Origin of the sequence: Pseudomonas sp. YQ_6 (assembly GCF_043103245.1) — a bacterium.
Lineage (GTDB): Bacteria > Pseudomonadota > Gammaproteobacteria > Pseudomonadales > Pseudomonadaceae > Aquipseudomonas > Aquipseudomonas alloputida.
In genome coordinates this window covers 54,686-111,570 of sequence record NZ_JBICJR010000068.1, presented here as the reverse complement: position 1 = coordinate 111,570, position 56,885 = coordinate 54,686, and the positions used below count along the sequence as shown (strand labels likewise).

The following is a 56,885-nucleotide window of genomic DNA, read 5'->3' as shown; positions in this document are numbered from 1 at the left end:
CGCAACTGGCCAACGTGCGCATCGACTACCAGTGGGGTGGCATGATCGGCATTACCGCCAACCGTTTCCCCCAGGTCGGGCGCCTGAACCAGCATCCTAACGTGTATTACGCCCAGGGCTATTCCGGGCACGGGCTGAACGTGACGCACTGGACGGCGAAACTGCTGGCCGAAAGCATCGCCCTCGGCCATAGCCACGGCCTGGATGTGTTCAGCGCCGTGCCGCACCTGACCTTCCCCGGCGGCAAGGCGCTGCGCTCCCCCCTGCTGGCACTGGGCATGTTGTGGTACCGCTTGCGTGAGGCCCTGGGTTGAGTGGGCCGCAACGTTTGCAGCGCCACTCAGGGCGAGCACGTCCCGGCCAGGCACTGTGTGTTCTTTTCAAAGAGGATTGCCCCGTCCACTGGCCAACTGCCTCGCACCTGCTAGCGTTGTTGTGGCCGACCTCTCATGGATGCCTTTTCATCATGAAATCATTGCCTCGCATTACCCTGTTGTGCGCCGCGCTGCTTGCCGTGGCCGCCTGCTCCAGCAACCGCGTGGACCCCAAGGATTACTCCGGCTTCCTCAAAGACTACAGCCGGCTGCAAGAGGCCAAGAGCCCGTCGGGTGACCCGGTGATGCGCTGGATCGACCCCAAGGTCAATATCAACCAGTACAGCCAGGTGTTCGTCGAGCCAAGCCAGTTCTACCCCAAGCCGCAGCCCACCGCCGTTATCTCGCAGCAGACGCTTCAGGAAATCACCCGCTACTTCAACGACGCCCTGCGCCGCGAAATGGGCAGCGTGATGCCGTTGGCCAAGGGGCCTGGCCCCGGCGTGATCGTCGTACGCCCGGCGATCACGGCAGTGTCCACCAGTAACGAGGGCCTCAGGCCTTACGAGGTGATCCCTATCGCGCTTATCGCGGCGGGAGTGAATACCGCCATGGGTGGCCGTGACCAGGATGTGGATGTCGGTGTGGAGGCAGCGTTCCTGGACGGCGCCAGCCAGAAGGTACTGGCCCAGGTGGTCCGCAAGGGCGCGGGCCAGGAACTGGAGAACGATACCCAGAAGCTGACTTTGAATGACGTCAAGCCGGTGCTCGATGGCTGGGCCAAGGACATGCGTGCGAGCTTCCTGGCAGCGAAGCAGAAAGGCCGCTGAGTCAGCGCTGACCCAACAGGTCAACGCGACCTGGTGAAGGAGCGGCCCATCGAGACACAAGGCCGCTCCAGTTGACCGCGTTAAACATCAGCACTCGACAAAAGCGACCGCCAAACCGCCGCGCGAGGTCTCCTTGTAATTGGCATGCATGTCTGCACCCGTATCTCGCATGGTGCGGATCACCCGGTCGAGCGAGATGAAGTGCTCGCCATCCCCCCGCAGCGCCATCTGCACAGCATTGATCGCTTTGACCGCAGCAATCGCATTGCGCTCGATGCACGGCACCTGCACCAGGCCACCCACCGGGTCGCAGGTCAGCCCAAGATTGTGCTCCAAGGCAATTTCGGCGGCGTTTTCAAGCTGGGGCGGCGTAGCACCCAGTACCTGCGCCAAGCCGGCAGCAGCCATCGAACAGGCTGAGCCCACCTCCCCCTGACAACCCACCTCGGCACCGGAAATCGAGGCGTTCTTTTTGCACAGGATGCCAACCGCCGCTGCGCCAAGCAGGAAGTCCACCACATCAGCATCGCAGGCACCGGGGTTGAACTTCATGTAGTAGTGCAACACCGCCGGGATAATGCCGGCTGCACCGTTGGTGGGCGCGGTAACCATACGCCCTCCGGCGGCATTTTCTTCATTGACCGCCAAGGCGAACAGGTTGACCCACTCCATGGCGCCAAGGGTCGAGCCGATCACGTTGGGCTTGCCCAGTTCCTGCAGGCTGCGATGCAACCGCGCGGCGCGGCGCTTGACGTGCAAGCCGCCCGGCAGGACGCCCTCGTTACGCAGGCCGTTCGCCACGCACTCACGCATGGCCGCCCAGATGCGCAGCAAACCTTCGCGCACCTCGGCCTCCGGGCGCCAGGCGCATTCGTTGGCCATCATCAGTTGCGCCACGCTCAGGTTGTGGGCTTTGCACAAAGCCAGCAGTTGGGTACCACTGTCGAATTCATAAGGCAGCCTCACGGCATTCGTTTCGCTTGCCGGCGCATCGATTTCGGCTTGCTCGACGATGAAGCCGCCGCCCACCGAAAAATAGGTCTGGCTCAACAGGCTGTGCTGCCCGTCCATGGCTTCCAGGCTCATGGCATTGGGGTGATAAGGCAGGCTCTCGTCGAGCAGCAGCATGTCACGGCCGTAGTCGAAGGCCAGCGGATGGCTACCGTCGAGCATCAGGCAGTGCTCTTGCAGGACCTGGCCGATGCGCGACTCGATCGTGGACGGGTCGATACGGTCCGGCCACTGGCCCATCAAGCCTAGCAGGCACGCGCGGTCGGTGGCATGGCCAACCCCGGTAGCCGACAGCGAGCCATACAGCCGCACCTCCACGCGCGTTACCTGGGCCAGCAGCCCCTGCTCACGCAAGGCCTGGGCAAAGGTGGCCGCCGCGCGCATCGGGCCGACGGTATGGGAACTGGACGGCCCGATGCCAATTTTGAAAAGGTCGAAAACACTGATAGCCATGCTAATGCCTGCCCCTACCCTGACATGCATCCAGGGTAGGGTTGTCTGAAGAAATTGAGCGTTATTGCGAATTTGCGCGATACTGCCGCGCTGGCTCACGGATGACCAACGAAACTTCCTAAGCAAGCCTTTAGCGGTACTAAACGATGCGACGACAACTCAATGGTCAGATGTTCGTCTGGCTGCATGTATTTGCCTGCGCAGCCCGGCACTTGTCCTTCACCCGTTGTGCCGAAGAGCTGCACATCACCCCGGGCGCGGTCAGCCAGCAGATGCGCCAGCTGGAAGAGCGCCTGGGCTACCGGCTGTTCCTGCGCCGGGCGCGCGGCGTGGAGCTGAGCGCCGAGGGGCAACGCCTGGCCCAGACGGTGGCGGAGGCCTACGGCAGTATCGAAGCCGAGCTGCTGCGGCTGGACGCGGGGGAAATCCGCGGCACATTGCGTGTGCGTTCTATCCCCTCGTTCCTGGCCAAATGGCTCACGCCGCGCTTGCCGCGTTTTCAACAGCGCTACCCGGATATCGAACTGCGCCTGGTCGCCGAAGACAGTGCCCAGGCGCTGACCCCGGGTGATTTCGATTTGGCCATTGACCTGAACGATGGTAGCTACCCAGGCATGCTCTCGACGCCGCTGCTGGACGAGCAGATCTTCCCGGTGTGCTCACCTGCACTGCTACGCGGGCGCCCACCGCTGCACGGCCCCGCTGACCTGGCGCACTACCCGCTGCTGCATGACATCACCGCCTGGCGTGGCAGTTCGGAATATGCCGAGTGGGAGTTCTACCTGGAAGGCATCGGCGCCGCCGGCCTGGATGTGCGGCGCGGGCACACCTTCAACCGCAACCACCTGACCATCGAGGCGGCGATTGCCGGTATCGGCGTGGCGATTGCCCGCCGCACGCTGCTCAATGATGAACTGGAACGCGGGGCACTGATCGTGCCGTTTGGTGTACCGATTGCCAACCACAAGCGTTATGTGGTGCATTACCCGCCAGGCGGCCTGAACCAGCCAGGTGCGCGGGCGGTGCATGACTGGCTGGTGGAAGAAGCGAGGGGGTTCAGGGCTTTGCATCCGTTGAACAAGGAATAGCCACCTGGGCGCGCTTGAGCAGGAGCGCTTCGCTTAATAAGCCTGCTTACCCGTGAAGGCATTAAGCGTGCGCACCAGAATCACGAAGTCCAGCCACAACGACCAGTTGTTGATGTACTCGATGTCCGAGTCGACCCGCTGGATCATTTGCTCGATATCCTTGGTCTCCCCCCTGAAGCCGCGCACCTGCGCCAAACCTGTCATGCCTGGCTTGATATTGTGGCGGGCAAAGTAGTCAACGATATCCTGCGAATACAAGGTGTCATGTTGCAAGGCATGCGGCCGGGGCCCTACCAGGGACATTTCCCCGGTCAGCACATTGAACAATTGTGGCAGTTCGTCAAGGCTTGTCCGCCGGATAAAGGCGCCAACCCGGGTCAACCGTGGGTCGTTCTTCTGCGCCTGCTTGACCACACCTGCTTCCGGTTGGTGAACATGCATGCTGCGAAACTTCCAGATGCGGAACGATTCTCCTGTCCAGCCGGTACGTTCCTGGCGGAAGAACACCGGGCCGCGGCTATCGATCTTGATGGCCAGCGCAACAGCCAGCAATACGGGTGATGCAAACAGCAAAATCAACGCGGCCAGCACCCGGTCTTCAAGGTTTTTCAAGAACAGGCTCATGCCCGTCAAGGGTGTCTCCGACAAGGTCAGCACCGGAATGCCGGCAATTTCCCGCACGCTGTGGTTGATCAGGCGCAACGAGAAGATATCCGGCACCCAGTTCACTGCAATGCACTTGTCGAGCAACTTGAAATACACGTCGTTGATGACCTCGGAGCCACCCAGTGGCGTCACCAGGTACACCGTACGTATGCCGTGCCGGGCCACCAGCTCGTCGAGGTCACCAATATGCCCCAACACCGGCAGGCGCTGCTTGCCCTCGGCACTCTCCAGCCCCTGCCCATCGCCCTTGTCGAGTAGCACGCACCCCAGCACCCGCTCGCCAAACCACGGGTTGTTGCTGATTTTCTGGTACAGGAAGTTGGCCAGGTCACCGTTGCCGATGATGAGGGCATTGTCCAGGCGCGCGTGGGCGGTAAAGCGTTTTTGCAGTTCACGCACGGCAAAGTGCAAGAACAACTGCGCGAAATAACCAATGACGAACAACTGCCCCATCAGCAACCGGGAATAGGTTTCGCTCTGTTTGGTCAGGAAGGCCATGACCACCAGGAAGCAAAACGTTGCCGACCAGGCCTTGAACAGGCGGAACGCCTTGATCGAAAGCCCGACGTTGGTGCGGTAGATCGCGTAATGATCATAAATGACTGCCAGTGCGCCAATCAGCAACAGCAGCATGATCACGTAATCGGATGTGATGTAGCCGAACTGGTCGTAGATCAGGTACCAGGCAATACCGGTGACGGCAATACCATCGAGGCCGGCCTGAATGGCGTTACTGACACTGCTTCTTCTCTGAAGTAAGGAACGACTGCTTCTGGGTTCGAAAACCATTTCAGACCTCATCAAAATGAGCGTAGCAAGTGCCTTCCATCAAACAGCAAGTCTTGAAAACAGCTTATGCAAAGCCCGTGAAGCAGGATCGTGGAGTTCTCAAGCCATTGATATCACTGTAGCAGCCACCTGCCGCTGGTGTGCCCGGAATCACCGCTTGTGCGAATTTTGGCCGATTCCTAGGGCCCGCCTGGCCGAAACCGCCGCCCGCCGGTACAACAGGGTGCGCAACAGGAATAGCGGATTGCCCACCACATAACGCATAAACAGGCGCTTGGGCTCGCGCAGCAGGCGGTACAGCCACTCGCCACCCAAACGCCGCAGCCATTCGGGGGCACGGCTGACCTTGCCGCCGAGAAAGTCCAGGATCGCCCCACCGCACACGATCAGGCATGGCCCGCCAGTGACTGCCAACTCCGCTGCGACCGCTTCTTGCTTGGGCATGCCCATGCCCAGCACGATCAGCTCGGGTTGCTGCTCGCGGGCCAATTGCAAATAGGTTTCAAGGCTGGCGAAGCCATCGTGAACCGACACCGGCACGATGCCAAACTCGGCTTTACAGCGCCGCACGGCCTGGTCCAGGTAGGGTTGCCGGGTGCCCCAGAAGGCGACCTTGCGCCCTCGGTAAGCAGCCATGAGCCTGGGAATGAAGTCAGTGCCGTTCATGTTCAGCCCGGGTTCCAGGCCCAGGCGGCGATACAGGATCGCCATGCCGGCGCCATCGCGCAGCAGTACATCTGCGGCCGACAGCGCCTGGCTGTAGCCACCATCGCGCACCACCAGGTTCATCGCATGGGCGTTGACGAAGCCCAGCACGGTGCCCGTATCCGGCGTAGCCAGGCGGTCGAGAAGGCGCTGCACAGCGGCGTCATCAGCGATCACTTCCAGCTGGTCGATCACACGCTTCCAGCGATTCTGCCACTGATCCATCAGTCGTCATCCCGTTTTGAACGCACCCATTCAACCTGGCGCTTGATCAGGAAACTCAGGTACAAGGGAATTTTCCTGGCCGCGTAAAACGGCGCGTACAACAACACCGAGAACGGTATCACTTCACGGCAGAAGCGCGCCCAGGCCAACGTCACAGCGAAGGCCAGCAAGGCCAAACCGGCAAAGGCGAGCCACGCAGGCGCCGCCAGGCCGAACAGCAGGTACGCCAGCCAGGTCACCAGGTTAAGCCCGAGCAAGGTCAGTACCAGCAACGCCAGGGGCGGTACCAGCAGGTCCAGGGTCAAGGCCGCCAGGCTAGCGTTGCGCTGGGTGATTGCAGCCATCGCCCGTTTGGGTGCGTCGGCAAGCATCAAGCCCAGATGGCCATGCTCCCAGCGGGTGCGTTGGCTGTTGAGGCCTTGCTGGCTGAGCGGGAACTGGCTAGTGACCAGTGCCTCGGGGCAGAAAGCAGGCGGTTTACCCTGCTGGCAAAGGTCCAGGCCCAGCTTCACATCCTCGACCAGATGACCATTGGCCAGGTTGATCAGGCTCAGATCGTGCCAGCCGAACGCCATGCCCGCGCCCATCAGCTGGCATGGCAGGCCCAGGCGCGCCCAGCCGCGTGGCCGCACCAGGTTCTTGACCCGCCAGGCAAACTCGGCAACTTGCACCCGCAACCCGGCACCTGCCGGTGCACGCATCAGGTACAGCGACTGTACCGGGCGGGCAAGTTCGTGGCAGCGGCGCGCCAGGCAGTCGATCGCCCCCTCGCCCACCTGGCAGTCGGCATCCACCACAATGACCACCTCGGGCGGCCGCTGAGCCAGGTGGCGCACGCCGAAATCCAGTGCGTAACCTTTGCCGCGCAAGCGCGTATCGTGGCGCTCGACCACTTCGGCGCCAGCCTCACGTGCCAACCGGGCCGTGTCATCGGAACAGTTGTCTGCCACGACCAGCAGGCGGTCGCCGTCCAACAGTTGCGGCGTAACGCTGGCCAGCATCGCACGAATGACCAACGCCTCATCGTGGGCGGGCACCAACACCGCCACTCGCGGGCGCTCGCCAATGCCCTTGGGCCTCGACCGCGCCGGCAGACAAGCCAGCAACACTTGCAGCACCAGCACCGACACCGGTACCAGGACGATGATCGCCAACAGGCCCAGTAACCAACCCAATACACTTATCATGCGTATGCCTTGAAATAGTCGGCCAGCCTGGCCGCCTCGGTATCGATGTCATGCCGTTGCACGACACGCTGGTAGGCCATCTCGCCCATGCGCTGCAGTGCCTCGGCCGGTTGCGCCAGGCAGTCGGCCATGGCTGTTGCCAGCTCGTCCACGGCGCCGGCAGGGAACAGCCAGCCGTTCTCGCCAGGCCGCACCAGCTCGGGGATACCCGCTACATAGGTGGTGAGCACGGGCCGGCGCAAGGCCATGGCCTCCATGATGACCACGGGCAAACCCTCGGCGAAACTGGGCAGCACCAGCGCACGGGCGCCCAGGATTTCCTCACGTACCTGCGCACTGCTGATCCAGCCAGTGATACGCACTTGCTGCTGCAAGCCGTGCCGGGCAATCAAGGCCTCGATCTGCTCGCGCATTTCACCGTCACCCGCCAGCACCAGCTCGAAGGTGATCGACCGGGCAGCGAGACAGCGCGCCGCTTCCAGCAACAGCAGCTGGCCCTTCTGTTCGCACAGGCGCCCGACACACACCAGCCGTGGCGCCGACGGCACATCGACCGGCGCCACCTCATGAAAACCACGCTCCAGACCGCAATGCACCACCTTCACCTTACCCCAGTGCTCGTGCGCCACCCAACGGTACAGCTGGCTGCGCCCGTACGAGCTCACCGCCGCGACAAAGGCGGCGCGGCGCACCTTCTCCCCCATGTGCAAGAACTGTGGTTTGTCGAATTCTTCCGGCCCGTGCACGGTAAAGCTGTATGCCGGCCCGCCCAGGACGTTGGCCAGCATGACCACTTCCGTAGAGTTGGTGCCGAAATGCGCGTGCACATGTGTCGCCTCCCCTGCCTGCAACCACTGCAGTACCTGGCAGGCCTCGGCCAGGTAGACCAGGTGGTAGGGCCAGGCACGGTCGGCCCGCAGGCCAAGGCGCATGGCCAGCCACAGCGCCTGGAAAAAACGCCGCGGCTGCGTACGCAGCACCTGCCAGGTCGGTGCCAGTAACCCCTTGAGCCCACCTTGCAATACGTAGCGGGTCTTGCCCCGCTCGGTTGCGTCCTCGGCATCCTGCACTTCGGCGTCCCACCCACGCAGGGCTATACGTTGCACCTCAACCCCCTGGCGTTCCAGCGCCAGAATTTCGCGACGGATGAAACTGTGGCTGACTTTCGGGTACTGATTGATGAAGTAAGCAATGCGCATACGAATCCAGATCCAAACCCGCTTGATGACCAACCTTCCCTGGCAACCTTCACTTCAGGCTGTCGACTACGGGCGGTCTGTCTACTGCCGATGCACTCACAGCAAATGCATCCCCCTGTTTTCCTTGTAGTCCAAGGTTGTGATTGCTGCTTGGCAATGCTGCCTGCAAACGGGTGAAAACATCTTCAAGCAACGCCTGGCGGCGGCGGTACATCGCCCGTTTCTTGGTCGGGATGTCAGCTTCCGCCCGTTGCGCCGGCGCTAAAGGCAGGGAAAAAAAGTCCTCACGATCAGACGCTGTGGCGCCGTGTTCTTGCCAGATCACGTCGTAGTTGGCCGCCAGGTCCTGGCCCTTGTCGCTGCCAAAGTAGGGATGGCGATGGTGCCGGCAGGCGTCGCTGACGGCATATAGCTGCGTCACACCCAGGGTTCTGCCCAGGCATTTCAACGCTTCGAGCAACAGGCTGCGTGGCCGCAGCCCTTCGAAGTCCTTGGTCAGGTCACGGTAGATGGCCAGCGAGGTTTCGCCGTCGATACCTTTGTGAATGCCCTGCACCGCACCGATGAACAGGCAGGTCTCCCCCTGGCTGCGGCCCAGGGTGAAGGCCAGGGATGCCACACGCAGGTCGGCCTGGAACAGGTTAAGCACCAGCTCGCCTTCGCGCTTGAACCAGATTGGCCGGTCCAGTACCAGGCAACAGCCCGGCGAGTGGCTGGACAGATCACACAGCCTCAGGTTTTCGTCGCGCCCCAGCAACAGCAACGCCGGGAACTGCCCAGCCACCAGCTCAAAGTGCGAAGCCACCACCTCCAGACGCTGCGGGGCCTCCCAGCATTGGCTGATGTAAGGCCATTGCACGACACCGATACAATCCACACCCAGCCGCTGCAAACCATGCGGGCCCAGCGCCGCCATCATGCGTTGCATGAACCCGTTCAGCTCAGGCCACTGCCTGGCAATCTGCCGCGTCAACTTGTACTTGTTGTGCATCGCCCGCAACGAGTAACCCGGTTGCAAGGTAAACACGCTTTTCACGAGGGTGCCGAGCATCATGGGTTTCTCTCACTTGTACTCGATCAAAGCCGATTTGCCAGCCGCAAGACGGTGGCGCAGGAACTTCAGCTGGCCGAGCATTTCCGGGAACTTGCCCAACACCAGGAACACGGCCTGCAGCCAGTTCTCGCGCGTCCACTTGCCGCCACGGCTAGCCAGGCGCATGGCCTGCAGTGGGTAGATCAACAGCAAGAGCAGGCCCCAGCCGCCCAGCAGCAGGCAGGCCAGCGCGATCACCAAAGGTATGCCCAGGCCCCACAACCACGCCCGACGTGACTCACGCAGCCAATGCCGCTCGGGTGGCTGGCCATGCAGGTAGGCGCCCTCGGCATAGGCATGCCCAGCGCGCAAGCTACGCCGCCACCATTGGCTGAAACGCGTCATGCCGGCATCGTGCAGGGTCATCTCGGCAGCCAGTCGCCAGACTTTCCAGCCGCGGGCCCGCAAACGCACGCACAGTTCCGGCTCTTCTCCGGCGATCAGGTCAGGACGGAAGCCACCCACGCCAGCAAAGGCGTCTGCCCGCATCAGCGCATCGCCGCCACAGGCCTTGGCCTCACCGACCGGGGTATCCCACTCCAGGTCGCACAGCAAGTTGTACACCGAACGCTGGGGGAAGCGCTCACGCCGGCGACCACACACCACTGCCACGGCGGGGTGCTGCTCAAGAAAAGCCTGCGCCGTGGCCAGCCAGGTGGTATTGACCTCGCAGTCGCCATCGACGAACTGTACCAGTTGCATCGATGGCAACAGGCGCTGCAAGGCGGCAAAGCCTTCATTGCGGGCGCGTGCGGCGGTGAACGGGATACTCATGTCCAGCGCCAGCACTGCCACGCCAAGGTTGGCGGCCAGCTGCAGCGAACCATCGGTGGAACCCGAGTCGACGTACATGACCTTGTCCGGCCCCTGCGCCAGCGAAACAAGGCAGCGCTCGAGACGCTGGCCTTCATTGCGGCCGATCACCACCACGCCGATCACCGTTGCCATAGGCCTCACTCGACCGATGCCGTGGCGGCCGGTTGCCGGGCCTTGATGATGGCCGGCACCCCCACTGCCAGTGAATTGTCCGGCACATCTACCAGCACGACGGCATTGGCGCCGATGATCACGTTGTTGCCGATGCGAATACTGCCCAGCACCTTGGCCCCGGTGCCGATGTCGACGTTATTGCCGAACACCGGGGCAATCGGCTCGTCGACATTCTTCAGGCCCACCACCACGCCGTTGCGGATACGGCAGTCATCGCCGAAGCGGGCATAACCGCTGACAACGATGCCGCCAAAATGATCGATGACGAAGTTGCGCCCGATCACCACCTCGCAAGGCAGTTCGATACCGGTGATGATCTGGACGAATTTGAACAGCACCCTGTAGATGAGCGAGCACAGTTTGCGCAGCAGTGCCGGGCGCAGCGTATAACGCCAGCGGCCAAAGCGGTACACCAACAATACCCAGAAGCCCTGGGCGCCCCAGTCCCCGCCATGGGCACGCAGGTCGGCGCGAATATTATCGAACATGGCTCCACCTACCTTGTCGGTTGGCTGGCGTACCGGGTCTTGAACAGCAAAGACCAGGTTGCCCGGCAATGACGCCAGCAGGCCTGAATGGCGCCCCAGCCGCGTCGTTTCAACAGCGCCTTGAGTGCCAGCACCAGGTCGCCCAGCGTGACCAGCAGCATGTGCAGGGCAAGCCCCGCCACCCCATGATGCTTGCGGAAGTACAGCAACTCGCTTTCGATCTGATAGGACGAGATCTGCCGGCTGGCGGCCTCCAGTTCCGCCACCGACTTGGAGCTTTCGCCACCGATATGCACCACCGTGGTATGCGGGTAGAACACCACTTTCCAGCCCGCTTCCTTCACCCGCTTGCAGTGGTCCACCTCTTCGTAATAAAGGAAGTAGCGCGGGTCGAACAAACCCACCTTGTCGAGTACTTCGCGGCGCACCAGGTAGAAGCAGCCGGGCAACCAGTCACACTCGCGCACCGAGGCGTGATCCCAGTTCATGTCGTCGACCATCTTCACCCCTGGGAAGAACCGCCCCAACCCGGTACGCCCGACGAACACATTGAGCGGCGTGGGGAAGTAGCGACAACTGGGCTGCAGGTCGCCATCGCGACCCTCCAGGCGCACCCCCAGTACGCCGCACTCCGGGTGGGCGTCCATGTAGTCGAGCGTTTTTTGCAGCGAGTCGGCGGCAACGAAGGCATCGGTATTGAGCAGCAAGGCGTACTTGCCCTTGAGGTGCGCCAACAACTGGTTGTTGGCCCGGCCGAAACCCACGTTCTGCTTGTTGCTCAGCAGCAGTGCCTCGGGGCACACCTGGGCCATGCGCTGCACCGAGTCATCGCGCGAGGCATTGTCGACCACCAGGTAACTGGCCAGGCGCTCGCTGTCGGCCCGGCGCAGCGCATCGAACATCGGCTGCAACAGTCCAGCGGTATTGAAGTTGACCACCATGACATCCACAGGTTTGCTAGCCATTTCAGCTGTCCCCGAAGAAATACTGACGTCTTTGCGCCATCAGTAACGGTTCCACTTCCGGGTCGTAGGCACCGTTGCGCTGCTTCACCAGATCGATCCATGGGTAGGCTTCGCAACGTGCCTCGACCCGCTTGATCAACTGTTCGGTGGTACAAATGAACTCGGCAGGGTTGCCACCATAGACGGTGCCTGGCGGCACGTCCTTGGTCACCACCGCCCCTGCCGCCACGATGGATTCGGGCCCGATGGTCACGCGAGGCATCACGATCGCACCATGGCCGATGAAGCAGTTGTCCTTGATGTCGATGAAACCGATCGAATCCAGGTGCTTGCCAAAGCGATGCTCGATCAGCAATACCACCCCGTCATGACCGATCAACGTGCAGTCGGACAAGCCCACGCTGTTACCGATACGTACCAGCGACGGGTCGAGAAACTTGCAGCCTGTATTGACGTAGAAATTGCTGCCGACCGAATGAAAGTTGCCCCATCGGGCCAGATAGGCCCCCCATTCAAGACCAGATGGGTTGCAGAACCTCCTGTAGAATTTGCCACCTCGCCCGGTTGCATGGGCGTAGTGCGCCACTGCCTTGCGTATCCATCCCTTCATACTGCCTGGCCTCGCGATCTGAACAATCTTGAGTGTCCTGAGGCGTTCCGGTCTCGTTCTTCCAGGTGCTGACCGCAGCGCACTCACCCGTGTACAACCCGTATCACGCAGCGGCGCCGCTGGCCGCTTTCATCTTTTTATCGAGGTGGTCGGCCAGCCGCACGGCAAATTGCAACAGCGGCATGGTCGGGTTGGAGGCGCCGCCCTTGGCAAAAATGCTGCTACCGGCGACATACAGGTTTTCGGTGCCGAACACCTTGCAATTGGCATCGACCACGCCGTACTGCGGCGAGGCGGCCATACGCGTGGTGCCCATGTGGTGGGCATGGGGTGACATTTTCAGCGGAATCGAGGTGTCATAAACAAAATCGTTGAGCTTGACGAAACCCAGGTCCATGTCGGCGAACTGCTTGGCCAGTTCGCTGCCAATGCACTTGATGGTGTGCCGGTCAGCGGCGCTGAGCGCCCAGTTGACATTGACCTTGGCCACGCCCAGCGCATCCTTCTCGTCCAGTAGCGAAATGCGGCTGTGCAGGTTGGGAAACTGCTCGATCATGGTGCTGATCACGCCGTCGCCGGGGCAGCTGAACTTGGCGATGAAAGCGACCTTGCTGGCAACACCCATGTCGCAGGCCAGGGTCTCCAGAAAGTACTTGACCTCGGCAGTGCGGCCATAGGTCTTTACATCGTCCAGCAAAACGGCGGTGACATTGCCTTTACCGGCCTTGTAATCGTCGACAAAGGCATCGGTGGTGTAGTACTGACGCGGCTCCGGGCCCTGTCCTGACTTGAGGATGAAAGTGCCCATGTCGATGTTCAGGTGTTCCATGAAACACCCGCCGACCAGCCCGTCCTTGCTCACCACGCCTGCCGCCACCAGGGTCTCGCTGTTCAGCAACTGCCGGGCATTCTCGATGCCACCTGTGGCGAGAATGAAGTTTCTTGCCACCAGACGCTGACGATTGCGTTCATAGTCGGACAGAACCACCGCCTCCAGGTGGCCGGAAGCCTTGTCGAACTTCAGATCAACGCAATTACAGTTGATGAACACGTCAAGGCCGTTGGTCTGCTCCAGTGCTGTAGCGTACTTTTGCGCAAAGCGTGTCGGCGTGCTGAGCAGAAAGCGGTCTGCCTCGAATTCACTGCCATTGAGGCCGTTGTTCATCGCGCGAAAATCCGAGCCAGGAGGCAGATCGACAATTTCCATCGCTGCCGGCAGAAAGCCTTCGATCTCCGAATAGGGAATAGGCCAGCCCGGCAACTCGCCTGGCGGGGCGATGGCAAAGTCCGATGGGGTGAATGGCCGGCAACGGCCAGCCCAGTGATTGGAGGTGCCCCCCAGGTAACGCAGGCGGCTTTCCTCGGCATACAACTCCAGGCCCGTGGATGAGCAAGCGTACAAGTCTTGCGAGTGCGGCGCATATTCGCGCCCCCCGCCTTCGGCGATCATTACGTTCCAGCCAGCGGAGGCCAGGCGCAAGCCCAGGGTAATACCCGCCGGGCCGGCCCCGATGATGCAGAAATCGTAGTTGTCGCGCAGCGCCTTCTGCTGCTGATAGTCCTTGATCATGCTGACGCGTTCCGGAAGTAACGGGACGGTAAGACCCAACCGTTGATCACCACGAACCTGGGCTTTTCGACCGTCTTGCCGGCAACCGCCGCCGAGGTGCCGAACACCGCGCCCCCCACGCCGAGCAAGACACAGCTCTGGAGAAAGCCTCTACGACCCGACTGCGCAGTACAAAAAGTGAGCTTCCCCATGATCCCGTGACCTGTAGCCATGAAAGTTACACCCGGCAAACTGCGCTACAGCCAGTTGAAAAAGGCTGTCAGCAGTGCCCCGCACAGCGCCCCGACCAGTAACATCGGCAGTACCACCAGCTCACGTTTGAGGCTGAAGATACCCAGTTTGCAGTTCACATACACAACCAGCACCAGCGTTGGCACAGCATGCAGGGCAACACCCCAGATAGCCCACTCCACCCCACCAATCGCCAGTAACAGCGGCAATAGCGCCCATAACGAGACCAGGCGGATGATGTTGTCCATGGCCTGGTACTTGGTCAGGCCCAAGGCAATCCACACCTGATGAGCCAAGGTATAGCGCAATACGATGAACGATAGCGAGAGAATCGCCAGCATCGGCCCGGCTTCGCGGTAGCGATCGTCGTACATCCAGCCGATCAGCAGCGGGCTGGCGGTCAGGAAACCGCCACAAATGAACAGCACCAGCAGGTCGACCAGCAGCCGAAAGCGGAAATACAGCGCTTTGAGGCGCGGCTTGTCGTCGGCCCGGGCCGCTTCGCTGAAAGCAGGCAGCGCCACCGCGCCGACAATTTTCATGAGCGCGGTCTGCACCGCACCCAGGATCAGCACGGCGATCGAATACACACCCAGTTGCGCCGCCGACATGCTGGCGCCAAACCATATGCGGTCGCCGTACATCGCCAGCACGCCGACCATCGACGACAACAGAATCCAACGGCCAAACACGATCAGCTCGGTCAGCGCGGAACGGTCCCAGCGCAGGTGGTTGTTGGGCCCCTCCAGGGCGGTATGCCCCAGCACGGTCCAGACGACCGCCGAAACCAGGCCTGATAACACCAGCGCCCAGATCGAATGGGTCAGCAAGCCCAGCACCAGCATCAACACCAGGCCGGCCACCTGCGAGGCAAGGTCGACCAGCACCACGCGCTTTTGTTGGAAAGTTCGTACCGCCACATCTATCTTGGTGGACTGGAAACCCCAGATGGCCGCCGACAGGCCGGTGACCGCCAGCACCATCGGCAGGACGGGCGCGGCATAGGTCGAGTCGGCCGGCCACAGCTCAGCCAGTTGGGCCAACCAAGCTCCCAGGGCCAGCAGCAGGGTAAGGGCAAACAGCAGGAAACCGCGGATGATCTGCACGGTCCAGGCGGTGTTGAGAAAGTCCGGGTCGTCTCCGCGGTGGCTCTGGATGATGTTCTGGCGCAGGCCGACATCGGAAAGCAAATGCAGCAGTATCGAAACAGTGGTGGCGATGACCATCACCCCGAACATTTCCGGCAGCAGCAAGCGGGCCATGATCAGATTGCCGCCCAAGCGCATCACCTGTGAAGCCACCTGCGAGACCAGGTTCCAAGACCCGGCCCTCAGGGCCCGCTTGCGCAGGCTCGCGGCGGCTGACACATCAATCGACGGCATGACTTCAATCTCTGACTGATTGGCTAAAAGTCACTATAGTTTCAATTAGCCATGATGCTAGCCGTTGCCCACCGAGGGAAAGGTGTACATAGCCGATGCCTGAACATTTTCGTGCGTTGATCGTCATCCTGTTTCTGGCGAGCGTGGTCTTCCTGATGGCCCGGCGGCCTGCCACCGACCTGATTCCGCTCAGCGACTACAAGCGCCGGCGCAATCTGTGGTTCCTGCTGACCCTGCTGGCTTTTTTCTCCCACAGCTTCTGGCTGTACCTGGGGGTGGGCGCGGTCGTCCTGTTGCTGGCCGGGCGCCGCGAGCACAACCCCATGGCGCTGTTCTACATGCTGCTGTTCCTGATCCCGCCAGCGTCGGTGCAGGTGCCCGGGTTTGGCGTGGTCAATTACCTGGTCGACCTTAACCATATTCGCCTGCTGACCCTGTGCGTGTTGCTGCCGGCCGCGCTGTACCTGCGCCGCCAAGGTGACACTTTGCGCTTTGGCCGCACCTGGGCCGATAAACTGCTGGCGGCCGGCCTGCTGCTGATGAGCGTGCTCTATTTGCGCGAAACCACCCTTACCGACACGCTGCGCCAGGCGCTGTACCTGTATGTCGACGTTCTCCTGCCGTATTACGTGGCCAGCCGTGGCCTGCGCCAGATCAGCGACTTCAAGGACACCCTGCTGGCCTTCGTGCTCGCCTCTTTCGTCATGGCGCTGATCGCTGTGGCCGAGTATGTGCGCCACTGGCTGTTATACAGCGCCCTGGTCGAGGCCATGGGCGTGCCATGGAGCATGTCCGGCTACCTGAGCCGGGGCGGTGCACTGCGGGCAAGCGTCACCACCGGCCAGGCGATTGCACTGGGTTACGTGATGAGCGTGGCCATCGGCCTGTTCCTGTTCGTGCAGGGCTATGTGCAACGCCCGCTGCACAGGGCCATGGGCGCCCTGCTGCTGGCCGCCGGGCTGTTCGCGCCATTGTCGCGTGGCCCGTGGATCGGCGCGGTGGTCATCGTGGTGGTGTTCATCGCCCTGGGCAAAGGCGCCGTCAAGCGCCTGGCGCTGCTAGGTGCGGCAGGCATGCTGGCGTTGCCCTTGCTGACCGTCGTGCCTGGGGGCGACAAGGTGCTGGACCTGCTGCCGTTCATCGGTAACCTCGAGAAAGAGAACATCACCTACCGCGAGCGGCTGATGGACAACTCGTGGATCGTCATCCAGCGCAACCCGTTGTTCGGCTCCTTCGACTTCCGCAACACACCCGAAATGCAGGCGATGATCCAGGGCGACGGCATCATCGACATCGTCAACACCTACATCAACTTGGCGTTGCGGGTCGGCCTGGTCGGGCTAGGGCTGTTCGTGGCGTTCTTTGCCGTCGTGCTGCGGGGTATCCGCAGGGCCATGCTCAGCTTTGCCGACAAGGACGACGAGCGAAGGCAGCTCGGCCGGGTGTTGCTGGCAACGCTGATCGGCATTCTGGTCATCATCTTCACGGTCAGCAGCATCACCTTCATCCCGGTGGTGTACTGGTCTATCGCAGGCCTGGGCGTGGCCTACATCCAGATGGTTCGCCGGCTGCACAACAGCCAGGTCATGGAACTGGCAGAACCCGACCTACAACCCAGGTAATGTTCATGAATAGGCTGTCCCTGCGTCATTACGTGCGCCTTTCGGCCATTGCCGGCCTGGCCCTGCTGCCGCTGGCCAGCTGGGCTTCCGACTGGCAGGTCAGTGTCGATGAGCAAAATGGCTTGCCTAGCGTGACACACGGCGGTGGCCCGGTCATGAAGGCCAAATTCGATTTCTGGGCTGCCAACTGGAGCTGGACCGGTTTCTATACCGACTTCAAGGTCAATGGCCCTTACCACTACACGCTGCGGGGCAAGAACAAGGAGCTGGACTTCGACCTGCAGGCTGACATCCGCAAGGAACAGGCGCAAACCCTGAGCTGGGCCTTCGACCTCGACGCCCACAGCCGCCAGAGCGGTGTCATGGGTGGCGGCATGGTGTTCCAGTTCGACCCGGCACAAATCGCCGGCGACATGGGGGCCCCGCAGTTGCTGCCCGACAATCGCGGCTGGACGTGGGGCAAGGCTGACCAGGGGCGACGCATCGAAATGCGCTTCGACCCGCCACTGGCCAAGGTCTATTTCGAGCGCGGCAACCCGTCCGAGCTGCGCGCATTCCTCTACAAGGACCCGATCAGCGCCGGCCGCCAGCAGCTCAAGGCCGTGCTCAACGTGACCGGCGACATCGAACTCGGCCCGACGCCCACCGAGCGCTTCGGCCTGGCAGACCCCGCCAAGTGGCCTGATGACCAACTGGACTGGCGCACCTCGCCGGTGGACCTGTCGTTCCTCAACGCAGGGGAAAGACCCGCCGGCAAGCGTGGCTTCGTCAAGGCGGTGGGCGACCAGTTGATGTTCGCCGACAACACCCCAATACGCTTCTGGGGCACCAACCTGTCGGCCTACTCGCTGTTCAAAAGCCCCGACGACGAAATACGCCAACAGGCCAAACGCCTCTCGGCACTGGGTTTCAACCTGGTGCGCCTGCATCACCACGACTCGCCCTGGGTCAGCCCCAACGTCTTTGGCGACGGCACCTTGGTGCGCGATACCCAGCAGCTCAGCGCCCAATCGCTGCGCAAGCTCGACCTGTGGATCAAGTCACTCAAGGACGAAGGCATCTACATCTGGCTGGACATGCATGTGCAGCGTGCGTTTACCGCCAACGACCACATCGAAGACTTCAAGGAGCTGCCCGAGCAGGATGGTCGCGTCGACCTGAAGGGTTACGCCTACGTGAACGACAGTATCCAGCAAGCGATGAAACGCTTCGCCGAGCAGTACCTGACCCATGTGAACGAATACACGGGCCTGGCCTACAAGGACGACCCCGCCATCGCCGCCGTGCTGATCACCAACGAGAATGACCTGACCCAGCATTACGGCAACGCCCTGATGCCGAACAAGGATGTACCACGCCACAGCGCGCGCTACATGACGGCGGCCAAGGCCTTTGCCAAACAGTTTGACCTACCCGCCGACCTGACCTGGCGTGCCTGGGAGCATGGGCCGTCGAAGCTGTTGCTCAACGAGCTGGAACAACGCTTCAATGCCGACATGATCGCCCACTTGCGCAGCGTGGGCGTGAAAGTCCCCATTGCTACCACCAGCACCTGGGGCGGCAATGGGCTTAGCGCACTGCCGGCACTGAGCGTTGGTGATGTCATCGACGCCCACAGCTACGGCGACGCAGGCCAACTGGAGAAGAACCCGCTGACCAGCGACGGCATGATCGACTGGATTGCTGCCGCCCAGGTCGTCGGCAAACCGCTGACCGTTACCGAGTGGAACGCCGAGCCCTTCCCGCTGCCGGACCGTCACTCGCTACCCATTTACATCGCCGGCACTGCCAGCCACCAAGGCTGGGACGCCATGCTGCAATACGCCTACAGCCAACAAGCATTCAACCCAGGTTGGCGCACGGCGGACAACTGGCACGCGTACAACGACCCAGCGATGATCGCCACCCTGCCCGCCGCTGCCCTGCTCTATCGCCGTGCGGACGTAAGACCAGCCACCACTCGCTACGTGTTCGCACCGACACCTGCCACCCTTTACAACCAGGAAATCACCCCGCGTAACTCACCGCTGCTGCGCACGGCCATGGAAAAGGGCCAGTTGCAGATCGCCCTGCCACACACGCCGCAATTGCCCTGGCTGAAACCCGCGCCCATCCCGGCAGACGCGCAGGTGCTGCACGACCCGGGGCAAGCGCTGCTGGCCGCCGATGCCACCGAGTCGGTGACCGATACAGGCGAGCTCAGGCGCAACTGGCAACAAGGCATCTACACCATCGACACGCCACTGACCCAAGCCGCCAGCGGCTGGCTGGGCGGCCGCCCGATCAACCTGGGTGCCATTCAGATACAAACGAAAACGCCTTACGCCAGCGTCGTGGTCCAGAGCCTGGACGGCAAGCCACTGGGCCAGTCGCGCGAGCTTCTGCTGTCACTGGGCACCCGTGCCATGCCCAAGGCCGATGACAAGACGCCGTTCAATGTCGAGCCCCTTGAAGGCCGCCTGGACATCAAGGCGCCCGCCGGCCTGAAACTGTTCGCCCGCGATGCACGGGAACAGCTGAAGCCGCTGCCGGTGGCCTACAAGGATGGGCAATACACCATTACCTTCGACGGTACCTACATGTCCAACTGGCTATTCTTGAAATAGAGCATATGGCCATCTACGCTCAGGTCACCTGTAGCTGATCATCCCACCTGCACGTGTCAGGGAGTGTTCACTGCGTCTGTAAACAGCAGATTCCAGGAGGTGGGGATGAAATATCTGGTTGTGGGTGGTGCGGGCTACATTGGCTCGCACATGGTCAAGCACCTGCTCGCCGCCGGCCATGAAGTGCTGGTGGCGGACCTGGTCTCACCTGGGCCCGGTATCCAGTGGGCCAAGCTCGACATCGCCGACGAAGCCGCACTGGACGTGCTGTTTGGCGTTTGCCGCTTCGATGCGGTGTTCCACTTCGCCTCGTTCATTCAAGTGGGCGAGTCGGTCAGTGCCCCCGGCAAGTACTACCAGAACAATGTCGCAGCCACCCTTTCCCTGCTGCAGGCCATGGTCAATGCCGGCATCAGGCACCTGGTGTTTTCTTCGAGTGCCGCCGTATACGGCAACCCGCAGTACGTGCCGATAGATGAAGCACACACCAAGGGGCCGATCAACCCGTATGGGTTGAGCAAATGGATGGTCGAGCAGATTCTTGAGGACTTCGACCGGGCCTATGGTTTGAAGTCGGTATGCCTGCGCTACTTCAATGCAGCGGGCGCTGACCCGGAAGGCCAGCTAGGCGAGCGTCATGAACCGGAAACCCATCTGATCCCGTTGATCCTGCAGGCTGCATCTGGCCGGCGTGAGGCGGTGACAGTGTTTGGTCGCGACTACGACACACCGGATGGCACCTGCATACGCGACTACGTGCATGTGGCAGACCTGGCGGCGGCCCATGCACTGGCAGTGGATTATTTACTGGACGGTGGCGAGCGTGCCGCGTTCAACCTGGGCAATGGCCTGGGCTTTTCGGTGCAACAGGTGATCGATACGGCCCGGGCAGTGACCGGGCGACAGATCAATGCCCTTGACGCACCGCGTCGCGCCGGCGACCCGCCACGGCTGGTGGCGGATGCGAGCAAAGCCATGCAGGTGCTGGGCTGGCGCCCGGCATTCGCCTCGCTGGAGCAGATTGTTCGGCATGCGTGGCAGTGGGAGTTGCAGTATCCCTGGAGGCGCTGAGTTGGCCTCATAGCCTTCAGGCGCAGCACAAGGCTGCGCCTAAAAGCGTATTGCCAGAAAGCTCAGTAATAGGTGCGCGGCTGTTCGTCAGCCTTGTTCAACACTGTCCCGATCAGGTTCACCGTGCCCAGGTGATGCAGGCAATCCTCGATTTCCTTCTTGTTGTTCATTCCGTTGGCCACCACCAGCAACACGCAGTCGAACTTGGGCATCACGGTGATCGCATCGTCCGAGCTGAGCAGCGGTGGCAAATCGAAAATGCAGATGCGCGATTCGTAGCGGTTGCGCAAATCGCCAATCAGGTTGTTCACCTTGGGCGAGGACAGCATCTCGGTCGACAGGGGCACGGGTACCCGCGTTGGCAGCACCACAAAGCGCGGCAAGGTGGGGTTGACCAAACAGTCCTGCAACTCGGCCTTGTCCGACAGAAACTCGTTCAGTGCCTGCTCCATGGGCAGGCCCAGGTAACTGCCGACCTTGGGCCGGCGCAGGTCGAAGTCCACCAGTAACGCAGTCTTGGTGGTGTGGTGGGCAATACTCATGGCCAGGTTGATCGCCAGCATGGTCTTGCCCGCTTCTGGCGTTGGCGAGGTGATGGCCAAGGTACGCCAGCCGTTCTCGTCCATGGCCCTGAGCACCTGCGTACGCAACAGGTCGATCGGCCCGTTCATGTTGGAGTTCTTGTTGTACGCCACGATGCGGTTACGCTCCAGGTGGTCTGCACGCAGCGGCACCACCTTGGTGTTCACGTAATCGAACTGACCCGGCACTTCGGCCAGCGCCGTACCGGGGGCGGGAGACAGTGCCTGGGGAGTACCCGGGGTTACCTGATGAATATTGTTGCCAACAGCCGGCTTGATCCTGTCCATCACTGCTTTCCCTATACAAACCGAGACATGACTTTGTACAACAGCACATCCAGTGGCATGTAGAACACGTGCACCAGCCCTATCATGATAGCTGCCAGCGCCAGTGCCGCCAGGATCAGGTGATTGCGCCAGCGTTTGCGTCGGGCTACGTCGGCCCGGGTATCGATATAGGGCAGTGCCACCAGCACCCGTTTGCCCAGCAGGTTTTCCAGGGCGCCAACGCCGCGCACGCGCTGATTGAGCATTTCCAGCAGCATCACCAGCGCACCGCCACCGGCCGGTGCAAGCACCAGGCCCAGCGCAGCGATTTTCTTGCGGTTAGGCTTGATCGGCTTCTCAGGCAACAGAGGAGGCTCCAGCAGCACAAAGCGTTCAGCCTTGTTTTCCTGCTCGAGGCTTTCGGTAATCTTTGCGCCCATTTCCTTGGCACGAATCTCTTCGTATTTCTTGCGCGCGTTGTCGTGGTCACGCATCAAGGTCACCAGGCCACGCTCGACTTGCGGCGCCTCTAGGATCTCGGCTTCATAGCCTTCCATTTTCCGGGTCAGCTCACGCTTTTGCTCTGCCAGCGAAGCAATACGCACCTGCGCGGCACTCATCTTGGCGCGGACACGGGCCGCGTCGAGGCTGACCGTGGACGCTGCCGCAGCGCGACCACCACTGGCTTCGAGCGCCTGGATCTTGCGCTTGACCGCCACGACATCCGGGTGGGCGTCCTTGTAGCGGGTCAGCAGCTGCGCGTATTCGGCTTTCAGGCTTGGCAGGTCTTCGGGCAGGTCGGCACGCGTTGGCCGGGTGCCTTCGGCAACCTTGGTGGCAAGGCCGGCATTGGCCGCAGACAGCTCCAGTTCCAGGTAGCGCAGCTCTTCCTGGGCAGCCTTGTAATCACGGTCGACCTCACGGAATTCCAGCTCCGCCCGCGACAGCATGTTCATGCGCAGGGTCTGGTGCTCGGGCAAGGCATTGGCATGGGCCTGCTTGAAATCGGCCAGCTGGTTTTCCAGGCTGGCCAGCTCGGCACCCAGCTTATTGGCTTCCTGCGTGAGGAATTCGGTGGTTTCGTTGGCCCGCTCGGTGCGCTGCTTGAGGTTTTCGTTGAGGAACAGCGTCACCAGTTCATCGGCGACTTCCTTGGCTACTTGTGGCTGTTTGTGCTCGAACGACACATTGAACGCCACGGTCGCTTCACCACGACCGCGCACGAAGGTGGTAAGGGTTTCGACCACGATCGCGTTGCGCATCTGGTCGATCCTGTCGCTTTCGCTGAAGCGCTTGTCAGCGAAGAGGTCGTACTTGCCGATGATGCGCAGCAGGTTGTCGCGGGTCATCACCCGTTGGCGAATCACCTCGATGCGCTCATCGGCAAAGCTGGTGTTGTTGGTCGACACCAGCTCAGGCGAAATCTGCTGCGACTCCACCAGAATGGTGCCGGTCGACTGGTAGATCGGCGGCACCATCAACGCGACGGCCACGGTCGCGGCTAGAATGACTGCGGCACTCACCCCTAACACCAGGGCCCTGTCCTTGATAATGGCGATGTAATCTCTGAGGGAGAGCTCGTAGTCAGACTTCATAGGGCCACCTGCCTGCAGTTCAGATGTCGGGGTACCTGTACGTCAACGTCAAACCAACGATCGTAGCGGTCGCATCCGGTACATGGTCCTGCTGCCGTTCCTTGTACATCAGCGACAGGCGCAGGTCCCAGTAAGGCGAAAACTGGCGGCTGGCCCATACGCTGTAAGTCTGCAGCGTGTTGGGCGACTGCCCTTTGCTGTCTTGCCACGCGGCGTCGGCGCCGACCCGGGACAACTCGGTCAGCGCATAGCTCCACACACCACGCACCTGGTCCAGTTCGGCGAAGCCGCCTTCGGCACTTGCCACCGTGCTGCGCTCGGCGGTGAGGCTGGCGTCGGCACGCGGGCCGGTATACAGCAACGCAACCCCACCCTCCCCGCGCCGGCCGCCGTCGTCACCTGACACTTGGTTGACGCCAACATGGGCATCGGCGCTCAAGCCTTCGGCAAGCTGGTATTTAATGCCGACTGCCGGGCTGTAGCTGTTGGAAGCGGTCGCGGTAAGGTCCTCTTCGGGCTCATAGCGCCGGGCACCGAAACGGGTATACAGGTCAGCCCGCTCACTCCAGGCGTAAGTCCAGGTAAAGACGTTCGCCAGTTCGTCGTAGCCCGTCAGCGTGCTGATGTCGTAACGGGCACGGCTGTAGGTGGTTTCGTTGCTCAAGGTACTGCGCTCGGTCACCGCCTGGCTCCAGTTGCCAGTCAAGGTGTAAAGCTTCTGCGTACCGTCGGTGGTAATCACCCCGGTATCCAGTACTGTCCCCGACAACGTCGAGCTTTCGTTGTAGCGCCCCACCAGGCCGAACCGCCCCCGCTCGGTGGTGCGCTGCCAACCCAGGCTGATATCAGGGTCTTCACGGTCATCGACGATATCCGTATCGGACGAGCGCAGCACATGCATGCCAAGCCCCAACCTCAATTCGTCACGGTCGAAAGTACCAATCAGGGTGTAATCCGGCGCGATGATCGTGCGCGTTATGCCCTTTTCCCCCGAGGTCAACAGCAATGGGTTGCTGTCGTATTCGACGGATGTCGGTACCACCACCGTAGACTGCCAATTTGCCGCCAGGACCGCGTCCGTGAACGGCAAGACCAAGATTGCCGTTGCAATGCGAGTTGTTCTAAGAAGAGGCATTAAATGTTCTTATTAAAGGCAAGATCAAGGAACGACCAGCGTATCGCCAGCCTGAAGTTGGATGTTGGTGGACATGTCCCGGCCAGACACCAGGTCCTTATATCGCACGGGCAGGATCTTTTGGGAAGCACCGGTGCCGCGGACCACCTTGATTTCGCTTTCATCTGCAAACTTGTCCAGGCCACCCGACATGCTCAGCGCCTGCAATACCGCCGTAGGGCCTGCCATTTGCACGGGCCCGGGTTTGATCACTTTACCCTGTACATAGACCATGTTGCCGGCAATGCTTTTGACGACAACGCTGACGTTAGGGTCGGGGAGGTATTTTTCGAGTTTGGCAGCGACCTGCTTTTCGACTGCCGTCACGTCCAGCCCGGCGACATCGATGCGCCCGGCCAGGGGGAAGGTGATACTGCCATCGGGAAGTACGGTGGCTTCTTGACGCAGGCTGTCTTCCTGCCACACCGATACCATCACCACATCGCCGGGGCTGAGCAGGTAGGCAGCACTGCTCTGGTCGGCGTTACCGGCGCCAGACCACACCGTCAGCATGCAGAAAGCGGCAAACATTGAACGCACCATGAGGGTCCCTCCGGCCAAATGGCCCGACAAAGAGCACTGAATGAGAACAACACACCAACTCTCGCTCCGCTTCACGGCGCACTGCTGCCGCGATGGCCTCGACCTTCCTGGAGGCCCTTGCCTTGACGCTGCAGACGTGGCTGCAACGCCTTGTAAATGTTGGTCCTACGGGCTACTGGGAATATAGCAACGGTTGGAGAATTCACAAGCCATGCCTGTGGCTTCGCGGCAAGGAGCAGTCACTTCAGGTACAAGGCAGCCGGTTCAGATCTTTCTGCGGTTGGCAACGGCAACAAAACCGACCACAGCAAAGGCAAAGAACCAGCCAGCAGTTGAAACAGGAATGATACTGTTCTGATTTATATACGAATCTGCCGCGCCGGCAGCACCACTTAGCATCACCAGCAAGAACATCGATTTGATTATCAGAGTCGTGCGCATACTCCCCTCCTAAAAACAGGAAAATCAATGAGTTATTAGAGCGGTGCTGCGGGTGTTGTTACATGTTTGATTTGAGCTTATGGGCACAATGACACTACGTCAATGATTCGACACCATAATAAAATTCAATGGGCGATGGGCGAATTCGTCAAAAAAACGGCATGCAGATTATGCAAGGGAGGGATGATGCGATGAACATGTCGTTTCACAGCTGATAACACGTGGGGGCATGATTGCCCCCTGCGCTTTCATTCGTCTGCGTGGTGAACCACAACCAGTAACTGCGCCGGTGTCACACCTACCGAGCGCAGCCGGTGCGGCGTCTGGGCGTTGAAATGCAGGGCGTCGCCCTGCTCCAGCAACACCCGCTCACTCATGAAATCCACTTCCACCTGGCCTGCGTGAACAAACAGGAACTCTTCGCCCTGGTGTTCCTTGAACGTAGGGTCGCTGAACTCGGACGGCGGCTGAATCAGAAACGGCAGCAGGCTGCGCTGGCCAACCTGACTGGTGAGGGCCGCGTACCCCGGCCCTTGCCCATCGCCAACCAGGGCCTGGCGCTCGGTACGGCGCACCAGGCTGTAGCGGCTCTGCCCGGCCTGTTCTTCGGCGAACAGCTCTTCGACATTGACGTTCAGTGCCCTCGCCAGTTTCAGCGCCGCAGCGATCGAGGGCGTGTTGAGGCCGCGCTCGACCTTGGACAGGTAGCTTTTGGTCATGCCAGTCTTTTCGGCCAGCATTTCCAGGGTCATCCCCAGTTTCTTACGCAGCAGTTTCAATCGGATAGACATGTGACGCGGGTTTCCCAGGCTGAGGCAGCCATGATACGCGTCTGAAAGCTGACGCCAAGCCTCCAGGGACTTTGAATCAAGGCATCACCGGCGGCACGTACTGCAGCGTTGTACCCAGCGCCCACAGCAACACCAGCACCAACGGCACATGCACCAGCAATTGCACGAACGAGAAACCGATCAGGTCGCGCGCCTTGAGCCCCAGCACGCCCAGCAGCGGCAGCATGTAGAACGGGTTGATCAGGTTCGGCAAGGCTTCGGCCGCGTTGTAGATCTGCACCGCCCACCCCAGGTGGTACTGCAGGTCGTTGGCCACCAGCATCACGTAAGGGGCCTCGATGATCCACTTGCCGCCGCCTGAAGGGATGAAGAAGCCCAGCACCGCCGAATACACGCCCATCAGCACGGCATACGTGTCATGGGTGGCAATCTGGGTGAAGAACAGTGAAATATGGTGGGCCAGCGTCTGTTCATCGACGCCCTTCACCTGGGTGAGGATGGCAGCGATCGAACCATACAGCGGGAACTGGATCAGCACACCGGTGGTGGTCGGTACCGCACGCGCCACCGCGTCAAGGAAGCTGCGTGGGCGCCAGTGCAGCAAAGCACCGAGCATGATGAACAACAGGTTGTAGGTGTTGAGCCCCGAGATGGCGGTAATCGCAGGTTTTGTCGCAAACTCCTGATACAGCCAGCCAGCAGCCAAGGCCACCAACAGCAGGACCAGGATCGGGCTGTGTTCCAGCCACTCCCCCGGGCGCGTGCGTTGCGGCGCGGGTGGCGCTGTGAAGCTGGGGTCGACACCGCAGTCTTCTGCGCTACGTGCGCTGTTCGGGCCCGGAGCGGTGGCGTAGGCGATCACCAGCGAGACCACCACCAGCGCCGCCAACATCACGCCGGACTGCCAGAGAAAGATGGTTTCGGTAAAGGGGATCACCCCGGTTATCGACAGGATTGAAGGTGGCAGGCTGGCCGGGTTTGCCTGCAGCTGCGCCGCCGAGGATGACAGGCCCAACGCCCACACCGCACCCAGCCCCAGGTAAGCGGCCGCACCCGCAGCGCGGTAGTCCATCTTCAGGTCGGTGCGCCTTGCCAGGGCGCGCACCAACAAACCTCCAAACACCAGCGACAGCCCCCAGTTGAGCAAGGAGGCCAGCATCGAGATCAGTGCTACCCAGCACACTGCCGAGCGCCCATTGCCGGGGATGCGCGCCAGGCGATCGATCAGCCTCGCGGCGGGCGGCGAGCTGGCCACCACATAACCGCCGATGACCACGAAGGCCATCTGCATGGTGAACGGTATCAGGCTCCAGAAGCCGTCGCCAAACGCCTTGGCGGTGTCGGTCGGTTTGGCGCCCATGGCCAGTGCGCCGATACACACCAGCAGCACCGCCAGCGCGGCAAACACCCAGGAGTCGGGGAACCAGCGTTCAGCCCAGTTGGAGCAGCGCAAGGCAAAGCGCGCGGAGCGGCTGTCTTGAATTTCAGCGGCCACGGTTGAATTCCTTTTATTGGTTTTATGGGATGAAGCGGTATTGCCAGGCAACGCAAAAAACCTGTTGGAACGGGTTTACCCGCGAATGCGGCGGTCAATGTACCGACGCACTCGCGGGTAAACCCGCTCCAACAGGGTGGGATCACGTCATGCCTTAGAAGGTCATTTCCTTCACATCATCCGGCACGATCAGTTTGCCGGCGGTTTTCTCGATGATTTCCTCGACGCTGACCCCTGGCGCGGTCTCGCGCAGGATGAAGGCGCCGTCTTCGATTTCCAGGTAGGCCAGGTCGGTCAGCACCTTGCGGATGCAGCCCGCACCGGTCAGCGGCAGGCTGCACTGTGGCAGCAACTTGGACTCGCCGTCCTTGGAGGCGTGGGTCATGGTAACGATGATGTTGTCGGCGCCGGCCACCAGGTCCATGGCCCCGCCCATGCCCTTGACCAGCTTGCCCGGAATCATCCACGAGGCGATATTGCCCTGCACGTCCACCTCGAAAGCCCCCAGGACGGTCAGGTCGACGTGGCCGCCACGGATCATGGCGAACGATTGTGCCGAATCGAAAATCGAGGCACCGCGGCGGGCGGTGACAGTTTGCTTGCCGGCGTTGATCATGTCGGCATCGAGGGTACTTTCAGTGGGGAATTCGCCCATGCCGAGCAAGCCGTTTTCCGATTGCAGCATCACATCCATGTCGGCGGGTACATAGTTGGCCACCAAGGTGGGGATGCCGATGCCCAGATTGACGTAGTAACCGTCCTTCAGTTCACGGGCAACGCGTTGCGCCATCTGTTCGCGGGTCAGTGCCATGGTCAGGATCTCTTTATTGTTCGGGTGGATGGCGCTCAGGCCTTGACGGTGCGCTTTTCGATACGCTTTTCGAAGGTGCCGACGATGACACGGTCCACGTAGATGCCCGGGGTGTGGATTTCGCTTGGCAGCAGCACGCCAGGCTCGACGATTTCTTCCACTTCGACCACGGTGATCTTGCCGGCGGTGGCCGCCAGCGGGTTGAAGTTTTGCGCAGTGTTGCGGTACACCACGTTGCCGTAGTAGTCGGCCTTCCAGCCCTTGACGATAGCGAAGTCACCGGTGATGGATTCTTCCAGAATGTACTTGCGGCCCTTGAATTCGCGGACTTCCTTGCCGTCGGCAACCGGGGTGCCATAGCCGGTTGCGGTGTAGAACGCCGGAATGCCGGCACCACCTGCGCGCATTTTTTCGGCGAGGGTGCCCTGCGGGGTCAGCTCCACTTCCAGCTCGCCACTGAGCAACTGGCGTTCGAACTCGGCGTTTTCGCCCACGTAGGAAGCGATCATCTTGCGAATTTGCCGGTCTTCCAGGAGCACGCCCAGACCAAAACCGTCCACGCCGCAGTTGTTGGAAACCACGGTCAGGCCCTTGACGCCACGCCGCTTGATTTCGCTGATAAGGTTTTCCGGGATGCCGCACAGGCCGAAACCACCGGCCAGTACCGTCATGTTGTCGGTCAGGCCTTCGAGGGCCTGTTCATAGGTTGCAACGCGCTTGTCCAGTCCGGCCATGCTGATCCGCCTTTTGTAGTTGTTTAACCGACGAGGCTGTCGGTGAGCGTGTGCAGACATCTTCACCGCAAGCGACTGATTTGTTAATTTTGTTTTCGTCATCGATTGATAATTTTTACAAAACAAACGATAGGCCCGACATGAACGTCAAACAACTGCGCGCCTTTGTCGCCGTGGCCAAGTACCAGAGCTTCGCCCAGGCCGGTGAACACCTGCACGTTTCACAGCCGGCACTGAGCCTGACCATCAAGGCGCTGGAAGAAAACCTCGGCGGCGCCCTGCTCAGCCGCACCACGCGCAGCGTAAGCCTAACTGCCGAGGGCGAAGTGCTGCTGCCACTGGCACGCCGCCTGCTGGCCGACTGGGACGACACCGAAGAGATGCTGCGCCAGCGCTTTACCCTGCAATTGGGCCGTGTTTCGGTGGCGGCCATGCCGGCTTTTGCCGGCAACCTGTTGCCCCACTCGCTCAAGGTGTTTCGCCAGCGCTACCCCAAGGTCAACGTCACGGTGCACGACGTGATCAACGAACAGGTACAGGAACTGGTACGCCATCGTCGCGTCGAACTGGGCATCGGCTTCGAGCCGGATAACATCGATGGGCTGGACTTCCACCCGTTGTATATGGACCGCTTCGTTGCCGTAGTGGCCGCCGACTCGCCCTTGGCGCTGCTGCCCCAGGTCAGCTGGGCACAGCTGATGGCCGAAGATTTCGTGGCCCTGCAGCGCCCTTCGGCGGTGCGCCTGTTGATGGAGCAGAATGTGGCGGCCCGCCACGGCAAGCTGGCAGTCGCGTTCGAAAGCCACCAGCTGACGACCATCGGCCGCATGGTGGCCAGCGGCCTGGGGGTCAGTGCCGTGCCGGCCCTGTGCATCAACCAGATGCAGGAGCTGGGTGCCCGCTGCGTCACCTTGGTCGAGCCCACTGTCGAGCGGCGCATCGGCGTGATTGCCCTCAGCGAGCACAAGCTTTCCACCGCAGCGCAAGCACTGCTTGAGGTGCTTCTTTCCAATACCCGGATCCCGGAGGTGACATGCGTTACGTAAATCTGGCAGGCACGAGTGTTCCAGCCATCGGCCAAGGCACCTGGTACATGGGCGAAGACCCAGGTCGCAAGGCTGCCGAAGTCGCGGCGCTGCAACAGGGCATCGAGCTGGGCCTGAACCTGATCGACACCGCCGAGATGTATGCCGAAGGGGGGGCAGAAGAGGTCGTTGGCCAAGCCATTGCCGGGCGCCGCGACCAGGTATTTCTGGTCAGCAAGGTCTACCCGCACAATGCCAGCCTGCGCGGCATGGCGGCTGCCTGCGAACGCAGCCTCACGCGCCTGGGCACTGATTGCATCGACTTGTACCTGCTGCACTGGCGTGGTCAGCACCCGCTGGAGGAAACCGTCGAAGGCTTCGAGCGCTTGCGCGAGCAAGGCAAGATCAAGCGTTGGGGCGTATCCAACTTTGACGTCGACGACCTGCGCGAACTGCACAACCCTGATTGTGCCACCAACCAGGTGTTGTATAACCCGGCCCAGCGCGGCATCGAATTCGACTTGCTACCGTGGTGCGAAAAACGTGGCTTGCCATCCATGGCCTACTGCCCGCTGGCTCAGGCCGGGCGCTTGTTGCAGCACCCGGTGCTGGCGGAAATCGCCGAGCGCCATGGCGCCACACCGGCCCAGGTGTGCCTGGCCTGGGTGACCCGCGATGACGGCGTGATCGCCATCCCCAAGGCGGTGACACCCGAGCACGTGCGGCTCAATGCGGCGGCGGGAGCGCTGACCTTGACCGGTGAAGACCTGCGGGCGATCGACCGGGCGTTCCCTGCACCGACGCGCAAGCAGCGGTTGGCGATGGTGTAGGCGAGCACAAGCTGGGCCAGTAGACGACCTCTGTGGGCGCGGGCATGCCCGCGAACACCGGCAAGGCCGGTGCCCTGCAACGCGGTGGCTGCTTCGCGGGCTCGCCCGCTCCCACAGACCGCGCAAGTACCGAGCGTTGAGCAACTGCGCCACCACCGCCCGCCGCTGCCGTTCGCCAAGCGCAATCTGGACCAGGACGCGACCTTTGGGAGCAACTGTCTTGCTCAATTTCTAAAAGCTGGCGCGATCCCTGTGGGAGCGGGCATGCCCGCGAACACCGGCAAGGCCGGTGCCCTGCAATGCGGTGGCTGCTTCGCGGGCTCGCCCGCTCCCACAGGGAACCGCGCAAGTTCCGAGCGTTGGGGTCAGTGGAAATCCCGGCTGCGTACATCCAGCCCTTGCAGCAGCGGACTCACATCCTCCAACCGCCGCGCAATCAGGTGCCGCACCCCATTCTCCTGCTCCAACCGCCCACTGACCTTGAGCAACTGCGAACCCACCAGCGCCCGCCGCTGCCGTTCGGCCAGTGCACGCCACACCACCACGTTGACCATGCCATGCTCGTCTTCCAGAGTAACGAAGGTCACTCCGCTGGCGGTTTGAGGCCGTTGCCGGCCCACCACCAGCCCGGCCACGGCAATGTTGTCGCCATGCTCCACACCCTGCAATTCACTGGAGCTGCGACACCCCAGTGCCCTCAGGCGAGAACGCAACAGCGCCAGTGGATGTGGGCCAAGCGTAGTGCCGAGGGTTTGATAATCGGCCATCAGGTCCTCGCCCACGGTTGGCACGGGCAATTGCACCGGTTCTTCAGGCAAGGCCTGCACATCGGCGAACAACGGCAGTTGCGGCTGCACCGCCGCCACCTGCCAGCGCGCCTGATGCCGATCGCTGGCCAAGGCGCGCAGCGCCCCGCCATCAGCCAGGCGGGCACGGGCCCGTGCGTCCAGGCCGGCGCGCAAACACAGGTCTTCGACGTTGCGCCACGGCCGCTGCGCCCTTGCCTGCTGCACGCGCCTGGCATCGGCTTCGGCCAGGCCACGCACCAGTCGCAGGCCCATGCGAATGGCCAGGGTGCCTTGAGCATCAGGCTCCAGTGTGCAGTCCCAGTCGCTGTGGCAGACATCAACCGGCCTTACCTCGATACCTTGGCGGCGAGCCTCTTGCAGCAACTGATCAGGGCTGTAGAAGCCCATCGGCCAACTGTTGACCAACGCACAGGTGAAAATCGCCGGCTCATGGCACTTCAGCCAACTGCTGGCATAGCACAGCAAGGCAAAGCTGGCCGCATGCGACTCAGGGAACCCATAGCTGCCAAACCCCTTGATCTGCTCGAAGATGCGCTCGGCAAACGCCAGCGTGTAACCATTGCGCAACATGCCCTGCACCAGCCGTTCGCGGTGCGGTTCCAGGCCGCCGTGGCGCTTCCAGGCTGCCATGCTGCGGCGCAACTGGTCGGCCTCGCCCGGGGTATAGTCGGCCGCGACCATCGCCAGCTCCATCACCTGCTCCTGGAACAGCGGCACGCCCAAGGTACGTTCGAACACTTCCTTCAGTTGCGGCGACGGATACGTCACCGGTTCCTGCTTCAGACGCCGGCGCAGGTACGGGTGCACCATGTCGCCCTGGATCGGCCCGGGGCGGACAATGGCTACCTCTATGACCAGGTCGTAGAACTTTTGGGGCCGCAGCCGCGGCAACATGGCCATCTGCGCGCGTGACTCGATCTGGAACACACCCATGGTCTCGGCACGGCTGATCATGGCGTAGGTGGCCGGGTCTTCGCTGGGGATGGTCGCCAGGGTCAGGTGCCGGCCACGGTGGTGGTGCAGCAGGTCGAAGCAGCGACGCAAGGCGCTGAGCATGCCCAACGCCAGCACGTCGACCTTGAGCAGGCCGACCATGTCCAGGTCGTCCTTGTCCCACTGGATCACCGTGCGCTCCGGCATCGCGGCATTCTCCACCGGCACCAGCTGGTCGAGCGGTTGCTGGGAGATGACAAAACCGCCCGGGTGCTGTGACAGGTGCCGGGGGAAGCCGATCAGTTCGCCGGCCAGCACCAACACCCGCCGCAGCGAAGGGCTGCCCGCTTCGAAACCGGCCTCGGCCAGGCGCTGGTCATCAGGTATGCGATCGCTCCAGCGGCCACAACATTTGGCCAGGGCATCCACCTGGTCGGCGGGTAGCCCCAGCACCCGCGCCACATCCCGCACCGCACCGGCGGCATGGTAGGTGTTGACTACCGCAGTGAGCGCCGCCCGGTGCCGGCCATAGCGACGGAACACATACTGGATCACCTCCTCGCGCCGGTCGTGTTCGAAGTCCACGTCGATGTCCGGCGGCTCGTTGCGCTCGCGCGACAGGAAGCGCTCGAACAGCAGGTGGTGTTTCATGGGGTCAAGCTCGGTGATGCCTAGCACGAAGCACACCACCGAGTTGGCTGCCGACCCCCGGCCCTGGCATAGAATGCGCTGGCTGCGGGCGAAGGCGACAATGTCGTGCACCGTCAGGAAGTAGCTTTCGTAGCCCAGCTCTTCGATCAGCCCCAGTTCCTTGGCAAGCACAGCCCGCACTTTGCCACTCGGCCCGCCTGGCCAGCGCAGCGGCAGGCCTTGCTCGCACAATTCGCGCAGCCAGCTTGCCGGGGTATGCCCCTCGGGCACCAGTTCGCGTGGGTACTGGTAGTTCAGTTCGCTCAGGTCAAACTGGCAGCGCCGGGCAATGACCAGGGTCTCGGCCAGCAGGTCGAGCGGATACAACTCGGCCAGTTGCGCCTGGCTGCGCAGGTGCCGTTCGCCATTGGCAAACAGAAAGCGCCCGGCCTCGCTCACCTGGCAATGCTGGCGGATGGCCGTCATGCAGTCCTGCAAGGCACGGCGACCACGCACGTGCATGTGCACGTCACCACAGGCCACGGCGCGGATACCCACATCAGCCGCCAGTGCCCGCAACCGTTGCAGGCGCATGGCATCGTCACTGCCCCGATGCAGGTGCACGGCCAGCCACAGGCGCTCAGCAAACACACTGCGCAGCCACGCGCCGGTAGCGGTATCGCCACTGTCAGCGGCCACCCACAAGGCCAGCAGGCCTTGGTGGTGCAGCAGCAAGTCATCACGAAACAGCTGGTACGCACCCTTCTCTGCCCGCCGCCGGGCACGGGTGATCAGCGCGCACAGGTTCTGGTAGCCGGTCAGGTTCTCGACCAGCAGCACCAGCTTGGGCCCGTCGCACAGTTGCACCTCGCTGCCAACGATCAGCCGCAACTGGTGCACCTTGGCTGCCTGCCAGGCGCGCACGATACCGGCCAGCGTGCATTCGTCAGTGATCGCCAACGCCTGGTAGCCCTGCTCGCGCGCACGCCGGAACAGCTCGTCGGCGCTCGATGCACCGCGCTGGAAGCTGAAGTTGGAAAGGCAATGCAGCTCGGCATAACCCGGGGTGTTCATGCGAACCAACCCTGCAGCCAAAGCGGGCCGGCCTGGCTCAGGTCGCGGTAGGCCCAGCCGCGCAAGCCGTCACGGGTTTCGATGCGGTAGTAGTCGCGACGCACATCGCCGCCATCCCACCAACCTGATTCGATGCGTTCGGCGTAGCCCTGCACCTGGTAGGCGGCGTCATCCAGCGCGATCGGTGCCGATAACAGCCACCCCGGGCGGCTGCCCGGTGCAACCGGCATGTTGCCTTGGGCACCCTGCTCCGCCAACTGCCAGGCGCATTCGGGGCGGTGATCGGCGGCTGCGCCAAGCCCCTTGACGGCCTCATCCCCCAGGCGGGCGCGCAACCGCTCGCGCAATTGCGCCCAGGGTTGCGCCTGTTGCGCCCGCGGGTCGAACAACGCCTGATGCTGTGGCACAAAGGGTGGCAAGTCTTCGGCAACCAGCCGCAGGTTGCGCACCGGTGCGGGTATGCGCAGCGGCTCAAGGCGCCCACGGGCCAGCTCGAACAGCATCGCAGCATCGCGTTCGGCCGCCAGCAAACCCACCTTGAGCAGGGTATCCGGCCCCTCGGCGTGCTCCAGATGCAGGCAGAAGCGCTGCACGCCACAGTCTCGCCCGGCCAGAAATGCAGCAAGGTCGTTGAGCATGCGCCGCAGCGGGAACAACAGCGCCTGGTGCGATTCGACGTCGAAGTTGAGTTCCAGCCGGGTTTCGAAACGGTCGGGTGGCTGGTAGAAGTCCAGCCCCAGGTTGCGCAGGCCGAGCAACTGGTCGAGGTGCAGCTGCACCTGGGCCGCAAAGCGCCTGGCCAAGGTATCGCGCGGCAAGGCCAAAACCTGGCCCAGCTGGCGCAAGCCCATGCGGGCAAACGCTTCGGCCGCCTCTGCCGGCAGGCCGACGCGCGTGATGGGCATGCCAAGCAGCGCCGCTCGGGTGGCGTCGACATCGCCCACGGCCAGGCCATCGTGGCCATTGGCGAGCATGCGAGCTGCCACCGGGTTGCTGGCCAGGACAATGCGTTGGCGCAGGCCCAGTTCTGCCAACTCCTGACGCAGACGCGCCTCGAACAAAGGCCAGGGCCCGAACAGTTGCAGGCTGGAGCCCACTTCCAGCAGCAGCGCCCGAGGGTAATGCAGGCTGACCTGGGCACTGAAGCGGTAGGCCCAGGCCGCCAGCAGCTGTTGCACCTGATCGATGCGTTTGGGGTCGGCTTCGACGCAGGTGAAGCCATCAGCCAGGGCACGCGCTGCGGTCAGGGTTTGCCCGGCGCGCAGGCCCAGTGCAGCGGCCGCCGGGTTGACTGCCTGCAACACGCGACGCTGGGTCGGCCCGCCAATCAGCACCAAGGGTGTGTCAGGGTCGTCACGCTCACGCAGGACGGTGTCCAGCGCAAGCTGCGGGAGCAGGATGCAGGCCCAGAGCATGGTGCATCAGCCCCGCCCTGGGCAGGGAATAGGCAGCGCTGGAGGCATGCCACCCCGGCTTTTCAGCACGCGCCATTGCGCCGGGCGTGTGTCGACTGCAATGCGCAGCGCTGCGGGTGAAGGGTTGTGCGACGCCTGCTGCGGCCTGCAGGCGAACGCCAGTGCCTGCCCGGTTTCGGCCGCTACCTGCAAGCGCCGCAGGGCGCGGTCATCGGCACGTTCCGGCCAGCACAGCACCGCCGCGCAACTGCCCGAGCGCAGGCACTGTTCGGCAGCCCACAGGGCATCGGCAGGCTCGGCATCCACCTGTACCAGCCAGCGCAGGTCCACCCCCGCTGCCTGCCAGGCCGGTGCAAAAGGGATGAAGGGTGGAGCCACCAGCACCACTCTGCTGGCTTCTGCACTCAGCCGGGCCAGGGTTGGCCACAGCAACTGCAATTCGCCACAGCCGGGGTTGGCCAGCAACAGCTCGCTCAGTGCTGCCGCTGGCCAGCCACCTTCCGGCAAACGTTCGTCGAGGGCCGCATGGCCGGTGGGCTGCAGCCCGAGTGGCCGCGCCTGGGCCTGCCGGCCGCGCCATACCCGGCGCTGTTCCAGCAGCCTGTCGAGGTCGACCACGGCGCCCATCAGTCGCGCCTCAGCAAGCCGCAGAACACGCCTTCGATGAAAAAGTCCTGTTCGGGCTGCACATCGATCGGCGCATAGGCCGGGTTGCGTGGCAACAGCCGGTAAGTGCCGCCTTGGCGTTGCAGGCGCTTGATGGTCACTTCGCCGTCCAGGCGCGCAACCACGATTTGCCCGTCGCGGGCGTCGGCCTGTTGCAGGATGCCGACCAGGTCACCGTCAAAGATGCCGTCGTCGATCATCGAGTCGCCCCGCACCTTCAGCAGGTAGTCGGGGGTACGGCGGAACAGGCTGGGGTCGAGCAGCAACTGCTCGTGGATGTCCAGGTCCGGGCCGATGGGGGCACCCGCCGCCACCTGGCCCAGCACGGGTATTTCGAGGATTTCCGGCCGGCGCAGCGGTTCGGCCAGGCGTATGCCCCGGGCCTGGTTTGGCGTGACATCGATGTAACCGGCCTGGCACAGGGCGGTGATGTGCTTGCGCGCAACGCTGCGCGAGGCAAAACCGAAGCGCGTGGCGATATCGGCCAGGCTCGGCGGCTGACCATGCTCGGCAATGCGCTCACGGATAAATTCGAAAATGGCGCGGCGTTTGGGGGTAAGAGTGTCCATGGAGCACATTTGTACTCTTTTCGGAGCACGCTGAACAGCCCCCTTCGTCGTCAGCTTTGGTTATGATCCCCTGGCTTGTGTTTTTTCATCTGGATATCCCATGCTGACCGCCCTGCTGTTCGACCTTGACGGTACCCTCACCGACACTGACACCCTGCACCTGCAGGCCTTTCGCCAACTGCTGCGCGAACACGACGGCCGCGAGCTGAGCCAGGCGCAGTTCGACGCCCAGGTCAGCGGCCGCGCCAACGGCGAGCTGTTCGCCGAGCTGTTCAGTGGCGCCAGCGTCGAACAGTGCCAGGCGTTGGCCGACCGCAAGGAAGCGCTGTTCCGCGCGATGTCGCCGTCGCTTGAGCCGATGCCAGGCCTGTTGCGCCTGCTGGAGCATGCCCAGGCCCATGACATCGGCATGTGCGTGGTGACCAACGCACCGCGGCTGAACGCCGAGCACATGCTGAACGCCATGGGCCTGGGCCAGCACTTTGAACATGTGCTGGTGGCCGAAGAACTGGCACGGCCCAAACCGGACCCGCTGCCCTACCTCACCGGCCTGCAGCGGCTGGGTGCCGACGCCGGGCAAGCGCTGGCCTTCGAGGACTCATTGCCGGGGACGGCCGCGGCCAGTGGCGCGGGGATCTTTACCGTGGGCGTGGCCACGACGCAGACCCCGGAGCGGTTGCTGGCGGCGGGCGCCAGGCTGGTTGTCGACGATTTCAATGATGCGGCGTTGTGGGCGTTGATCGAGCGTATGGCTTCAGACAGGGGCTGTGTTCCCGAAGGCTAGGGAGTGGGAGCCGAACTTGCTGGCGCTGCAGCCGGGGTGCCGGATGTACAGCCTGGAACGCTAAGCCGTGACGCCGCATTTCGCCCCTGCAGCCATACCGCCAAAGCCGCCAACCCTGCGGGTAGCAACAACGAAGCGAATACCTGGGCAAAGCTCCAGCCCAGTGCCAGCATCTGTGCCCCGGCAAAGGCACTGAGAATCGCACCCAGGCGCCCGATGCCGCTCATCCAGCTGGCGCCGGTCGCCCGTGCTTCAGTCGGGTAAAAAGCCGCCGCCAGCGCATTCATGCCAACACTTGCCCCATTAAGGCCAAAGCCCACAGCGCTCGCAACCGCACACAACCAGGCGAAGTCCGCAGCGACCTGACCAATTGCAAAAATCACCGCACCACTGAACAGGAAGGTCAGTACCAGCACGCGCTGCGCCGGGTAGCGATCCATGGCCCAACCCACCGTAATCGCCCCCAACGGGCCGCCAATCTGGAAGCAGGCCGTGACGATGGCCGCTTCGGCCACCGAGAACCCGCCCCCCTCCTTCACCAGCGTCGGCAACCAGCCGCTGAACAGATAGACCAGGAACAGCGCCAGCACGTACCCGCCCCAGAGCATGCAGGTACCAAAGCGATACCGCGCAGAGAGGATGGTGCCGATTGCACCGCCTGCGGCCTGGGCTTTACCGGGCAAGACAAAGGTCGTGTCGGCGTTGACATGCTCAGGTGCCAGGCGACGGACAATGGCCAGAATGCGCTTGCGGTCCGCCCCTTTGCTGACCAGGAACGTCACCGACTCCGGCAGGCGCCAATACAGCAACGGCAGGACCATTAGCGGCAACACCCCACCCAATGCCAAGACACTGCGCCAGCCCAGGTTCGGAATCATCCAGGCGCTGACGAAACCACCTGCCGCCGCGCCCAGGGAGAAGCCGCAGAATGCCAGGGTAATGAGCAGCGAGCGGCTGCGTGCCGGGGCATACTCGCTGACCAGGGTGCTGGCATTGGGCATGGCTGCGCCCAGGCCCAGGCCAGTCAGAAAGCGCAACGCGACCAGGGCTTCCAGGTTGGGTGCAAAGGCCGAGGCCAGTGTCCAGAGGCCGAACAGCAGGACGCTGCACAGCAACACCGCCTTGCGCCCGTAACGGTCCGCCAAGGGGCCGGCAATCAGGGCGCCGAGTGCCAGGCCGATCAATGCGGCGCTCAGTACCGGGCCCAGACTTTGCGCATCCAGGCCCCAGTCGCTTTTCAATTGCGGGGCAATGAAGCCGATGATGGCGACGTCCAGGCCGTCCAGGGCGATGATGAGAAAGCCGAGGAACACCACCCATTTCTGGTAGCGGCCGATGGGTTGCTGGTCGATCAGTTGGCGCACGTCGAGTGTGTTGTTCATAGGTATCACCTGTTGTTGTTTTTATGACGGTGTTTGTCGCAGCCCTAGTGGAAAAGGCTGGGTAAGCGCACAGGCCTTATGATGCGTGTTTCCTGAGCCACCACCAGGTCGCGGGTGGCATGCAGGTACGCGGCAAAGTCCGGGTCGGCATCCCGCGCTGCGCTGCGCTTCTCGAAGTCATCGAGGCTGTCATAGCCCCACAAGTGCACCACCTGGTTCAACGGCCCGATGCTGCTGGTGTAAAACGCCAGGGGTGCACCGAGGTGGCGCAGCAGGATCGGCATCGCCAGCTGGTCGAACGCCTCGAGAAAGGCCGCCATGCCGCGTGGGCGAATCGTGTAGATGCGGTGGTCGACCACAGGCTTGTCCATCACGCCACCTCCCGTGCGTTGCCCGCCGCCAGCCCCTGCTCGACACCCGCCAGATGGCGCCCGGTGATGTAGGCAAAGGTCATGATCGGCCCCAGGGTGATGCCCGCCCCGGGGTAGTTGCCGCCCATGATGCTGGCGCGGTCGTTACCCACCGCATACAGGCCGTCGATGACTTGCCCGTCGGCCGCCAACACTTCACCGGTCACACGGGTGCGCAGCCCGTCGAAAGTGCCCAGATCGCCCATGATCACTTTCACGGCAAAGTACGGTCCCTCGCCAACCGGCGCTACGCACGGGTTGGGTTGTTGCTGCGGGTCGGCCAGGTAGCGATTGAAGCTGGTGCTGCCGCGGCCGAACTGACGGTCTTCACCGTGGACAGCGCCAAGGTTGTACTCGCGCACAGTCTGCTCCAGCCCTTGCGCATCGATACCGGCCTTGCCGGCCAACTCCGCCAGGGTCTGGCCCTTGAGCAGGTAACCGTTGCGCAGCAATGGCCCCAGCGGCATCGGCGCAGGCTTGGCAAAGCCCAGCCCGTATTTGGCCAGTGTGCGGCGGTCGCACACCAGCCACATGGCGGTTTCTGCCTGGTCGGAACACGCCTCGATCAGCGCTGCGCCTACGTCGTGGTAGGCATTCGACTCGTTGGTGAATCGCTGCCCCGAACGCAGCACGCCGATCACACCCGGCTTGTAGCGGTCGAGCAAATGCGGAAAGGCAATATGCCGCCCACCACCCACCGGCACCTTCGACACCGGCATCCAGGCTGCAGGTGCCTGCAGGCAGATATCGACCTTTGCTCCCAGCGCCTCGGCCATGCGCGCACCATCGCCGGTGTTGCCCGCTGGCACCGGTGAAAAATGCTCGCCGCCACGCCGTACATGCGGGTAGGCCTGGCGCAGCCGTTGCAGGTCATGGGAGAAACCGCCACAGGCCAGCACCACCCCGCGCCGGGCCTCGATGCGCTGCTCGCTGCCGGCCTGCCCGGTCACCGCCCCCACTACCCGCGCCCCTTCGCGCAGCAACTGCCGCGCCGGGGTGCCTGTGAGAATCGGAATGCCCAGGTCCAGTGCCGAGCGTACCAGCCTTGCCGCCAGGGCATTGCCACTGGTGACCTGGGTGCCGCGTCGGTACAAGGCCAGCTCCTTCAAATGGGTCAGCAGGCGTTTGGCCACGTAGGCGAACGAGGTCAACGAACGGGTGACATTGAAGAAGTGCTTGAGGTCGGCATTCGACGAATTGAACATCATGCCGATGAAGGTGATGGTCTTCAGCGGCGGGCGCAGCCGCGCCATGTCGGGCCCCAGACCACGGATGTCGTAAGGTGCGGCCAGTATCGAGCGGCCCACATCGACGCCGCCTTCCACCTGCGGGTGATAATCTGGGTACAGCGTGGGCACGAACTTGACTGCCGTCTCGCGCTCGAAAAACTCAACCATCTGCGGCGCGTAGCGCAAGAATGCCTCCACCCCGGCCGCATCGAAGCAGGCACCGGTTTCGTTGCGCAGGTAGGTCATGGCCGCTGCTTGGCTGTCATTGCCCCCGTGCCGGGTGCCCGGCACCCACAATACGCCGCCGGAAAACGCCGTGGTGCCGCCGAAGCACTCCTCCTTTTCGATGACGATCACATCCAGGCCAAGCTTTTTCGCCGTGATGGCTGTCGCCAGGCCGCCAGCACCCGCACCGATGACCAGTACATCGCAGCTACGCGTATTCATTGGCCTGCCCCCTCGAAGCCAGGGCGCGGGATCAATGCCATGGGCATGCTTTCCAGTCCGCCATCCACGGTCAGTTCGGCGCCGTTGATATAGTCGGCGCGGCGGCTGGCCAGAAACAGCACAGCTTCGGCGATGTCTTGCGGCTCACCGATGCGCTGGTTGGCGGTCATGGCGCTACGCCGGCGCTCCACCTGTGGGTCGGCATAGAACGCCGCCGACAATGGCGTGCGGATCAAACCCGGGCATACGGCGTTGCTGCGCACACCGCGTGGCCCCCATTCCACGGCAATCTGCCGCGACAACATGCTGACGCCTGCCTTCGCCGCGCTGTAGGCCCCGCTGTTGGGTTGCGGGTAATGGGCTGCAATCGAGGCCACATGCACGATACGGCCCTGGCCGCAGTCCAGCATGGAACGGCCAAAGGCCTGGGCACACAAGAGGTAGCCACTGAGGTTGACCGCCAGCACCTGGTTCCATTGTTCCAGGCTTAGCGTGTCCAGCGCACCGGGGCGCAGCACGCTCGCATTGTTGACCAGTACATCGCAGCGCCCATGCAGCGCCTGTACCTGGGCCGCAGCCTGCTCCACGCTGGCCGGGTCGGCAATGTCGCAGGCCAGTGCACTGACTTCGCCTGCACTGTGTTCCCCCAGGGTGGCCGCCAGTTCGCGGCATTTGTCCAAATCGCGGTCAAGCAGCACCACGTGGGCCTGCTGCTCCACCAAGGCTGCGGCCAACGCTGCGCCAATGCCGCCGGCCGCGCCGGTCACCACGCATACGGCCGACTCCAGGCCTAGCCACTGAGAAAGGATCTTGTTGTTGTGCATGCTGTTCTCCAGAGCGTTGCTTGTTCTGGGCAACAGGCTATGGCCGGCAGGCCCACCGGCAGAATGGACAAAACCTGCAACCAGCCCCACATTCCCGTCAATTTGCCCACTGCGCCCTGAAGCCTGCGTGCAGCTATGGCACAGTAGCGGGCAGTGAACAGAACAATTACAACACCATGAACAAGATCCCCAATTACGCCCTGTACGGTGAAACCGCGCAGCCGGTGTGGCACGAAGCCTTGCATGTGGAGCAGATATCCCAGCGCTCTGGCGCGCACAACTGGGAGATTGCCGCACACCGTCACGAAGGCTTGCTGCAGCTGTTGTACCTGCAAAGCGGTGGCGGCGAGGTGCTGTTCGACAGTGACCGGTTTCAGGTTCATGCGCCCTGCGTGGTGTACGTCCCGGCGCAGGTGGTGCATGGTTTTCATTGGGCCAGCCAGGTAGAAGGCCAGGTAATCACGGCTGCGCAGCACCCGCTGGATAGCATCGCCCAGGTGCTGGCACCCAGCGTGCTGGTGCAACTGCGCAAACCACAGGTGATTGCCCTGCCCCACTGGGCCGCCGATGAAGACCCGTTGTTGCCCCTGTTTCGGGCCCTGCGCGAGGAATACCACAACCGCGCCCGCGAGCATGTGGCCAGCAGCATGGCGCTATTGCTGGCACTGATGATCCATGTCCTGCGCCATGAGCCGTACATACCCGCGGGTGAGCAGCGCCCAGTATCAAGACGCAGCCAGCAACTGACGGCTTTTCGCGAGCTGGTAGACATGCACTACCGCGCGCACTGGCCACTGGCGGAATACGCCGCCGAGTTGGGCATGACCCTGGTGACGTTGGGGCGGTTGTGCCAGGAACACCTGGGCATGACGCCGATGAATGTGATCAATGCCCGACTGGTGCTGGAGGCCAAGCGCATGCTCGGGCATTCGAGCCTGAGCGTGAAAGAGATCGCTCATGAACTGGGGTTTGCCGATGTCGGGTATTTCAGCCGGTTCTTTCGCAAGCAGGCTGGGGTGAGCCCTAGCGGATTTCGGGAGGGCCAGTAACGCCCCGCAGGCTCTGTGGGCATTACTGGCAATGCACGCGTCTGTGGCTTACCCGCGAAGAAACCCGTGCAGGAAACATCAAACAGCCAAGGCCCGCTGCACTTCCCCCACCGTGGTCGCCAAACTGCTCAGGTGCTGGCTCGACACCCGCTCCACCGGCGCCTGATCCAGCGGCCATTGCAAGGCAATGCTGCCGACCAGGCGCCCTTCGGCATGTACCGGCAAGGCAATGGCGCGGATCAGGAACGGCAGGCGCACCGGGTATTCCCAGTAGCCCTCGGTGCGCTGACCAAAGCCCTTGTGCGCTTGCTCTTCGATATCGCGCAACAACCCGTCATCACCCAGCCGCTCATGGGCCGCCAGGCGCTGCACTTCGTCCACCGCCAGCTCCCCCAGGCACGCCCGCCCCATCGCCGAATGAAACAGGCTGGCATGCTGCCCAACAATCTGACTGGTGTGCGGATAGCGCTTGCGCAGCACCTGGGGAATGGCGCTTTCCATCACCTCCAGCCGCTGGCCGTCGAAACACGACAGGTCAGCGACCAGCCCGGTGCGCTCACTCAGCTCCAGCAGCATGGGCGCTGCGCTTTCCACCAGGCGCCGCTTGAAACGCAACTGGCGGTCACCGAACAGGCGTCGCGCGCACAGCCGGTAGCGCCGGTCGGCAAGGCCGCGGTACACCCAGCCTTGCGCCTGCAAGGTGGCGATCATGCGCGACACCGTGGCCTTGGGCAGCGCCGTCAGGTAGTGCAGTTCTTCCAGGCCCAACGCCTGGTGCTCGCCCAGCAGGTCGACAATGGCCAGTGCCCGCTCCACCGAACGCACGCCGCCGCTGTCTGCCGTGATGCCCATGGGTATGACCTCCTTGTAGCGGGATGGTCAGGATAGCCAGCAAGATCCGCGCCTGCCCATGCTTTCATGGCGCAAGCAGGCTTTGTGGCGGGCAGCGCGCCACCCAGCGGGTGAGCTGTTCATGGGCATATGCCAGCTGCAACACGGCATGGTCGGCCTGCGCCGGGCCGATGATTTGCAGGCCCATGGGCAACCCGGCGGCATTGAACCCCACCGGCACGCTGATGCTCGGCAAACCGGCCAGGGTCGGCCCGATCACCACTTCCATCCAGCGGTGGTAGGTGTCCATTGCCCGCCCCCCAACCACCGTCGGCCATGGCTGGCGTGCATCGAAAGGGAACACCTGGGCCGAGGGCAACAGCAGAAAGTCGTAACGCTCGAACAGCTTGCCCATGGCGCGGTACCAGTCGCTGCGGTCCAACGAAGCCTGGTACAGCGCCGCCGCACTCAGCTGCAAGCCACCTTCCACCTCCCACTGTGCTTCGGGCTTGAGCAATGCGCGCTTGCCGGGGTCGGCATAGGCTGCGCCGAGGTTGCCATGCACCAGGAAGTGGCGGTGGGTCAGCCAGCATTGCCACAAGCGCGCCAGGTCGAATGCCGGCTGGCAGGCCTCGACCTGGCAGCCCAGCTCGGCAAAGTCGGCCAGCGCCGACTCGCACAGGCTCATTACCCCGTCATCCATCGGCAGATAGCCGTTGTAGTCGCCCAGCCAGCCCACCCGTACACCGCGAAAATCGCGCGGCAAGCCAACGGCAAAATCGCGCCGGCCTTCACTTAGCGACAGCGGCGCCCGCGCATCAACACCCGCCTGTATCGACAGCAGCCGCGCCACGTCGACCACACTGCGGCCCATCGGCCCTTCTGTGGCCAGCTGCTGCACGAACAGCTCGGGCGCCGGCCCATGCGGCACGCGGCCCTGCGATGGGCGCAGGCCGAACAGGTTATTGAACGCCGCCGGGTTGCGCAGCGAGCCCATCATGTCGCTGCCGTCGGCCACCGGCAGCAAGCGCATGGCCAGCGCCGCTGCAGCCCCACCGCTGCTGCCACCCGCCACCCGCGACGGGTCGTAGGCGTTGGTGGTGGTGCCAAACAAGGGGTTGTAGCTTTGCGAGCCCAGGCCAAACTCGGGCACATTGCTCTTGCCCATGATCAATGCCCCGCTCGCCCGCACCCGCGCCACGCTGATCGCATCCTGCTCGGGTACCTGCTCGGCAAACAGCGGCGAGCCGAGCGTGGTACGCAGCCCGGCCGTGGCGGCGAGGTCCTTGATTGCCTGCGGCATGCCATGCATCCAGCCGCGCGAATGGCCACAGGCCAGTTCGCGGTCACGCGTCTCGGCCTCGGCCAGCAGCACTTCGGCCGGGCGCAGCGAGACCAGTGCATTGACCTGCCGATTGAAGCGCTCCACATGCCCCAGGTAGGCCTGCATCACCTCCCGGCATGACAACTGGCGGGCATGGATGGCCTGGGACAGTGCCTCGGCATCGAGGGCAACAATGGGGTCGATGGCTAGCGGCTTCACGGTTTTACTCCAAGGTTGAAGGCGGCAGGCTTGACTGCCCGCGGTGCTTCTTTCAGGCAATAGGTGCCCAGCAATGTCAGCAGGCAGGCAAACAGCACGTAGAACGCCGGCGCCACCGGGGTGCCGAGCACCTGGGTGAGCCAGGTCACGATCAACGGGGCAAAGCCACCGAACACCATCACCGCCACGTTGTAGGCCACCGACACGCCGGTGGAACGCACCTGGACCGGGAACTGTTCGGCCAGGGCAGTAGGTGCCGGGCCGAAGAAACCACCGATGGCCGTGCACAACAGCAGTTGCATGACCAACAGGCGCTCTAGTGAAGGCGCAGCGGCCACCCACACATACAGTGGGTAGACCATCACGAAGAACGCCAGGGTGAAGGCCATCAGCACCGGGCGCCGCCCCAGCCGGTCAGACAGCGCCCCGGACAACGGAATCACGAGGGTCATCAGCCCCACGGCGAGCATCTGCACCAGCAGCACCTGGTCCAGCGGCAGGCCTAGGCTTTTGTGGGCGAAGGTCGGCATGTTCACCAGCACCACGTAGAACGATACCGTGGCGCCGCAGGCCAACCCCATCGACACCAGCAGGCTGCGCCGGTGTTCACGCAGCACCTGCCACAGGCTGGGCGACTGGCCCTTGGCATGGCGACGCGCCTCGACAAACGCCTCAGGCTCCTCCATATGCTTGCGAATCCACAGCCCGACCGGCCCGATCAGCAGGCCCAGCACGAACGGGATGCGCCAGCCCCAGCTGTCCAGCGCCTCAGGCGAGCACAGGTGGGTAACCAACGCCACCATTGCCGCCCCGGCAAACACCGCCAGGCACTGCCCTACCAATTGCCACGAACCATACAGGCCCTTGCGGTGGGCAGGTGCGCTTTCCACCAGAAATGCCGTGGCGCTGGCATATTCACCACCGGTGGCAAAGCCTTGCAGCATGCGCGCCACCACGATCAGCAGCGGCGCAGCCATGCCGATGGCCAGGTAGTCGGGCGCGAAGGCGATCATGGCGATGGACACGGTCATCAGGCGGATGATCATCTGCATGGCCGCCTTGCGGCCCTTGCGGTCGGAATACATGCCCAGCAGCACGCCGCCCACCGGGCGCATGAAAAACCCGACGCCGAAGGTGGCAAGGGCCATCAGCAGCGAGGCGTACGCGTCGTCGGACGGGAAGAACTGCCGGGCGATGATGCTGGCCAGAAAGCCATACACGATAAAGTCATACCATTCCAGGGCGTTGCCGATAACGGCGGCCACCACTTGCCGGGTACGCGACACGCCGGTGCTCGAAGTCTGCATAGGGAACACTCCACACAATGATTGGGTGATCGCCCAGGCGCAGTCGCGCCCGGGTTCCAGCGGCAGTGGTCAAAAAGGGACAATCAGGCAGGTGCCAGCCAGCGCTCTGCCAGCGCGCCCCAGTAGGCGGCGCCGGTCAGCAGGATGTCGTCGTTGAAGTCGTAGGCCGGGTTGTGCACCATCGGCCGGGATACACCATTGCCGATGAACAGGTAGGCCCCCGGGCAGCGCTGCAGCATCCAGGCGAAGTCTTCGCTGCCCATCAGCTTGCGGGTGTTGCCATCCACTGCCTGGGCGCCCAGCAACTCGACCCCTACCTGGGTGGCAAAGGCGTTTTCAGCGGCATGGTTAACCAGCACCGGGTAGGCCGGGCGGTGCTCGATGCTGGCGCGGCAACCAAAGCTCTCGGCCTGACTGACGATGATTGCCCGCACCCGCTCAAGGGCCTGCGCCCGCACCTCGGCGTTCAGCGCGCGCAGGCTAAGGCGCAACAGCGCCTGTTGCGGAATCACGTTGGCCGCTTCGCCGGCCTGCAACGCGCCGACGGTGACCACTGCCGCCTCCTGCGCATCGATATTGCGCGCCACCACGGTTTGCAGCGCCATCACCACACTGGCGGCCGCCACCAGCGGGTCGACGGTCAGGTGCGGCATCGAGCCATGGCCACCCACCCCGTCCAGGGTCACCGTCAGCAGGTCTTGCGAAGCCATCATCGGCCCTTCACGAAACCCCAGGTGCCCGGCCGGCAGCCCTGGCATGTTGTGCATGCCGAATAGCGCATCACATGGGAAGCGCTCCAGCAGGCCGTCGGCCAGCATCGCCTCGGCCCCGCCCTGGCCCTCCTCGGCCGGCTGGAAGATCAGTATCAGCGTGCCGTCGAACTGCCGGGTTGCCGCCAGGTAGCGCGCGGCGCCAAGCAGCATGGTGGTGTGCCCGTCATGACCACAGGCGTGCATGCAGCCTGGGTGGTGGCTGCTGTATGCCGCGCCCGTTGCTTCGTGGATGGGCAGCGCGTCCATGTCGGCGCGCAGGCCCAGCCGGCGGGGGCTACTGCCATTGCGCAGCACGCCGACCACGCCGGTCTTGCCGATACCGGTGTGCACTTCATAGCCCCATTCCTCCAGCAGTCGGGCGACCAATGCCGAGGTGCGGCTTTCTTCAAAGCCCAATTCCGGGTGAGCGTGGATATCGTGACGGATCGCGTGCAGGTCGCTGGCCACGTCGGCGAGCCAGGCCTGGATATGCTGATGTCGGGACATGTGGAGTCTCCTCGCGCGGGTGGTTTCCCGTTCTTGTTGTTCGCCTTCAGGTCACGACAGGTGAGGCAGGTCGTGCTTGGCTCACAGATAAGCGCGAGTGACGCGGGATCACAAACGAATGTGGTTCCGCCCAGCGGAACCAGTCGGAGAGAGAAAGCTGTGTCAGCAAGGGAGCGCTCAACATTCGGAATGTTTGCGCGCCTTTTGGAGGGCCGCTGCAGTTGCTGTTACCTTGGGCTCACTGCTCAGCTTCAGACAAGGACTGCTTCATGCCTCCAAGCCCGACCACCCCAAGCGGTTTCATCCGCGTCCGTGGCGCCCGCGAGCACAACCTGAAGAACATTGATGTCGATATCCCCCGCGACGCCTTGGTGGTGTTCACCGGCGTGTCTGGCTCGGGCAAGTCTTCGCTGGCATTCTCCACGCTGTATGCCGAAGCCCAGCGCCGCTATTTCGAATCGGTCGCGCCCTATGCCCGGCGCCTGATCGACCAGGTTGGCGTGCCGGATGTGGATGCCATCGATGGCCTGCCGCCGGCGGTGGCCCTGCAGCAGCAACGCGGCACGCCGAGTGCACGCTCCTCGGTGGGTAGCGTGACCACCTTGTCCAGTTCGATCCGAATGCTTTACTCCCGCGCAGGCCATTACCCGGCCGGGCAAGCGATGCTGTACGCCGAAGACTTTTCTCCGAACACGCCCCAGGGCGCTTGCCCGCAGTGCCATGGCCTGGGCCGTGTCTACGAGGTGACCGAAGCGACCATGGTTCCCGACCCGTCGCTGACCATCCGTGAGCGTGCGGTGGCGGCGTGGCCAATGGCGTGGCAAGGGCAAAACCTGCGCGACATCCTGGTCACGCTGGGCTATGACGTCGATATCCCTTGGCGCGACCTGCCTCAGGCGCAGCGCGACTGGATCCTGTTCACTGAAGAGACGCCCAGCGCCCCCGTGTATGCCGGCCTGACCCCGGCGCAGACCCGCGAAGCGCTCAAGCGCAAGCTGGAGCCCAGCTATCAAGGCACGTTCATGGGTGCCCGGCGTTACGTGCTGCATACCTTCATGCACTCGCAGAGCGCGCAGATGCGCAAGCGTGTGGCCCAGTATATGCGCCCCAGCCCCTGCCCGCTGTGCCAGGGCAAACGCCTGAAGCGCGAAGCGCTGAGCGTGACCTTCGCCGGGCTGGACATCGCCGAACTGTCGCACCTGTCGTTGCAGGCGCTGGCCGAGGTGTTCCGCAAGGTGGCGGCAGCCGACTACCTGACCCGGCAGCAGGACGAGCTGACACTGGAAAAACGCCTGGCGGCCCAACGCATCGCCAACGAGCTGCTCGAACGCATTGATACGCTGCTTGACCTCGGCCTCGGTTACCTGGCCCTGGAGCGCAGCACCCCGACCTTGTCTTCTGGGGAACTGCAACGCCTGCGCCTGGCCACCCAGCTGAATTCGCAGCTGTTTGGCGTGGTTTACGTACTCGACGAGCCGTCGGCCGGCTTGCACCCGGCCGACAGTGAAGCGCTGTTCGAAGCCCTGCAGCGCCTGAAACAGGCTGGCAACTCGGTGTATGTGGTGGAGCACGACCTGGACACCATGCGCCGCGCCGACTGGCTGGTGGATGTAGGGCCAGCTGCCGGCGAACACGGCGGCACCATCCTCTACAGCGGGCCGCCTGCCGGCCTGGCCGAGGTGCAACAGTCATGCACCCGCACCTACCTGTTCGATGCACCGGTACAGCCCACACGCGCCCCCCGCCAGCCCCGCGACTGGCTGAAGCTTGAAGGCATCACGCGCAATAACCTCGATAACCTGAGCGCTGCATTTCCGCTGGGCTGCTTTACCGCCGTTACCGGTATTTCCGGCTCGGGCAAATCCAGCCTGGTCAGCCAGGCCCTGCTGGAACTGGTGGGGGCACACCTGGGCCATGCCGAGCAACGTAGCGAGCCCGAAGCGCAGAGCCTGGAAGACGAACCTGAACAGACCAGCAGCGGCCACCTAAGCGCCGGGCTTGGCAGCATCAAGCGGTTGGTGCAGGTTGACCAGAAGCCGATCGGCCGTACGCCGCGCTCCAACCTGGCCACCTACACAGGCCTGTTCGACCACGTGCGCAAACGCTTCGCGGCTACCGAGCAGGCCAAGGCACAGGGCTTCGACGCCGGGCGCTTTTCCTTCAACGTTGCCAAGGGCCGGTGCGCCAACTGCGAGGGAGAGGGTTTCGTCAGCGTCGAGTTGCTGTTCATGCCCAGCGTGTACGCACCCTGCCCGACCTGCCAGGGTGCCCGCTACAACCCCGAAACCCTGGCGGTGAGCTGGCAAGGCATGAACATCGCGCAAGTGCTGCAGTTGACCGTCGACCAGGCCCTGCAGGTTTTTGCCGAGCAACCGCCTGCCCGCCGTTGCCTGCAGGTGCTGCAGGATATCGGCCTGGGCTACTTGCGTCTGGGCCAGCCTGCTACCGAGCTGTCCGGTGGTGAAGCGCAGCGGATCAAGCTGGCGACCGAACTGCAGCGCATGGCCCGCGGGGCGACCCTGTATGTGCTGGATGAGCCCACCAACGGCTTGCACCCGCAGGACATCGACCGGCTGCTGGTACAGCTGAACCGCCTGGTAGAAAGCGGGCATAGCGTGGTGGTGGTCGAACACGACATGCGAGTGGTGGCGCAGAGTGACTGGGTGATCGATATTGGCCCGGGGGCCGGGGATTCCGGGGGCAAGGTGGTGGTCAGCGGCACCCCGCAGGTGGTGGCCGGGTGTAAGGCAAGCCGCACGGCCGAGTTTCTGGCCAAAGCGTTGTAGCGGGCGGCGCTCAATCTCGACACCACCCCAAAAACCAAAGGACGCGCCTAGCAGCATCAAGCGCCGCTAAAGTAAAGTCTGCCGATGGATAAATACGCCCCCCGCCAGTGGCTCCCCCACGAAAAGCCCAGCCTGCCAGGCTCCCCTTCCACGCCCCTGCATTCGCCAGCCAAGCGTCTGGCCTACGGCGTGGTCGGCCTGCTGGTGGCAATCACCGGTGGCCTGGGCAACGCGCTGGTCACCGCCAACCTGGTGTTCCTGCAAGGCGCCCTGGGTGCAACCACCGCGGAAATGGCCTGGCTGCCGGCCGCCTATGTGATGACCAACGTCTCAATCAACCTGCTGTTGGTGAAGTTCCGCCAACAGTTCGGCCTGCGAGCCTTCACCGAAGTGTTCCTGGTGCTGTACGTGCTGGTCACCTTCGCCCACCTGCTGGTCAACGACCTGAACTCTGCCATCGCCGTACGCGCGGCCCACGGCATGGTCGGCGCGGCGCTCAGCTCGCTGGGGCTGTACTACATGATTCAGGCCTTCCCGGCGCAATGGCGGCTCAAGGCCATGGTACTGGGCCTGGGCGCCTCGCAGCTGGCGCTACCGCTGGCACGGATCTTTTCTGAAGACCTTCTGCAAATTGCCGAATGGCGCGGGTTGTACCTGTTCGAGCTGGGCCTGGCACTCACCGCACTGGGTTGCGTACTGCTGCTGAAATTGCCGCCCGGTGACCGTTTTAAAACTTTCGAACCCCTCGACTTCCTGACCTTCACCTTGATCGCCAGCGGTACCGCACTGCTCTGCGCCGTACTGTCACTGGGGCGCATCGACTGGTGGCTGGAGGCGCCGTGGATCGGCGTGGCACTGGCGGCGTCGATCGCGCTGGTCTTCAGCGGCCTGGCCATCGAGCACAATCGCCGCAACCCCTTGTTGATGACCCACTGGTTGGGTAGTGGCGCCATCATACGTCTGGCCCTGTGCGTGGTGCTGATCCGCATGGTGACCTCGGAACAGTCCACCGGCGCGGTCGGTTTCCTGCAGGCGCTGAACATGGGCAGCGAGCAGATGCGCACGCTGTACTGGATCATGCTGTTAGGCGCTGTCACGGGCCTGGCCAGCAGCGCCCTCACCATCAACCCCAACCATTTGGTGATCCCGCTGTTCGTCTCGCTGCTGGCCATGGCCGCCGGCGCCTTCATGGACAGCAGTTCCAGCAACCTCACACGCCCGGCTCAAATGTACTTGAGCCAGTTCCTGCTGGCGTTCGGCAGCACCTTCTTCCTCGGCCCGTCGATGGCCCTGGGCATCAGCCATGTGCGCGCCAACCCGCGCAACCTGGTCAGTTTTTCGGTGTTGTTCGGCATCTGCAACAACCTCGGCGGCCTGATTGGGGCGGCGTTGTTGGGCACCTTCCAGACCTGGCGGGAAAAGTTCCACTCCAGCCACCTGATGGATCGCCTCAGCTACCTGGAACCCCTGGTCAATGCCCGCGTTCAAAGTGGGGGTGCCGGTTACGGCGGCATCATTGCCGACCCTGCCTTGCGCAGTGAAGCCGGCATGCGCCTGCTGGCCAGCGCTGCTACCCGTGAAGCGAACGTCATGGCCTACAACGATGTGTTCGTGCTGATCGGCAGCATCGCTATCCTGACCATGATCTGGATCTGTATCCGCAGTACCTGGCTCTGGCATGTGAAACGTCAGGCCACCCTTACCGACTCTACCCCCGGCGCGCCCACCCGATGACCGACGACACCCGCACCACGACCACCACCGCCATCGCCGAAACCCCGGAGGGCGTCACACCGCCCAGTGAACCAACCAGCCCGGTACGCACGCGGCGGGTGCGCATCCTGTCATCCATCAGCTTCGCCGCCGTGGCGTTGGCCGGCATCCTGTTGGTGCTGTATGCCTGGCGCCTGCCGCCATTCAGCAGCGCCATCGAAAGCACCGAGAACGCCCTGGTGCGGGGCCAGGTGACCATCATCGGCCCGCAGCTCAGCGGCTACGTCGTCGATGTACCGGTGCATGACTTCCAGTTCGTCAAGGCCGGCGACTTGCTGGTGCAACTGGACGACCGTATCTACAAACAACGCCTTGCCCAGGCCAGCGCCCAGCTGCAACAGCAGTTGGCGGCCCTGGCCAACAACCAGCAGCAGCGCAAAAGCGCCGAAACGACCATTGCCCAGCGCCAGGCCGCCATCGGCGATGCTGCGGCCCAGGCGGCCAAGGCCAAGGCTGACCTCGGCCGCAACCAGGCGCTGGTCAACGATGGATCGGTGTCGCGCCGCGACCTGGACCTGGCCCGTGCCAGCGAGGCCGCTGCCGTCGCCAGCCTGGCCCAGGCCAGGGCGGCGCTGGAAATCGCCCGCCAGGACCGTGAGGCCGTGGTGGTCAACCGGGCCGCACTCGAGGCCTCGGTGGAGAACGCCAAGGCCGCCGTGGAGCTGGCACGCATCGACCTCGACAACACCCGCGTCACGGCCCCGCGCGATGGCCAGCTGGGGCAGATCGGCACCCGCCTGGGTGCTTATGTCAACTCCGGCGCGCAGCTCATGGCGCTGGTGCCCGACACCCTTTGGGTGATTGCCAACATGAAGGAAACCCAGATGGCCAATGTGCGTATCGGCCAGCCCGTGAGCTTTACCGTAGACGCGCTGAACCACCGGAAGCTACGGGGCCATGTGCAGCAGATTTCGCCGGCCACCGGCTCTGAATTCGCCTTGCTGCAGGCGGACAACGCCACTGGCAACTTCGTCAAGATCGCCCAGCGCATACCGGTGCGCATCACGGTGGATGCCGACCAGCCGACTGCCAGGCATCTGCGCCCAGGGATGTCGGTGGTGGTCAGTATCGATACCCGGGGCGAACAGTGATGTAACCCCGGCAGCCCCTGCAGGGATGCCGTCGTGCCACGATTGCACCGCTCTAACCCGTGGGTTTTAATCGCGCACGATCCGTCGCCAAGGAAGTTTCACCATGTACAGGAAGATCGTGCCACTGGCACTGCTGGCAACACTGGCCGGTTGCTCCGACAGCCAGGACACCATCAAGGCCAGTTTCCACAAGGCTGCCCAGGCCTCCCTGGATACCCGGTACCCACACTGTTTCGTCATCAGTTCGTTCCCTACCAAGACCCAGGACTTCGACGTGCACGGCACCAACAAGGCGTTGCACGCCCTGGCGCAGGTAGGCGTGGTCAGCGAGAAGGAAATTTCGCGTACCGAAATACCGGCCCGGCTGTGGTCGCCGGCACGCACGGATATCTACTACGCCTACGACCTGACCGATGAAGGCCGCAAATACTACAAGGCAGGCGCTGGGCTGTGTTTCGGTAAGGCGCAAGTGACGGCAATCGAGCAGTTCAGTGAGCCGAGCGAGGCAACCGGACAGAAGCTGTCGAATGTGACCTATGCCTACAAGATCATCGAGTTGCCGGCGTGGGCCACCAATGCTCAGGTGAAAGCCAGCATCGCCGGCTTGGGCCAGGCGGTGGCCAGCCATGCTACCCCGCTCAAGGAAACCCGAACCCTGGTGCTGACCAGCCAAGGCTGGGTGGATGACCAGTTGCTGGCCCAGTAGCCCGAAGCCTGTACCGGCACTATCGTCGGTAAAGGCCTACATCCACCAGGCCAGGACCACCGGTAACCAGGCAAACGACAGCACCGTCGAGCACATCACCAGGTTCGCCACCTGCTCCGGTTCACGGTTGGCGCGCACCGCCATCAGGTAGTTGAACACGGCTACCGGCATCGCCGACTGCACCATCAGCACCGCACGCTCCAGGCTGTCCATGCCCAGTACCGCGCCCACTGCCCAGCCCACCGCAGCCCCCAGGCCAATGCGCAAACCGCCCAGCAGCATGCCGCTGCCCACGTGACGCAGGCGAATGCTGGCCAGTGATACCCCCAGGGTCAGCAGCATGAGCGGAATGGTCATGCCGCCCAGCAGGTCTGCGGTGTTGGCCAGCCAGCGCGGCAGTTCGAAATCGAGAAAAATGATGGGCATGGCGCCAGCCAGGCTGATGACGATAGGGTTGCGCAGCAACGCCTTGAGCGAAGCCGCCGTGCCGGAGATGGCCATGCCGATGGTGAACTGAACGATCGACAGGGTCAGGAAGAATGCCACGGCCAAGGCCAGGCCATGCTCACCGAAGGCATACAAACTGATCGGCAGGCCCATGTTGCCGGTGTTAGGGAACATGAAGGCCGGCAGCAGTACCCGCCAGTGCATGCCCGACGCGCGACACACGAGCAAAGCGGCCAAGGCCATCCCCAGGGTGCACAGCAAGCAGGCCACAGCCATGCTGGTAAAGGCATTCGGGTCCAGCTCGGTACGACTGAGGGTGGACAGTACCAGCGAAGGTGTGCCGACGGTCATCACCACCCGGGCGATGAAATCAGTGGGGTAATCCAGGCCCTTGCGGGCCCAGGCAAAACCAATGCCGGCGACGATGAAAACCGGGGCCAGGACTGCGAACAGCGACGCGAACATGGTGGGCCTTCCTTGGTGGGGTTCAGCATTATGCCGCACTCAGCGAGATTACCGGGCCGATCTCACCGCCCGCAGGCGCCGCCATCGAAAATGTCTGTGGAAGACATGTTCATGTCGCGCTGAGACTGCGGCGTCTCGTCGCACACCCGAGCCCCTTGGGCAAAAGCGTTCAAGCCCGTAGAATCCCGCTTCCTTTTCGCCCGTCGCCTTGAACGGTGGCAACCAGCAGCAATGACAGAGTCAGCGCCTGAACACATGAACGTACATGTGAAGTAGGCTCAACCCTCCCCGCCCGGCCCATCTCCCATAGCGCCCAGCGGTTGAGTCTTGCCCAGGTCGCATCCGTGTCGCCACTCGCCCCTTGCCGGGTCGAGCCGGTGTGCGCGCCGAGAAGGTGCTCATTCCGCTCATCCAACTAGAGGTACGTATGTCTCCGCGTTTGCTGGCCATGGCGCTGGCGCCCCTGCTCGGGCTGTTCATCATTGCCCTGGGCAACGGCTTCATGTCTTCCCTGACCACCCTGCGCCTGGGCGCCGCCGGTGAGTCTGCAACCACCATTGGTATCGTCTCGTCGACCTACTTCATCGGCCTGACCCTCGGCGCCATCTTCAACGACCGGCTGATCCTGCGCATCGGGCACATCCGCGCCTACACCAGCTTCGCCTCGCTGATCGCCGTGACCATCCTGCTGCAAGGGTTGTTCTACGAGGTCACCTGGTGGTCGGTGCTGCGCCTGATCAACGGCTGGGCCGCAGTGGGCGTGTTCCTGGTAATCGAAAGCTGGCTGCTGCTGGCCGGTGACGCAAAGATCCGTGGCCGCCTGCTGGCGCTGTACATGATCGCCTTCTACGGCGCCGGGGTGATCGCCCAGGCTGGCCTTGGCGAAATCACCCAGCTGGGCAATACCGCCCCGTTCATGCTGGCCGGCGTGCTGGCCGCCCTGTCGGTGTTGCCGATCGTGATCCTGCCGCGGGTGTCGCCGCTGCTGGAGCAGGTCGAACCCCTCAAGCCCCGCCAGTTGCTGGGCGTTGCACCGTCGGGCCTGGTCGGCTGCTTCGGTTCGGGCGTAGCGAT

The 56,885-nt window shown here is 63.1% G+C and carries 49 protein-coding genes (2 of these 49 running past the window's edge); 15 read left to right on the top strand and 34 right to left on the bottom strand.

Translation table 11 applies throughout. The features are described 5' to 3' along the window. Together ACF8FG_RS23600 and ACF8FG_RS23595 are read left to right on the top strand one after the other, a co-directional pair. Positions 1-314: the 3' portion of an FAD-binding oxidoreductase gene (locus ACF8FG_RS23600; protein WP_019438655.1), read on the top strand. Its footprint begins 982 nt before the window's first position; 314 of the gene's 1,296 nt are visible here — the last part of the coding sequence; the start codon falls outside the window, past its left edge; it ends in the stop codon at positions 312-314. A 152-nt stretch (positions 315-466) separates the two neighbouring features. Continuing rightward, a complete protein-coding gene (locus ACF8FG_RS23595) occupies positions 467-1,144 on the top strand; it encodes a DUF3313 domain-containing protein (protein WP_014591024.1) in 678 nt (225 codons plus the stop codon). A gap of 87 nt (positions 1,145-1,231) precedes the next feature. Here the strand turns inward: ACF8FG_RS23595 and ACF8FG_RS23590 are convergent, their stop codons facing one another. Beyond that, a complete protein-coding gene (locus ACF8FG_RS23590) occupies positions 1,232-2,608 on the bottom strand; it encodes an L-serine ammonia-lyase (protein WP_019438656.1) in 1,377 nt (458 codons plus the stop codon). Positions 2,609-2,754: 146 nt separating this feature from the next. Between ACF8FG_RS23590 and ACF8FG_RS23585 the strand changes: the two genes are divergently transcribed. Beyond that, the gene (locus ACF8FG_RS23585) at positions 2,755-3,696 is read left to right on the top strand and encodes a LysR substrate-binding domain-containing protein (protein WP_012052371.1); all 942 of its coding nucleotides are present in this window, start codon (positions 2,755-2,757) and stop codon (positions 3,694-3,696) included. Positions 3,697-3,729: 33 nt separating this feature from the next. Here the strand turns inward: ACF8FG_RS23585 and ACF8FG_RS23580 are convergent, their stop codons facing one another. The 11 genes from ACF8FG_RS23580 to ACF8FG_RS23530 all read right to left on the bottom strand — a co-directional run bounded on the left by ACF8FG_RS23580 (position 3,730) and on the right by ACF8FG_RS23530 (position 15,796). Then, entirely contained in the window at positions 3,730-5,151 is a 1,422-nt protein-coding gene (locus tag ACF8FG_RS23580; RefSeq protein ID WP_014591027.1) for an undecaprenyl-phosphate glucose phosphotransferase, read from the bottom strand. Positions 5,152-5,301: 150 nt separating this feature from the next. Further along, positions 5,302-6,081 carry a WecB/TagA/CpsF family glycosyltransferase gene (locus ACF8FG_RS23575; RefSeq protein ID WP_014591028.1) on the bottom strand — a complete coding sequence of 260 codons (780 nt, stop codon included), beginning with the start codon at positions 6,079-6,081 and terminating at the stop codon, positions 5,302-5,304. Continuing rightward, positions 6,081-7,268 (bottom strand): glycosyltransferase family 2 protein, encoded by a 1,188-nt coding sequence (locus ACF8FG_RS23570; RefSeq protein ID WP_014591029.1) that lies wholly within the window; start codon positions 7,266-7,268, stop codon positions 6,081-6,083. Before ACF8FG_RS23570 ends, ACF8FG_RS23575 begins: the two co-directional genes overlap by 1 nt. Further along, complete coding sequence (locus tag ACF8FG_RS23565; RefSeq protein WP_076403042.1) at positions 7,265-8,467, bottom strand: glycosyltransferase family 4 protein; 1,203 nt, start codon at positions 8,465-8,467, stop codon at positions 7,265-7,267. Before ACF8FG_RS23565 ends, ACF8FG_RS23570 begins: the two co-directional genes overlap by 4 nt. Before the next feature lie 49 nt (positions 8,468-8,516). Further along, positions 8,517-9,521 carry a VirK/YbjX family protein gene (locus ACF8FG_RS23560; protein ID WP_081384701.1) on the bottom strand — a complete coding sequence of 335 codons (1,005 nt, stop codon included), beginning with the start codon at positions 9,519-9,521 and terminating at the stop codon, positions 8,517-8,519. Between the two features lie 9 nt (positions 9,522-9,530). Continuing rightward, positions 9,531-10,508, bottom strand: a complete 978-nt coding sequence (locus ACF8FG_RS23555) for a glycosyltransferase (protein ID WP_318078814.1) — start codon at positions 10,506-10,508, stop codon at positions 9,531-9,533. A 5-nt stretch (positions 10,509-10,513) separates the two neighbouring features. Beyond that, positions 10,514-11,038 (bottom strand): serine O-acetyltransferase, encoded by a 525-nt coding sequence (locus tag ACF8FG_RS23550; protein WP_019438662.1) that lies wholly within the window; start codon positions 11,036-11,038, stop codon positions 10,514-10,516. Between the two features lie 8 nt (positions 11,039-11,046). Beyond that, on the bottom strand, positions 11,047-12,003 hold the full coding sequence (locus ACF8FG_RS23545; RefSeq protein WP_010954024.1) for a glycosyltransferase family 2 protein: 957 nt from the start codon (positions 12,001-12,003) through the stop codon (positions 11,047-11,049). 1 nt (position 12,004) lies between these two features. Next, complete coding sequence (locus tag ACF8FG_RS23540) at positions 12,005-12,613, bottom strand: acyltransferase (protein ID WP_014591034.1); 609 nt, start codon at positions 12,611-12,613, stop codon at positions 12,005-12,007. A 103-nt stretch (positions 12,614-12,716) separates the two neighbouring features. Beyond that, positions 12,717-14,183 (bottom strand): GMC oxidoreductase, encoded by a 1,467-nt coding sequence (locus ACF8FG_RS23535; RefSeq protein ID WP_019438663.1) that lies wholly within the window; start codon positions 14,181-14,183, stop codon positions 12,717-12,719. 236 nt (positions 14,184-14,419) lie between these two features. After that, positions 14,420-15,796 (bottom strand): oligosaccharide flippase family protein, encoded by a 1,377-nt coding sequence (locus tag ACF8FG_RS23530; protein WP_392519255.1) that lies wholly within the window; start codon positions 15,794-15,796, stop codon positions 14,420-14,422. A gap of 95 nt (positions 15,797-15,891) precedes the next feature. Here ACF8FG_RS23530 and ACF8FG_RS23525 point away from each other — a divergent pair, with 95 nt between their 5' ends. The 3 genes from ACF8FG_RS23525 (at position 15,892) to galE (ending at position 21,095) form a co-directional block, all read left to right on the top strand. Continuing rightward, complete coding sequence (locus ACF8FG_RS23525; protein ID WP_019438666.1) at positions 15,892-17,418, top strand: O-antigen ligase; 1,527 nt, start codon at positions 15,892-15,894, stop codon at positions 17,416-17,418. A 5-nt stretch (positions 17,419-17,423) separates the two neighbouring features. Further along, positions 17,424-20,024, top strand: a complete 2,601-nt coding sequence (locus ACF8FG_RS23520) for a cellulase family glycosylhydrolase (RefSeq protein ID WP_119714278.1) — start codon at positions 17,424-17,426, stop codon at positions 20,022-20,024. A gap of 105 nt (positions 20,025-20,129) precedes the next feature. After that, positions 20,130-21,095 carry a UDP-glucose 4-epimerase GalE gene (gene galE, locus ACF8FG_RS23515; RefSeq protein ID WP_014591040.1) on the top strand — a complete coding sequence of 322 codons (966 nt, stop codon included), beginning with the start codon at positions 20,130-20,132 and terminating at the stop codon, positions 21,093-21,095. A 62-nt stretch (positions 21,096-21,157) separates the two neighbouring features. Here galE and ACF8FG_RS23510 read toward each other — a convergent pair whose 3' ends face one another. The 9 genes from ACF8FG_RS23510 to ACF8FG_RS23470 form a co-directional block, all read right to left on the bottom strand. After that, positions 21,158-21,964 (bottom strand): CpsD/CapB family tyrosine-protein kinase, encoded by an 807-nt coding sequence (locus ACF8FG_RS23510; protein ID WP_014591041.1) that lies wholly within the window; start codon positions 21,962-21,964, stop codon positions 21,158-21,160. Positions 21,965-21,975: 11 nt separating this feature from the next. Beyond that, positions 21,976-23,538 (bottom strand): Wzz/FepE/Etk N-terminal domain-containing protein, encoded by a 1,563-nt coding sequence (locus tag ACF8FG_RS23505; RefSeq protein ID WP_014591042.1) that lies wholly within the window; start codon positions 23,536-23,538, stop codon positions 21,976-21,978. A gap of 19 nt (positions 23,539-23,557) precedes the next feature. Continuing rightward, a complete protein-coding gene (locus ACF8FG_RS23500; protein ID WP_019438668.1) occupies positions 23,558-24,673 on the bottom strand; it encodes a hypothetical protein in 1,116 nt (371 codons plus the stop codon). 24 nt (positions 24,674-24,697) lie between these two features. Beyond that, positions 24,698-25,255, bottom strand: a complete 558-nt coding sequence (locus ACF8FG_RS23495; RefSeq protein WP_014591044.1) for a polysaccharide biosynthesis/export family protein — start codon at positions 25,253-25,255, stop codon at positions 24,698-24,700. A 264-nt stretch (positions 25,256-25,519) separates the two neighbouring features. Continuing rightward, a complete protein-coding gene (eppA, locus tag ACF8FG_RS23490; protein WP_014591045.1) occupies positions 25,520-25,696 on the bottom strand; it encodes an EPS-associated small membrane protein EppA in 177 nt (58 codons plus the stop codon). A 248-nt stretch (positions 25,697-25,944) separates the two neighbouring features. Continuing rightward, positions 25,945-26,487 (bottom strand): helix-turn-helix domain-containing protein, encoded by a 543-nt coding sequence (locus tag ACF8FG_RS23485; protein ID WP_014591046.1) that lies wholly within the window; start codon positions 26,485-26,487, stop codon positions 25,945-25,947. A gap of 76 nt (positions 26,488-26,563) precedes the next feature. Further along, entirely contained in the window at positions 26,564-27,982 is a 1,419-nt protein-coding gene (locus tag ACF8FG_RS23480) for a short-chain fatty acid transporter (RefSeq protein WP_070383913.1), read from the bottom strand. Between the two features lie 154 nt (positions 27,983-28,136). Continuing rightward, on the bottom strand, positions 28,137-28,793 hold the full coding sequence (locus tag ACF8FG_RS23475) for a CoA transferase subunit B (RefSeq protein WP_004576290.1): 657 nt from the start codon (positions 28,791-28,793) through the stop codon (positions 28,137-28,139). 35 nt (positions 28,794-28,828) lie between these two features. Beyond that, the gene (locus tag ACF8FG_RS23470; RefSeq protein ID WP_014591047.1) at positions 28,829-29,527 is read right to left on the bottom strand and encodes a CoA transferase subunit A; all 699 of its coding nucleotides are present in this window, start codon (positions 29,525-29,527) and stop codon (positions 28,829-28,831) included. A gap of 140 nt (positions 29,528-29,667) precedes the next feature. On the opposite strand from ACF8FG_RS23470, the gene ACF8FG_RS23465 reads away from it, so the two are divergent. Then, on the top strand, positions 29,668-30,573 hold the full coding sequence (locus ACF8FG_RS23465; RefSeq protein ID WP_010954013.1) for a LysR family transcriptional regulator: 906 nt from the start codon (positions 29,668-29,670) through the stop codon (positions 30,571-30,573). Continuing rightward, positions 30,561-31,382 carry an aldo/keto reductase gene (locus ACF8FG_RS23460; protein WP_392519253.1) on the top strand — a complete coding sequence of 274 codons (822 nt, stop codon included), beginning with the start codon at positions 30,561-30,563 and terminating at the stop codon, positions 31,380-31,382. The genes ACF8FG_RS23465 and ACF8FG_RS23460 overlap by 13 nt, the downstream gene beginning before the upstream one ends. 365 nt (positions 31,383-31,747) lie before the next feature. On the opposite strand, the gene ACF8FG_RS23455 is transcribed toward ACF8FG_RS23460, so the two are convergent. Genes ACF8FG_RS23455 through lexA form a run of 4 tightly spaced genes read right to left on the bottom strand, consistent with a single transcriptional unit; the run spans position 31,748 to position 37,487 of the window. Further along, positions 31,748-34,828, bottom strand: a complete 3,081-nt coding sequence (locus ACF8FG_RS23455) for an error-prone DNA polymerase (protein ID WP_392519252.1) — start codon at positions 34,826-34,828, stop codon at positions 31,748-31,750. After that, positions 34,825-36,243, bottom strand: a complete 1,419-nt coding sequence (locus ACF8FG_RS23450) for a DNA polymerase Y family protein (protein WP_135198492.1) — start codon at positions 36,241-36,243, stop codon at positions 34,825-34,827. The genes ACF8FG_RS23455 and ACF8FG_RS23450 overlap by 4 nt, the downstream gene beginning before the upstream one ends. 6 nt (positions 36,244-36,249) lie before the next feature. After that, a complete protein-coding gene (gene imuA / locus ACF8FG_RS23445; RefSeq protein WP_004374214.1) occupies positions 36,250-36,870 on the bottom strand; it encodes a translesion DNA synthesis-associated protein ImuA in 621 nt (206 codons plus the stop codon). After that, positions 36,870-37,487 (bottom strand): transcriptional repressor LexA, encoded by a 618-nt coding sequence (lexA, locus tag ACF8FG_RS23440; protein ID WP_012052394.1) that lies wholly within the window; start codon positions 37,485-37,487, stop codon positions 36,870-36,872. The genes imuA and lexA overlap by 1 nt, the downstream gene beginning before the upstream one ends. 91 nt (positions 37,488-37,578) lie before the next feature. Between lexA and ACF8FG_RS23435 the strand changes: the two genes are divergently transcribed. Continuing rightward, positions 37,579-38,262 carry an HAD family phosphatase gene (locus tag ACF8FG_RS23435; protein ID WP_070383910.1) on the top strand — a complete coding sequence of 228 codons (684 nt, stop codon included), beginning with the start codon at positions 37,579-37,581 and terminating at the stop codon, positions 38,260-38,262. Here the strand turns inward: ACF8FG_RS23435 and ACF8FG_RS23430 are convergent. Genes ACF8FG_RS23430 through ACF8FG_RS23415 form a run of 4 tightly spaced genes read right to left on the bottom strand, consistent with a single transcriptional unit; the run spans position 38,259 to position 42,554 of the window. Next, positions 38,259-39,644: an MFS transporter gene (locus ACF8FG_RS23430; RefSeq protein ID WP_134697716.1), complete on the bottom strand. Its 1,386-nt coding sequence runs from the start codon at positions 39,642-39,644 to the stop codon at positions 38,259-38,261. The two genes, ACF8FG_RS23435 and ACF8FG_RS23430, sit on opposite strands and share 4 nt — an antisense overlap. A 44-nt stretch (positions 39,645-39,688) precedes the next feature. Beyond that, a complete protein-coding gene (locus ACF8FG_RS23425; RefSeq protein WP_004374204.1) occupies positions 39,689-40,015 on the bottom strand; it encodes an NIPSNAP family protein in 327 nt (108 codons plus the stop codon). Beyond that, positions 40,015-41,730, bottom strand: a complete 1,716-nt coding sequence (locus tag ACF8FG_RS23420; RefSeq protein WP_119713794.1) for an FAD-dependent oxidoreductase — start codon at positions 41,728-41,730, stop codon at positions 40,015-40,017. Before ACF8FG_RS23420 ends, ACF8FG_RS23425 begins: the two co-directional genes overlap by 1 nt. Next, positions 41,727-42,554, bottom strand: a complete 828-nt coding sequence (locus tag ACF8FG_RS23415) for an SDR family NAD(P)-dependent oxidoreductase (RefSeq protein WP_004374198.1) — start codon at positions 42,552-42,554, stop codon at positions 41,727-41,729. The genes ACF8FG_RS23420 and ACF8FG_RS23415 overlap by 4 nt, the downstream gene beginning before the upstream one ends. A 176-nt stretch (positions 42,555-42,730) precedes the next feature. Here ACF8FG_RS23415 and ACF8FG_RS23410 point away from each other — a divergent pair, with 176 nt between their 5' ends. After that, positions 42,731-43,603, top strand: a complete 873-nt coding sequence (locus ACF8FG_RS23410; RefSeq protein WP_135198491.1) for a helix-turn-helix domain-containing protein — start codon at positions 42,731-42,733, stop codon at positions 43,601-43,603. Positions 43,604-43,681: 78 nt separating this feature from the next. Here the strand turns inward: ACF8FG_RS23410 and ACF8FG_RS23405 are convergent, their stop codons facing one another. From ACF8FG_RS23405 to ACF8FG_RS23390, 4 genes are all read right to left on the bottom strand, one after another. After that, on the bottom strand, positions 43,682-44,455 hold the full coding sequence (locus ACF8FG_RS23405) for an IclR family transcriptional regulator (RefSeq protein WP_076403033.1): 774 nt from the start codon (positions 44,453-44,455) through the stop codon (positions 43,682-43,684). A gap of 64 nt (positions 44,456-44,519) precedes the next feature. Continuing rightward, on the bottom strand, positions 44,520-45,977 hold the full coding sequence (locus tag ACF8FG_RS23400) for an amidase (protein ID WP_019438456.1): 1,458 nt from the start codon (positions 45,975-45,977) through the stop codon (positions 44,520-44,522). After that, entirely contained in the window at positions 45,974-47,284 is a 1,311-nt protein-coding gene (locus ACF8FG_RS23395) for a citrate-proton symporter (RefSeq protein ID WP_119713795.1), read from the bottom strand. Before ACF8FG_RS23395 ends, ACF8FG_RS23400 begins: the two co-directional genes overlap by 4 nt. Before the next feature lie 83 nt (positions 47,285-47,367). Next, positions 47,368-48,543 (bottom strand): M20 aminoacylase family protein, encoded by a 1,176-nt coding sequence (locus ACF8FG_RS23390; RefSeq protein WP_014591059.1) that lies wholly within the window; start codon positions 48,541-48,543, stop codon positions 47,368-47,370. A 269-nt stretch (positions 48,544-48,812) separates the two neighbouring features. Between ACF8FG_RS23390 and ACF8FG_RS23385 the strand changes: the two genes are divergently transcribed. The 4 genes from ACF8FG_RS23385 (at position 48,813) to ACF8FG_RS23370 (ending at position 54,899) form a co-directional block, all read left to right on the top strand. Then, positions 48,813-51,329 (top strand): excinuclease ABC subunit UvrA, encoded by a 2,517-nt coding sequence (locus ACF8FG_RS23385; protein WP_318077823.1) that lies wholly within the window; start codon positions 48,813-48,815, stop codon positions 51,327-51,329. 84 nt (positions 51,330-51,413) lie between these two features. Further along, entirely contained in the window at positions 51,414-53,063 is a 1,650-nt protein-coding gene (locus ACF8FG_RS23380; protein WP_014591061.1) for an MFS transporter, read from the top strand. Further along, a complete protein-coding gene (locus ACF8FG_RS23375) occupies positions 53,060-54,193 on the top strand; it encodes an HlyD family secretion protein (protein ID WP_392519250.1) in 1,134 nt (377 codons plus the stop codon). The genes ACF8FG_RS23380 and ACF8FG_RS23375 overlap by 4 nt, the downstream gene beginning before the upstream one ends. Positions 54,194-54,296: 103 nt before the next feature. Further along, the gene (locus tag ACF8FG_RS23370) at positions 54,297-54,899 is read left to right on the top strand and encodes a hypothetical protein (RefSeq protein ID WP_019438459.1); all 603 of its coding nucleotides are present in this window, start codon (positions 54,297-54,299) and stop codon (positions 54,897-54,899) included. 36 nt (positions 54,900-54,935) lie between these two features. On the opposite strand, the gene ACF8FG_RS23365 is transcribed toward ACF8FG_RS23370, so the two are convergent. After that, positions 54,936-55,811 (bottom strand): AEC family transporter, encoded by an 876-nt coding sequence (locus ACF8FG_RS23365; RefSeq protein WP_014591064.1) that lies wholly within the window; start codon positions 55,809-55,811, stop codon positions 54,936-54,938. A gap of 427 nt (positions 55,812-56,238) precedes the next feature. Between ACF8FG_RS23365 and ACF8FG_RS23360 the strand changes: the two genes are divergently transcribed. Further along, on the top strand, positions 56,239-56,885 hold the start of the coding sequence (locus ACF8FG_RS23360) for an MFS transporter (RefSeq protein WP_318077826.1). 652 nt of this gene lie beyond the right edge of the window; only the first 647 of its 1,299 coding nucleotides appear in the window; it begins with the start codon at positions 56,239-56,241; its stop codon lies off the right edge, out of view.

What these genes read in the sequence shown, in the direction of transcription:
- ACF8FG_RS23595 (WP_014591024.1), top strand. Translation starts at nt 467, where the DNA reads ATGAAATCATTGCCTCGCATTACCCTGTTGTGCGCCGCGCTGCTTGCC.
- ACF8FG_RS23590 (WP_019438656.1), bottom strand. Translation starts at nt 2,608, where the DNA reads ATGGCTATCAGTGTTTTCGACCTTTTCAAAATTGGCATCGGGCCGTCC.
- ACF8FG_RS23585 (WP_012052371.1), top strand. Translation starts at nt 2,755, where the DNA reads ATGCGACGACAACTCAATGGTCAGATGTTCGTCTGGCTGCATGTATTT.
- ACF8FG_RS23580 (WP_014591027.1), bottom strand. Translation starts at nt 5,151, where the DNA reads ATGGTTTTCGAACCCAGAAGCAGTCGTTCCTTACTTCAGAGAAGAAGC.
- ACF8FG_RS23575 (WP_014591028.1), bottom strand. Translation starts at nt 6,081, where the DNA reads ATGGATCAGTGGCAGAATCGCTGGAAGCGTGTGATCGACCAGCTGGAA.
- ACF8FG_RS23570 (WP_014591029.1), bottom strand. Translation starts at nt 7,268, where the DNA reads ATGATAAGTGTATTGGGTTGGTTACTGGGCCTGTTGGCGATCATCGTC.
- ACF8FG_RS23565 (WP_076403042.1), bottom strand. Translation starts at nt 8,467, where the DNA reads ATGCGCATTGCTTACTTCATCAATCAGTACCCGAAAGTCAGCCACAGT.
- ACF8FG_RS23560 (WP_081384701.1), bottom strand. Translation starts at nt 9,521, where the DNA reads ATGATGCTCGGCACCCTCGTGAAAAGCGTGTTTACCTTGCAACCGGGT.
- ACF8FG_RS23555 (WP_318078814.1), bottom strand. Translation starts at nt 10,508, where the DNA reads ATGGCAACGGTGATCGGCGTGGTGGTGATCGGCCGCAATGAAGGCCAG.
- ACF8FG_RS23550 (WP_019438662.1), bottom strand. Translation starts at nt 11,038, where the DNA reads ATGTTCGATAATATTCGCGCCGACCTGCGTGCCCATGGCGGGGACTGG.
- ACF8FG_RS23545 (WP_010954024.1), bottom strand. Translation starts at nt 12,003, where the DNA reads ATGGCTAGCAAACCTGTGGATGTCATGGTGGTCAACTTCAATACCGCT.
- ACF8FG_RS23540 (WP_014591034.1), bottom strand. Translation starts at nt 12,613, where the DNA reads ATGAAGGGATGGATACGCAAGGCAGTGGCGCACTACGCCCATGCAACC.
- ACF8FG_RS23535 (WP_019438663.1), bottom strand. Translation starts at nt 14,183, where the DNA reads ATGATCAAGGACTATCAGCAGCAGAAGGCGCTGCGCGACAACTACGAT.
- ACF8FG_RS23530 (WP_392519255.1), bottom strand. Translation starts at nt 15,796, where the DNA reads ATGCCGTCGATTGATGTGTCAGCCGCCGCGAGCCTGCGCAAGCGGGCC.
- ACF8FG_RS23525 (WP_019438666.1), top strand. Translation starts at nt 15,892, where the DNA reads ATGCCTGAACATTTTCGTGCGTTGATCGTCATCCTGTTTCTGGCGAGC.
- ACF8FG_RS23520 (WP_119714278.1), top strand. Translation starts at nt 17,424, where the DNA reads ATGAATAGGCTGTCCCTGCGTCATTACGTGCGCCTTTCGGCCATTGCC.
- galE (WP_014591040.1), top strand. Translation starts at nt 20,130, where the DNA reads ATGAAATATCTGGTTGTGGGTGGTGCGGGCTACATTGGCTCGCACATG.
- ACF8FG_RS23510 (WP_014591041.1), bottom strand. Translation starts at nt 21,964, where the DNA reads ATGGACAGGATCAAGCCGGCTGTTGGCAACAATATTCATCAGGTAACC.
- ACF8FG_RS23505 (WP_014591042.1), bottom strand. Translation starts at nt 23,538, where the DNA reads ATGAAGTCTGACTACGAGCTCTCCCTCAGAGATTACATCGCCATTATC.
- ACF8FG_RS23500 (WP_019438668.1), bottom strand. Translation starts at nt 24,673, where the DNA reads ATGCCTCTTCTTAGAACAACTCGCATTGCAACGGCAATCTTGGTCTTG.
- ACF8FG_RS23495 (WP_014591044.1), bottom strand. Translation starts at nt 25,255, where the DNA reads ATGGTGCGTTCAATGTTTGCCGCTTTCTGCATGCTGACGGTGTGGTCT.
- eppA (WP_014591045.1), bottom strand. Translation starts at nt 25,696, where the DNA reads ATGCGCACGACTCTGATAATCAAATCGATGTTCTTGCTGGTGATGCTA.
- ACF8FG_RS23485 (WP_014591046.1), bottom strand. Translation starts at nt 26,487, where the DNA reads ATGTCTATCCGATTGAAACTGCTGCGTAAGAAACTGGGGATGACCCTG.
- ACF8FG_RS23475 (WP_004576290.1), bottom strand. Translation starts at nt 28,793, where the DNA reads ATGGCACTGACCCGCGAACAGATGGCGCAACGCGTTGCCCGTGAACTG.
- ACF8FG_RS23470 (WP_014591047.1), bottom strand. Translation starts at nt 29,527, where the DNA reads ATGGCCGGACTGGACAAGCGCGTTGCAACCTATGAACAGGCCCTCGAA.
- ACF8FG_RS23465 (WP_010954013.1), top strand. Translation starts at nt 29,668, where the DNA reads ATGAACGTCAAACAACTGCGCGCCTTTGTCGCCGTGGCCAAGTACCAG.
- ACF8FG_RS23460 (WP_392519253.1), top strand. Translation starts at nt 30,561, where the DNA reads ATGCGTTACGTAAATCTGGCAGGCACGAGTGTTCCAGCCATCGGCCAA.
- ACF8FG_RS23455 (WP_392519252.1), bottom strand. Translation starts at nt 34,828, where the DNA reads ATGAACACCCCGGGTTATGCCGAGCTGCATTGCCTTTCCAACTTCAGC.
- ACF8FG_RS23450 (WP_135198492.1), bottom strand. Translation starts at nt 36,243, where the DNA reads ATGCTCTGGGCCTGCATCCTGCTCCCGCAGCTTGCGCTGGACACCGTC.
- imuA (WP_004374214.1), bottom strand. Translation starts at nt 36,870, where the DNA reads ATGGGCGCCGTGGTCGACCTCGACAGGCTGCTGGAACAGCGCCGGGTA.
- lexA (WP_012052394.1), bottom strand. Translation starts at nt 37,487, where the DNA reads ATGTGCTCCATGGACACTCTTACCCCCAAACGCCGCGCCATTTTCGAA.
- ACF8FG_RS23435 (WP_070383910.1), top strand. Translation starts at nt 37,579, where the DNA reads ATGCTGACCGCCCTGCTGTTCGACCTTGACGGTACCCTCACCGACACT.
- ACF8FG_RS23430 (WP_134697716.1), bottom strand. Translation starts at nt 39,644, where the DNA reads ATGAACAACACACTCGACGTGCGCCAACTGATCGACCAGCAACCCATC.
- ACF8FG_RS23425 (WP_004374204.1), bottom strand. Translation starts at nt 40,015, where the DNA reads ATGGACAAGCCTGTGGTCGACCACCGCATCTACACGATTCGCCCACGC.
- ACF8FG_RS23420 (WP_119713794.1), bottom strand. Translation starts at nt 41,730, where the DNA reads ATGAATACGCGTAGCTGCGATGTACTGGTCATCGGTGCGGGTGCTGGC.
- ACF8FG_RS23415 (WP_004374198.1), bottom strand. Translation starts at nt 42,554, where the DNA reads ATGCACAACAACAAGATCCTTTCTCAGTGGCTAGGCCTGGAGTCGGCC.
- ACF8FG_RS23410 (WP_135198491.1), top strand. Translation starts at nt 42,731, where the DNA reads ATGAACAAGATCCCCAATTACGCCCTGTACGGTGAAACCGCGCAGCCG.
- ACF8FG_RS23405 (WP_076403033.1), bottom strand. Translation starts at nt 44,455, where the DNA reads ATGGGCATCACGGCAGACAGCGGCGGCGTGCGTTCGGTGGAGCGGGCA.
- ACF8FG_RS23395 (WP_119713795.1), bottom strand. Translation starts at nt 47,284, where the DNA reads ATGCAGACTTCGAGCACCGGCGTGTCGCGTACCCGGCAAGTGGTGGCC.
- ACF8FG_RS23390 (WP_014591059.1), bottom strand. Translation starts at nt 48,543, where the DNA reads ATGTCCCGACATCAGCATATCCAGGCCTGGCTCGCCGACGTGGCCAGC.
- ACF8FG_RS23385 (WP_318077823.1), top strand. Translation starts at nt 48,813, where the DNA reads ATGCCTCCAAGCCCGACCACCCCAAGCGGTTTCATCCGCGTCCGTGGC.
- ACF8FG_RS23380 (WP_014591061.1), top strand. Translation starts at nt 51,414, where the DNA reads ATGGATAAATACGCCCCCCGCCAGTGGCTCCCCCACGAAAAGCCCAGC.
- ACF8FG_RS23375 (WP_392519250.1), top strand. Translation starts at nt 53,060, where the DNA reads ATGACCGACGACACCCGCACCACGACCACCACCGCCATCGCCGAAACC.
- ACF8FG_RS23370 (WP_019438459.1), top strand. Translation starts at nt 54,297, where the DNA reads ATGTACAGGAAGATCGTGCCACTGGCACTGCTGGCAACACTGGCCGGT.
- ACF8FG_RS23365 (WP_014591064.1), bottom strand. Translation starts at nt 55,811, where the DNA reads ATGTTCGCGTCGCTGTTCGCAGTCCTGGCCCCGGTTTTCATCGTCGCC.